Source organism: Escherichia sp. WS547 (genome assembly GCF_046486065.1).
In the GTDB taxonomy this organism is placed as follows: Bacteria; Pseudomonadota; Gammaproteobacteria; order Enterobacterales; family Enterobacteriaceae; genus Escherichia; species Escherichia coli.
In genome coordinates this window covers 1-57508 of the sequence record NZ_JBJQMA010000007.1, presented here as the reverse complement: position 1 = coordinate 57508, position 57508 = coordinate 1, and the positions used below count along the sequence as shown (strand labels likewise).

Annotated in this window: 55 protein-coding genes and 1 pseudogene (1 of these 56 cut by a window edge); 22 read left to right on the top strand and 34 right to left on the bottom strand. The window is 49.9% G+C overall.

The window, feature by feature from the left end; translation table 11 throughout:
* The 6 genes from rsxC to blr form a co-directional block, all read right to left on the bottom strand.
* On the bottom strand, positions 1 to 1152 hold the 5' portion of the coding sequence (rsxC, locus tag ACJHWK_RS08325; RefSeq protein WP_087897037.1) for an electron transport complex subunit RsxC. The gene continues 1071 nt to the left of window position 1, outside the view; only the first 1152 of its 2223 coding nucleotides appear in the window; its start codon is at positions 1150 to 1152; the stop codon falls past the left edge of the window.
* Positions 1145 to 1723, bottom strand: coding sequence for an electron transport complex subunit RsxB (gene rsxB / locus ACJHWK_RS08320; protein ID WP_000991809.1), 579 nt, complete (start codon positions 1721 to 1723; stop codon positions 1145 to 1147). Before rsxB ends, rsxC begins: the two co-directional genes overlap by 8 nt.
* Positions 1723 to 2304 (bottom strand): electron transport complex subunit RsxA, encoded by a 582-nt coding sequence (gene rsxA, locus ACJHWK_RS08315; RefSeq protein WP_000133193.1) that lies wholly within the window; start codon positions 2302 to 2304, stop codon positions 1723 to 1725. The genes rsxB and rsxA overlap by 1 nt, the downstream gene beginning before the upstream one ends.
* 76 nt (positions 2305 to 2380) lie before the next feature.
* Positions 2381 to 2821 carry a DUF2569 domain-containing protein gene (locus ACJHWK_RS08310; RefSeq protein ID WP_001306099.1) on the bottom strand — a complete coding sequence of 147 codons (441 nt, stop codon included), beginning with the start codon at positions 2819 to 2821 and terminating at the stop codon, positions 2381 to 2383.
* An 85-nt stretch (positions 2822 to 2906) separates the two neighbouring features.
* Positions 2907 to 3122 carry a transcription modulator YdgT gene (gene ydgT, locus ACJHWK_RS08305; RefSeq protein ID WP_000217950.1) on the bottom strand — a complete coding sequence of 72 codons (216 nt, stop codon included), beginning with the start codon at positions 3120 to 3122 and terminating at the stop codon, positions 2907 to 2909.
* A 272-nt stretch (positions 3123 to 3394) separates the two neighbouring features.
* Positions 3395 to 3520 carry a division septum protein Blr gene (gene blr / locus ACJHWK_RS08300; protein WP_001296096.1) on the bottom strand — a complete coding sequence of 42 codons (126 nt, stop codon included), beginning with the start codon at positions 3518 to 3520 and terminating at the stop codon, positions 3395 to 3397.
* Positions 3521 to 3762: 242 nt separating this feature from the next.
* On the opposite strand from blr, the gene ACJHWK_RS08295 reads away from it, so the two are divergent.
* Entirely contained in the window at positions 3763 to 4803 is a 1041-nt protein-coding gene (locus tag ACJHWK_RS08295) for an oxidoreductase (protein WP_001282537.1), read from the top strand.
* A 54-nt stretch (positions 4804 to 4857) separates the two neighbouring features.
* Here ACJHWK_RS08295 and add read toward each other — a convergent pair whose 3' ends face one another.
* The 3 genes from add to malX all read right to left on the bottom strand — a co-directional run bounded on the left by add (position 4858) and on the right by malX (position 8737).
* On the bottom strand, positions 4858 to 5859 hold the full coding sequence (gene add / locus ACJHWK_RS08290; RefSeq protein WP_000567490.1) for an adenosine deaminase: 1002 nt from the start codon (positions 5857 to 5859) through the stop codon (positions 4858 to 4860).
* A gap of 103 nt (positions 5860 to 5962) precedes the next feature.
* Positions 5963 to 7135, bottom strand: a complete 1173-nt coding sequence (gene malY / locus ACJHWK_RS08285; RefSeq protein ID WP_000459387.1) for a bifunctional maltose regulon transcriptional repressor/cystathionine beta-lyase MalY — start codon at positions 7133 to 7135, stop codon at positions 5963 to 5965.
* 9 nt (positions 7136 to 7144) lie between these two features.
* A complete protein-coding gene (malX, locus tag ACJHWK_RS08280) occupies positions 7145 to 8737 on the bottom strand; it encodes a PTS maltose transporter subunit IICB (protein WP_170886371.1) in 1593 nt (530 codons plus the stop codon).
* A gap of 174 nt (positions 8738 to 8911) precedes the next feature.
* On the opposite strand from malX, the gene malI reads away from it, so the two are divergent.
* From malI to uidC, 6 genes are all read left to right on the top strand, one after another.
* Positions 8912 to 9940, top strand: a complete 1029-nt coding sequence (malI, locus tag ACJHWK_RS08275) for a mal regulon transcriptional regulator MalI (RefSeq protein WP_001520591.1) — start codon at positions 8912 to 8914, stop codon at positions 9938 to 9940.
* 111 nt (positions 9941 to 10051) lie between these two features.
* The gene (gene hdhA, locus ACJHWK_RS08270) at positions 10052 to 10819 is read left to right on the top strand and encodes a 7-alpha-hydroxysteroid dehydrogenase (protein ID WP_000483362.1); all 768 of its coding nucleotides are present in this window, start codon (positions 10052 to 10054) and stop codon (positions 10817 to 10819) included.
* 228 nt (positions 10820 to 11047) lie between these two features.
* Positions 11048 to 11638 (top strand): DNA-binding transcriptional regulator UidR, encoded by a 591-nt coding sequence (gene uidR / locus ACJHWK_RS08265; RefSeq protein WP_000969092.1) that lies wholly within the window; start codon positions 11048 to 11050, stop codon positions 11636 to 11638.
* Positions 11639 to 12028: 390 nt separating this feature from the next.
* A complete protein-coding gene (gene uidA / locus ACJHWK_RS08260; protein WP_001520590.1) occupies positions 12029 to 13840 on the top strand; it encodes a beta-glucuronidase in 1812 nt (603 codons plus the stop codon).
* On the top strand, positions 13837 to 15210 hold the full coding sequence (uidB, locus tag ACJHWK_RS08255; protein WP_001075890.1) for a glucuronide transporter: 1374 nt from the start codon (positions 13837 to 13839) through the stop codon (positions 15208 to 15210). Before uidA ends, uidB begins: the two co-directional genes overlap by 4 nt.
* Positions 15211 to 15248: 38 nt before the next feature.
* Positions 15249 to 16514 (top strand): glucuronide uptake porin UidC, encoded by a 1266-nt coding sequence (uidC, locus tag ACJHWK_RS08250; RefSeq protein WP_001520589.1) that lies wholly within the window; start codon positions 15249 to 15251, stop codon positions 16512 to 16514.
* Positions 16515 to 16559: 45 nt separating this feature from the next.
* Here the strand turns inward: uidC and ACJHWK_RS08245 are convergent, their stop codons facing one another.
* Together ACJHWK_RS08245 and manA are read right to left on the bottom strand one after the other, a co-directional pair.
* Positions 16560 to 18068, bottom strand: coding sequence for a YdgA family protein (locus ACJHWK_RS08245; RefSeq protein ID WP_001520588.1), 1509 nt, complete (start codon positions 18066 to 18068; stop codon positions 16560 to 16562).
* Positions 18069 to 18168: 100 nt separating this feature from the next.
* Positions 18169 to 19344, bottom strand: coding sequence for a mannose-6-phosphate isomerase (manA, locus tag ACJHWK_RS08240; RefSeq protein ID WP_001520587.1), 1176 nt, complete (start codon positions 19342 to 19344; stop codon positions 18169 to 18171).
* Between the two features lie 198 nt (positions 19345 to 19542).
* Here manA and fumB point away from each other — a divergent pair, with 198 nt between their 5' ends.
* Positions 19543 to 21189 (top strand): class I fumarate hydratase, encoded by a 1647-nt coding sequence (gene fumB, locus ACJHWK_RS08235; protein ID WP_000066639.1) that lies wholly within the window; start codon positions 19543 to 19545, stop codon positions 21187 to 21189.
* A gap of 142 nt (positions 21190 to 21331) precedes the next feature.
* Entirely contained in the window at positions 21332 to 22735 is a 1404-nt protein-coding gene (fumC, locus tag ACJHWK_RS08230) for a class II fumarate hydratase (protein WP_001520586.1), read from the top strand.
* On the opposite strand, the gene tus is transcribed toward fumC, so the two are convergent.
* The 3 genes from tus to rstA all read right to left on the bottom strand — a co-directional run bounded on the left by tus (position 22732) and on the right by rstA (position 25762).
* Positions 22732 to 23661, bottom strand: a complete 930-nt coding sequence (gene tus / locus ACJHWK_RS08225; protein ID WP_001520585.1) for a DNA replication terminus site-binding protein — start codon at positions 23659 to 23661, stop codon at positions 22732 to 22734. The two genes, fumC and tus, sit on opposite strands and share 4 nt — an antisense overlap.
* A gap of 76 nt (positions 23662 to 23737) precedes the next feature.
* Positions 23738 to 25039: a two-component system sensor histidine kinase RstB gene (gene rstB / locus ACJHWK_RS08220; protein WP_001520578.1), complete on the bottom strand. Its 1302-nt coding sequence runs from the start codon at positions 25037 to 25039 to the stop codon at positions 23738 to 23740.
* 3 nt (positions 25040 to 25042) lie between these two features.
* Positions 25043 to 25762, bottom strand: coding sequence for a two-component system response regulator RstA (gene rstA, locus ACJHWK_RS08215; RefSeq protein WP_001298660.1), 720 nt, complete (start codon positions 25760 to 25762; stop codon positions 25043 to 25045).
* 128 nt (positions 25763 to 25890) lie between these two features.
* Between rstA and ACJHWK_RS08210 the strand changes: the two genes are divergently transcribed.
* Positions 25891 to 26226: a GlpM family protein gene (locus ACJHWK_RS08210; RefSeq protein WP_000524861.1), complete on the top strand. Its 336-nt coding sequence runs from the start codon at positions 25891 to 25893 to the stop codon at positions 26224 to 26226.
* Here ACJHWK_RS08210 and folM read toward each other — a convergent pair.
* From folM to ydgH, 3 genes are all read right to left on the bottom strand, one after another.
* On the bottom strand, positions 26223 to 26945 hold the full coding sequence (gene folM / locus ACJHWK_RS08205; RefSeq protein WP_001552898.1) for a dihydromonapterin reductase: 723 nt from the start codon (positions 26943 to 26945) through the stop codon (positions 26223 to 26225). The genes ACJHWK_RS08210 and folM overlap by 4 nt on opposite strands.
* Positions 26946 to 26981: 36 nt before the next feature.
* Entirely contained in the window at positions 26982 to 28364 is a 1383-nt protein-coding gene (locus ACJHWK_RS08200) for an amino acid permease (protein WP_000412379.1), read from the bottom strand.
* Between the two features lie 185 nt (positions 28365 to 28549).
* Complete coding sequence (gene ydgH / locus ACJHWK_RS08195) at positions 28550 to 29494, bottom strand: DUF1471 family protein YdgH (protein ID WP_000769322.1); 945 nt, start codon at positions 29492 to 29494, stop codon at positions 28550 to 28552.
* 523 nt (positions 29495 to 30017) lie between these two features.
* On the opposite strand from ydgH, the gene pntA reads away from it, so the two are divergent.
* Together pntA and pntB are read left to right on the top strand one after the other, a co-directional pair.
* The gene (pntA, locus tag ACJHWK_RS08190) at positions 30018 to 31550 is read left to right on the top strand and encodes a Re/Si-specific NAD(P)(+) transhydrogenase subunit alpha (protein ID WP_001520575.1); all 1533 of its coding nucleotides are present in this window, start codon (positions 30018 to 30020) and stop codon (positions 31548 to 31550) included.
* Positions 31551 to 31560: 10 nt separating this feature from the next.
* Positions 31561 to 32949, top strand: a complete 1389-nt coding sequence (pntB, locus tag ACJHWK_RS08185; protein ID WP_000014036.1) for a Re/Si-specific NAD(P)(+) transhydrogenase subunit beta — start codon at positions 31561 to 31563, stop codon at positions 32947 to 32949.
* 24 nt (positions 32950 to 32973) lie between these two features.
* On the opposite strand, the gene tqsA is transcribed toward pntB, so the two are convergent.
* Complete coding sequence (gene tqsA / locus ACJHWK_RS08180; protein WP_001520574.1) at positions 32974 to 34008, bottom strand: AI-2 transporter TqsA; 1035 nt, start codon at positions 34006 to 34008, stop codon at positions 32974 to 32976.
* Positions 34009 to 34419: 411 nt separating this feature from the next.
* On the opposite strand from tqsA, the gene mdtJ reads away from it, so the two are divergent.
* On the top strand, positions 34420 to 34785 hold the full coding sequence (gene mdtJ, locus ACJHWK_RS08175; protein WP_000276149.1) for a multidrug/spermidine efflux SMR transporter subunit MdtJ: 366 nt from the start codon (positions 34420 to 34422) through the stop codon (positions 34783 to 34785).
* On the top strand, positions 34772 to 35101 hold the full coding sequence (mdtI, locus tag ACJHWK_RS08170) for a multidrug/spermidine efflux SMR transporter subunit MdtI (RefSeq protein WP_000046661.1): 330 nt from the start codon (positions 34772 to 34774) through the stop codon (positions 35099 to 35101). Before mdtJ ends, mdtI begins: the two co-directional genes overlap by 14 nt.
* Before the next feature lie 38 nt (positions 35102 to 35139).
* Here the strand turns inward: mdtI and ACJHWK_RS08165 are convergent, their stop codons facing one another.
* The 3 genes from ACJHWK_RS08165 to asr form a co-directional block, all read right to left on the bottom strand.
* On the bottom strand, positions 35140 to 35961 hold the full coding sequence (locus tag ACJHWK_RS08165; protein WP_001260850.1) for a trypsin-like serine peptidase: 822 nt from the start codon (positions 35959 to 35961) through the stop codon (positions 35140 to 35142).
* 99 nt (positions 35962 to 36060) lie between these two features.
* Entirely contained in the window at positions 36061 to 36144 is an 84-nt protein-coding gene (locus ACJHWK_RS08160; RefSeq protein ID WP_000233090.1) for a hypothetical protein, read from the bottom strand.
* Between the two features lie 92 nt (positions 36145 to 36236).
* On the bottom strand, positions 36237 to 36545 hold the full coding sequence (gene asr, locus ACJHWK_RS08155; RefSeq protein ID WP_001362115.1) for an acid resistance repetitive basic protein Asr: 309 nt from the start codon (positions 36543 to 36545) through the stop codon (positions 36237 to 36239).
* A 255-nt stretch (positions 36546 to 36800) separates the two neighbouring features.
* On the opposite strand from asr, the gene ACJHWK_RS08150 reads away from it, so the two are divergent.
* Positions 36801 to 36920: a KPN_01571 family protein gene (locus ACJHWK_RS08150; RefSeq protein ID WP_001299090.1), complete on the top strand. Its 120-nt coding sequence runs from the start codon at positions 36801 to 36803 to the stop codon at positions 36918 to 36920.
* Positions 36921 to 36968: 48 nt separating this feature from the next.
* Here ACJHWK_RS08150 and ACJHWK_RS08145 read toward each other — a convergent pair whose 3' ends face one another.
* On the bottom strand, positions 36969 to 38222 hold the full coding sequence (locus ACJHWK_RS08145) for an MFS transporter (protein WP_000091840.1): 1254 nt from the start codon (positions 38220 to 38222) through the stop codon (positions 36969 to 36971).
* A gap of 106 nt (positions 38223 to 38328) precedes the next feature.
* On the opposite strand from ACJHWK_RS08145, the gene ACJHWK_RS08140 reads away from it, so the two are divergent.
* The 3 genes from ACJHWK_RS08140 to bioD all read left to right on the top strand — a co-directional run bounded on the left by ACJHWK_RS08140 (position 38329) and on the right by bioD (position 41397).
* Positions 38329 to 39222: a LysR family transcriptional regulator gene (locus tag ACJHWK_RS08140; RefSeq protein ID WP_001019534.1), complete on the top strand. Its 894-nt coding sequence runs from the start codon at positions 38329 to 38331 to the stop codon at positions 39220 to 39222.
* Between the two features lie 134 nt (positions 39223 to 39356).
* Positions 39357 to 40577, top strand: coding sequence for a sugar metabolism global transcriptional regulator Mlc (gene mlc, locus ACJHWK_RS08135; RefSeq protein ID WP_021523109.1), 1221 nt, complete (start codon positions 39357 to 39359; stop codon positions 40575 to 40577).
* A gap of 124 nt (positions 40578 to 40701) precedes the next feature.
* A complete protein-coding gene (gene bioD, locus ACJHWK_RS08130; RefSeq protein ID WP_000919226.1) occupies positions 40702 to 41397 on the top strand; it encodes a dethiobiotin synthase in 696 nt (231 codons plus the stop codon).
* Here bioD and clcB read toward each other — a convergent pair.
* The 7 genes from clcB to ACJHWK_RS08095 all read right to left on the bottom strand — a co-directional run bounded on the left by clcB (position 41350) and on the right by ACJHWK_RS08095 (position 50356).
* Positions 41350 to 42642, bottom strand: a complete 1293-nt coding sequence (gene clcB, locus ACJHWK_RS08125) for a voltage-gated ClC-type chloride channel ClcB (protein WP_071593650.1) — start codon at positions 42640 to 42642, stop codon at positions 41350 to 41352. The genes bioD and clcB overlap by 48 nt on opposite strands.
* A 158-nt stretch (positions 42643 to 42800) precedes the next feature.
* Positions 42801 to 43415, bottom strand: coding sequence for a Tat proofreading chaperone DmsD (gene dmsD / locus ACJHWK_RS08120; protein ID WP_001520571.1), 615 nt, complete (start codon positions 43413 to 43415; stop codon positions 42801 to 42803).
* A gap of 42 nt (positions 43416 to 43457) precedes the next feature.
* On the bottom strand, positions 43458 to 44312 hold the full coding sequence (gene ynfH, locus ACJHWK_RS08115; protein WP_020233477.1) for a selenate reductase membrane anchor subunit YnfH: 855 nt from the start codon (positions 44310 to 44312) through the stop codon (positions 43458 to 43460).
* A 1-nt stretch (position 44313) separates the two neighbouring features.
* Positions 44314 to 44931 carry a DMSO reductase like molybdoenzyme iron-sulfur subunit YnfG gene (ynfG, locus tag ACJHWK_RS08110; protein ID WP_001520568.1) on the bottom strand — a complete coding sequence of 206 codons (618 nt, stop codon included), beginning with the start codon at positions 44929 to 44931 and terminating at the stop codon, positions 44314 to 44316.
* A 10-nt stretch (positions 44932 to 44941) separates the two neighbouring features.
* The gene (gene ynfF / locus ACJHWK_RS08105) at positions 44942 to 47365 is read right to left on the bottom strand and encodes a selenate/tellurate reductase subunit YnfF (RefSeq protein WP_072170800.1); all 2424 of its coding nucleotides are present in this window, start codon (positions 47363 to 47365) and stop codon (positions 44942 to 44944) included.
* 60 nt (positions 47366 to 47425) lie between these two features.
* Positions 47426 to 49852, bottom strand: a complete 2427-nt coding sequence (gene ynfE, locus ACJHWK_RS08100) for a selenate/tellurate reductase subunit YnfE (protein WP_001551145.1) — start codon at positions 49850 to 49852, stop codon at positions 47426 to 47428.
* Positions 49853 to 50050: 198 nt separating this feature from the next.
* Positions 50051 to 50356, bottom strand: a complete 306-nt coding sequence (locus ACJHWK_RS08095; RefSeq protein ID WP_001295396.1) for a DUF1161 domain-containing protein — start codon at positions 50354 to 50356, stop codon at positions 50051 to 50053.
* Positions 50357 to 50463: 107 nt separating this feature from the next.
* Here ACJHWK_RS08095 and ACJHWK_RS08090 point away from each other — a divergent pair, with 107 nt between their 5' ends.
* The gene (locus ACJHWK_RS08090; RefSeq protein ID WP_001445899.1) at positions 50464 to 51174 is read left to right on the top strand and encodes a YnfC family lipoprotein; all 711 of its coding nucleotides are present in this window, start codon (positions 50464 to 50466) and stop codon (positions 51172 to 51174) included.
* Between the two features lie 2 nt (positions 51175 to 51176).
* Here the strand turns inward: ACJHWK_RS08090 and speG are convergent, their stop codons facing one another.
* On the bottom strand, positions 51177 to 51737 hold the full coding sequence (speG, locus tag ACJHWK_RS08085; protein WP_001138584.1) for a spermidine N1-acetyltransferase: 561 nt from the start codon (positions 51735 to 51737) through the stop codon (positions 51177 to 51179).
* A 34-nt stretch (positions 51738 to 51771) separates the two neighbouring features.
* Positions 51772 to 52113 (bottom strand): DUF1283 family protein, encoded by a 342-nt coding sequence (locus ACJHWK_RS08080; RefSeq protein WP_000705205.1) that lies wholly within the window; start codon positions 52111 to 52113, stop codon positions 51772 to 51774.
* 134 nt (positions 52114 to 52247) lie between these two features.
* Between ACJHWK_RS08080 and ACJHWK_RS08075 the strand changes: the two genes are divergently transcribed.
* The 3 genes from ACJHWK_RS08075 (at position 52248) to ACJHWK_RS08065 (ending at position 55025) form a co-directional block, all read left to right on the top strand.
* Positions 52248 to 52574, top strand: coding sequence for a YnfA family protein (locus ACJHWK_RS08075; RefSeq protein ID WP_001314753.1), 327 nt, complete (start codon positions 52248 to 52250; stop codon positions 52572 to 52574).
* Positions 52575 to 52779: 205 nt separating this feature from the next.
* Positions 52780 to 53994 (top strand): starvation-sensing protein RspA, encoded by a 1215-nt coding sequence (rspA, locus tag ACJHWK_RS08070; RefSeq protein ID WP_001295394.1) that lies wholly within the window; start codon positions 52780 to 52782, stop codon positions 53992 to 53994.
* 11 nt (positions 53995 to 54005) lie between these two features.
* Complete coding sequence (locus ACJHWK_RS08065; RefSeq protein ID WP_000836037.1) at positions 54006 to 55025, top strand: Zn-dependent oxidoreductase; 1020 nt, start codon at positions 54006 to 54008, stop codon at positions 55023 to 55025.
* Between the two features lie 187 nt (positions 55026 to 55212).
* On the opposite strand, the gene ACJHWK_RS08060 is transcribed toward ACJHWK_RS08065, so the two are convergent.
* The 3 genes and pseudogenes from ACJHWK_RS08060 to ACJHWK_RS08050 all read right to left on the bottom strand — a co-directional run.
* Positions 55213 to 56493, bottom strand: coding sequence for a site-specific integrase (locus tag ACJHWK_RS08060; protein WP_000876958.1), 1281 nt, complete (start codon positions 56491 to 56493; stop codon positions 55213 to 55215).
* Between the two features lie 34 nt (positions 56494 to 56527).
* Positions 56528 to 56779, bottom strand: coding sequence for an excisionase family protein (locus tag ACJHWK_RS08055; protein ID WP_000005552.1), 252 nt, complete (start codon positions 56777 to 56779; stop codon positions 56528 to 56530).
* 72 nt (positions 56780 to 56851) lie between these two features.
* Positions 56852 to 57397: pseudogene (locus tag ACJHWK_RS08050) on the bottom strand (3'-5' exonuclease); the annotation flags it as partial.
* Positions 57398 to 57508 lie beyond the last annotated feature (111 nt).

Here is a 57508-nt window from a genome sequence, read left to right as displayed (position 1 = left end):
AGCACAGGCGCTACACCGGATGCAGCTTTGTTCTTCCTGTGGTTCGCCAAGCTCATTGGCAGAGGGAGCCAACAGACAGTTGGTAATCTTTACGACCGGGACATCCAGCCATGGCAAGGTAAAGCCCATTAGCGGGCCGCCCATAATCACCATTTGATCGGCAGAGGGGCAGAATCCGGCATCATTCAATAAATGACGCACTGGCGTACCCAGCCGTGCCCAGACGTTGCCCGGGCGTGCGATTGCTTCGCCAGTCAGGGTCACGACACGCTCGGTAATCGGTTCGCCATCAATAACGGCACGTTTCACTGCATAAGCAGTGCCGACGTTTTGCATTAATACGCCGATATCGGATGAACGCCCGCCATGTGGAACCTGCTTCCCGGTCAGAATGTAGGTTAATTGTTTAGCACCGCCAGAAGGATATTTGGTTGGAATCACCCGCAGAGAAATATCGTGAGAGTCCGCCAGCACCGCGCGCAGCATGGAAATCGCCTGCGGTTTGTTATCTTCAATGCCGATAAGAATTTCGCGTGGCTGCAGAATATGCGCAAGAATGCGAATACCCTCTACGACCTGAGCCGCGCAATCCTGCATCAAACGGTCATCGGCGGTAATGTACGGCTCGCACTCAGCAGCGTTGATAATCAACGTTTCAATCTTATCTCCGCCGCCCTGCAATTTAACGCCTGTCGGGAATCCCGCACCACCCAGCCCGGCAACACCAAACTGATGAATGCGCTCGATTAACTCTTCGCGACTGCGAGAGCGATAATCATCCCAGCCGTCGCGCGGGATCCAGCAGTCTTCGCCATCGGCATCAATAATCACGCTTAATTCAGCTAAAGCTGAAGGATGAGCCGTAGAGTGGGGCGCAATAGCCGTAACGGTACCCGAGGTGGGCGCGTGAACTGGCAGCATTTTGCCGCGTCCACGGGTAAGCGGCTGGCCGCGCAGTACTTTATCGCCGACGCTAACGCACAACTCACCTTCAGCGCCAATATGTTGTTTCAGTGGGATGACAAAACGCTGCGCCAGTGGTACCTGGCGCAGGGGCGTACCGTTGGACTGGGTTTTCATCTCCGGTGGATGGATGCCGCCGTTGAAATCCCAGATTTTATTTTTTCTGAATGCAGAGAATAACTTAAGCATGGTGTTCCACGGGAATGATACGCACGGGAATGGTGTTCAGATCCCATTTCCAGGAGTCAGGTGTTTCTGCAACCGGTTGCAACGAGATGCAGTGCGTCGGGCACGGATCAACACATAAATTGCAGCCCGTACAGAGATCACTCATTACCGTATGCATGGCACGGGTAGCGCCAACGATGGCGTCTACCGGACACGCCTGAATACATTTAGTGCAGCCAATACAGTTATTTTCATCAATAACCGCCACCATCCGCGCAGGCGTTAGCTCTTGCGCTTCGCCATCCAGCGGCTGTGGCTCGACATTAAGCAACTCAGCAATTTTTAGCATCACAGCTTCGCCACCTGGGGCGCAACGGTTGATTTTTTCACCGTTACAGCTGATGGCTTCCGCGTAAGGGCGGCAGCCGGGATAACCGCACTGACCACACTGGCTCTGCGGTAAGATTTCGTCAATTTTCTCAACGACCGGATCGTCTTCCACCGCAAAACGGCGGGAGGCATAACCCAGAATGGCGCCAAACGCCAGGCCCAGCAGGCTCACGGCGGCAACGGCAATCCAGATAGCATTCATTACAACTTCACCAAACCACTAAAGCCCATAAAGGCCAGAGACATAAGACCTGCGGTAATTAACGCAATGGCATTACCGCGAAAAGGTGCTGGGACATCAGCCACAGCAAGGCGTTCGCGGATGGCGGCGAAGAGCACCATCACCAGCGAGAAACCGACAGCGGCGGAAAAACCGTACAGCGCCGACTGCAAGAAATTGTGCCCGAGATTGATATTCAGCAACGCCACGCCGAGCACTGCACAGTTGGTGGTGATAAGCGGCAAAAAAATCCCCAGCAGACGGTAAAGCACCGGGCTGGTTTTGCGCACCACCATCTCGGTGAACTGCACAACCACAGCAATCACCAGAATAAACGCCAGGGTGCGCAGGTAAATCAGATTAAGCGGGATCAAAATCCACGTATCGATAAGCCAGGCGCAAATAGACGCCAGCGTCATCACAAACGTTGTTGCCAGCCCCATGCCCATCGCGGTTTCCAGCTTTTTGGAAACTCCCATAAACGGACAGAGACCGAGAAACTTGACCAGTACAAAGTTATTGACCAGTACAGTTCCGACAAACAGTAACAGGTAGTCAGTCATTTTTCGGCCTGAAATAAAAAAGCCGCCTATTATCCGTTAATCCAGAGCAGGCGACAACAGGTTAACTGTAAGGTTATTACGGATTCACAAACGTCGCTTTCACCCGCGACGAGCGTTTAAAATAGGGGACGATCAATGCGGTTGCCAACAAAGTAAACAGTAACTGGCGAACGGCTATGCCATCTTCCACGGGTGAAAAAGCGAACGCTTTTACTGCCAGCAATACGGAAATAAGCAGCCAGATAATATAGTGTTTAGGAACACAACGCCGACGTTTAAAGAAAGCGATGGTCAACCACAGTGTGTAATACCACATGGCGATAGCGGTAATAAAAGAAACGCCCCATAAGATTTGTGTCGTCAGTGCTTGTTCGCCGAGCGTTTGAAATGTTTGCGGAGAAGATAACGCAGCGGTATACAGCAACAACGCCAGCGTCGTACTTAACAGAGCGACTAAAAGCCAGGCCAATGGGCCAAGCAACCAGCCTCCAATACGTTGTGGCGTTGTGGTGGTCATAGGTTCTCCAGAATAGCGACGCAAACAGGCAAATCTAATTTTAGGGGCGTTATTATAAGGCTTTTATAACCGATCGCTACTTTCTTTATTGGACATAGTGCCAGACGGACTTCGGTACCTGGCCGAGGTCAAACAAACGCCCGCCAGAAACCAGCTCTGCGCGACGGTGATCGGCAGCACGATACATATTGATCAGTTCCTGATCGTCCGTCAGGGTGTAATTAAGATGGTCGTAGAGTTTTTCCAGACTTTCGAGTGAACTGATTTTGCGAAATTTTAATAAGTAGTCCTGAACAGTCATAAAAGGTCCATAAAATAATTAATACCAAAGGGGTAGGTATTATTAGTGATGATAAAATTTCACCAAAAGTGAACGCTTGTGTTATTACAATAATAAGAATGCGCTGATGGCAAATATTCAGGGATGAAAAACTGCTCTGAAAAGAGTAACGCGCTTTACTATCTCTGACAATCACCAACAACATCGAACAAGATAATAAATTCCTGGTTTAATATCCGACAAGTGAAAACATGCACCCGGACGGGCAGCATGTCGCTCTACAAGCGCAGAGCTTACTTGTGTTGTACCGTAGTACTCTGTTCAGGTGGCTGATAGTTGTCAATGTGACTCGCCACGCCAAGAAGAATGACTGAAACGACAAGAACGATCCAACCTGTTAATTCAATAAGACGATTCATTACAGCCCACATCTCTGTTGATTGATCCATTAACTTCAGGGGGTAAATGTTACTTAGCAATAATAGCTCCAGCAAGATTTTTACTGAGGTTTTTGCGATATTTAGCTTTTGTCGTTGGAAAATTCGCTATTTTTTTGACTTAAGTTAAACAACATCCCTTATTGCTGGCAGGTTATTAAACTGTTGAGCGAGGGTAAAGGATAGTGTCAAATAGCCATCATACTTCAATGAGAGGCAATGACATGAGCGACAACATCCGTGTTGGGTTGATTGGGTATGGTTATGCGAGCAAAACCTTCCATGCGCCCCTGATTGCGGGCACGCCCGGGCTGGAACTGGCGGTAATCTCCAGCAGCGATGAAACAAAAGTAAAAGCTGACTGGCCAACGGTTACGGTTGTCTCTGAGCCGAAGCATCTGTTTAACGATCCCAACATAGACCTGATTGTCATCCCTACACCCAACGATACCCATTTCCCGTTAGCCAAAGCGGCGCTTGAGGCGGGTAAACATGTGGTCGTTGATAAACCCTTTACCGTGACACTGTCACAAGCGCGAGAGCTGGAAGCGCTGGCAAAAAGCCTGGGGCGTGTGCTGTCTGTATTCCATAACCGTCGCTGGGATAGCGATTTCCTGACGCTAAAAGGTTTGCTCGCGGAAGGCGTACTGGGTGAAGTTGCTTACTTTGAGTCTCATTTTGACCGCTTCCGTCCGCAGGTGCGCGATCGTTGGCGTGAACAGGGCGGCCCTGGCAGCGGTATCTGGTACGATTTAGCACCGCACCTTCTTGATCAGGCCATTACGCTATTTGGTTTACCGGTTAGCATGACGGTAGATTTGGCACAGTTACGGCCCGGAGCGCAGTCGACCGATTATTTCCACGCCATCTTGTCCTATCCGCAGCGGCGAGTCATTTTACACGGCACCATGCTGGCAGCCGCTGAGTCAGCACGTTATATCGTGCATGGATCCCGAGGCAGTTATGTGAAATATGGCCTCGATCCACAGGAAGAACGTCTGAAAAATGGCGAGCGTCTGCCGCAGGAAGACTGGGGCTACGATATGCGTGATGGCGTACTTACCCGCGTGGAAGGTGAGGAACGTGTCGAAGAAACGCTGTTGACAGTACCAGGGAATTATCCGGCTTACTATGCGGCTATTCGTGATGCGTTAAATGGCGATGGTGAAAATCCGGTTCCGGCAAGTCAGGCAATCCAGGTAATGGAGTTGATTGAGCTGGGCATCGAATCCGCCAAACATCGCGCGACGCTGTGCCTTGCGTGAGACGCTGTGCCTTGCGTGAAAAGGGGATGGTGCAATTTGCACCATCCATTTTTGTTACTTCGCAGCGACTTTTTCTCGCAGTGCGCGTTTTTCCTCTGCGCTGAGGAAAGCCATTTCCAGACCATTAATCTGCGCCTGGCGGATTTGCTCGCGGGATAACCCAGCAGCCGGCGCGGCAACGGTATATTCGTGAATGATATCCACTCCCTGTACGCCGGGATCGTCAGTGTTAATGCTGGCACGAATGCCATGCTCAAGGAACGTTTTCAGCGGATGTGCCGCCAGCTCTGCCACGGTGCTGGTCTGAATATTGGAGGTCAGACAGGATTCAATACCAATTTGTTGCTCGGCGAGAAAATCCATCAGCGCCCGATCTTCAATGGCTTTTACGCCATGTCCAATACGCTCCGCACCCAGTTCACGAATCGCCTGCCAGATGCTTTCCGGCCCGGCAGCTTCGCCTGCATGGACGGTAATATGCCAGCCCGCATCACGCGCGCGGTTGAAGTGAGAAAGGAACAGACTTCCCGGGAAACCAAGTTCATCACCGGCTAAATCAAGTGCGGTAATCTGGTCACGGTGGGCTAAAAAGGCCTCCAGCTCTTGCTGACAGGCGGCTTCCCCGAAGGTCCGGCTCATAATGCCGATAAGCTTCGCCTGCACACCAAAGGTGCGGCAACCCTCACGTACGCCATCGATCACCGCTTCGACAACACCCGCTACAGGCAGCTGATGTGCCATTGCCATGTAGCCTGGTGAAAAACGCAGCTCGACATAGTGCAGGCCGTGACGGGCTGCATCTTCAATGTTTTCAAATGCCACGCGGCGACAGGCATCAAGAGAGGCGAGAACTTTAACGCCCCAGTCAAGTTTGGTCAGAAAGCTCACCAGATCGGGTTCGTTGGCAATGACCTGAACGTGGGGAATCAGTGTTTCCAGGGATTGTGCAGGAAGCGAGATATTATACTGGCGGCCAAGTTCAAGAATGGTCTGGGGACGAATGTTGCCATCAAGGTGGCGATGGATATCAGTTAATGGCAGGGTGGTATCAATCATGGTCGCACTCTTTTTCTGGATATAAAAGTGCGCACCATTATAAAAACAAAGCAGGGTAAAAATCCACGATTGCGCAACGATTTTTTACGTTGCGCAATTGGGGTTAACGAACAGCGCGGATGGCGTTAATTAATCCAGCAACACCTTTTTCCAGTTTCGAACGCGGGCACCCGGCATTGAGACGGACAAAACCACGACCTTCTTCACCGTAGGTATACCCCGGCATGATCGCGACCTTCTCTTGCTCGATAAGCGCTTTTTGCAACGCGTTGTCGTCAATATTCAACGGACGTAGATCAATCCAGGCCAGATAAGTGGATTGCGGGATCTGCCAGTTGAGTTCAGGGAGCGCGGAGTTCATTTTATCTGCGATATACGTCAGGTTATCTTTCAGATAGACGCGTAAGGCATCCAGCCACGGCGCGCCTTGCTGATAGGCGGCGATATGGGCAGTTAACGCCAGTACTGAAGGGGAAGAAAGGCCATCACGTCCTTTCAGTGCCGATAAATAGGCATCACGGCTGCTGCTATTTTCTATAATCCCATAAGCACCGGTCAGCGCGGGAATATTGAAACTTTTCGATCCCGACGTCAGCAACGCCCAGTCTCCCCGCGCCACATTACTCCAGGGAATATGCGGCTGCTCGCCCCAGACCATATCCATATGGATTTCATCGGAAATAACCCGCACACCATGACGCTCGCACAGGTCAGCCATGATCTCCAGTTCATCGCACGTCCACACTTTCCCGGTAGGATTCTGTGGGCTACACAGGAGCATAATTTTACATTCTGGTTTCGCCAACACGGCTTCCAGCTTGCCCATATCGCAAAACCAGCCGTCAGCCTGCTTCTCTAAAGCGACGGGCATTACTGTGCGCTGGTTACCTTCAATGGCCTTGTAAAATGCGTCATAGGCGGGTGTGTGGATCACCACGCCTTCACCTTTTTCAGACCACTGACGAATCAGTTCCGAGACCATGTAGATAACAGAAGGGCCATACACCACCGACTGCGTATCAATTGCGGTGTAATGCTGGGTGGAAAACCAGTGGGCAATAGCCGCGAGAAACTCATCGTTTTTCCAGCGGCTGTAGCCAAACACGCCGTGCATCAGGCGCTGATTCAGCGCCTCGATAATGCAGGGGGCAGTGGCAAAATCCATGTCTGAAATCGTGAACGGTAACAGGTCAGCAGTGCCGAAACGGTCAGCGACATAATCCCACTGCGTACACCATGTGCCATGACGATCCACGACCTTTGAAAAATCGAACATATCTTATCCTTATGCCTGGACAGTATGCATCAGACCGGCCATTTCATCTTTTACTGACTGAACTTGTGGCCCGATAACAACCTGCAGGTTATGTTGATTAAGTTGTACTACGCCAATTGCCCGATTGTCCTTCAGTGCCTGCACATTAACAAGCGACATATCTTTCACAGACAAACGCAGACGGGTAATGCAGTTATCGAGGCTGACAATATTGTCGGCACCGCCTAGGGCTTCGAGGATTGCTGGAACGTTGTAACCTGATTTACCCGGCGCACCGGCAACGGCTTTTTCGATTGAGCTGGCAACTTCGCTATCGCGCCCCGGGGTTTTCAGATTGAAGCGGGTGATAGCGAAACGGAAGATGACGTAGTAAACGACAAACCAGATTGCCGCCACCACTGGCACCATGTACCACTTGGTTGACAGACCATGCAAAATACCGAACACCACGAAGTCGATGATATTGCCGTCGGTATTACCGATGGTGACGCCGAGCACAGACATGACGGTGAAGCCGAGGCCGGTTAACAGCGCGTGGATGACATACAGAACTGGCGCTACGAACAGGAACAGGAATTCCAGCGGTTCGGTCGTGCCGCCAACGACGCAGGCGATCAGGCCAGAAATCAGCAGACCTTTAATTTTATGGCGATTTTCCGGGCGCGCGCAGTGATACATAGCTAACGCTGCACCTGGCAGACCGCCGAGAAACGCAGGCATTTTACCTTGCGAAAGGAAACGCGTGGCGCTTTCAGAAAAACCGTGAGTGGTCGGGCAACTCAATTGCGCCTGGAAGATGGTCAGTGCGCCGCTGACGGTTTGACCGCAGACTTCCTGCGTGCCGCCTGCGTCGGTAAAGCGAATTAATGCCACCAGAATGTGATGCAGACCAAACGGCAACAGCAGACGTTCACCGGTACCAAACAGCATCGGTCCGAAATCACCCGCACTGTTGATCATATGGCCCAGGCCGCTAATACCCATGGCGAAAATCGGCCAGACTAATGGAATCACCAGACCGACAAGGCCCATCCCCAGCGAGGAGATGATTGGTACGAAGCGCGTACCGCCGAAGAATGCCAGCGCATCCGGCAGGCGGATATTATGGAATCGCTCATGCAGCATCCAGACGATAATACCGGCGATCACCGCACCGAGGATCCCGGTATCGATCGACTGGATCCCAAGAATGCTCTGTATGTTATTGGCTTTCAGAACGGCGGCGTCTGTGGTTGGCAGAATGCCTTTATTGGTTAACCAGAAGTTTACCGCGAGGTTCATTACCGCATAACCGACGAAGCCAGCGAATGCCGCTACGCCTTTGTTTTCGCGTGCCAGGCCCAGCGGGATGGCGATACAGAACATGACTGGCAGGAAACTAAAAGCAAACGAGCCAATCTTACTCATCCAGGTAAAGATAGCCTGCAACACGGGGTTGCCCAGGACCGGGATCAGGGTTATGACATCATGGCTGCTAAGAGAACTACCAATGCCGAGCATAATGCCGCAGAACGACAATAATGCCACGGGTAACATGAAGGTTTTGCCTAACTGCTGGAAGAACTCCCACAGCGTGACTTTCGGTGCTGTTTTCGCCGTCATAAAACGACTCCTCGTAGAGAACAATCTGGATTCAGTAAATTGCGCGAGAAGATAAAACGTTTTATCAAATTTTAGTGAGGCATAAATCACATTACGCAACGATAATAGCGGGTATAAGATAAATAAAAGGTAAAACGTTTTATCTGTCACATAATCAGGGAGTAGGTCATCTGCATGGCTACCGCCAAAAAAATAACCATTCATGATGTTGCGCTGGCTGCGGGCGTGTCGGTAAGTACCGTTTCGCTGGTGCTAAGTGGCAAAGGGCGAATCTCTACCGCCACAGGAGAACGCGTTAACGCCGCCATTGAAGAGCTGGGATTTGTGCGCAATCGTCAGGCGTCGGCGCTGCGCGGCGGGCAAAGCGGCGTCATTGGTTTGATCGTCCGTGATTTATCTGCGCCGTTTTACGCCGAATTAACGGCCGGATTGACGGAAGCTCTGGAAGCGCAGGGACGGATGGTTTTTTTGCTTCACGGCGGTAAAGACGGCGAGCAGCTGGCACAGCGGTTTTCACTGTTACTGAATCAGGGTGTCGATGGTGTGGTAATTGCCGGGGCTGCAGGAAGCAGCGATGACCTGCGACGGATGGCAGAAGAAAAAGCTATCCCGGTTATTTTCGCTTCCCGTGCCAGTTATCTTGATGATGTTGATACGGTTCGCCCGGACAACATGCAGGCTGCACAGTTGTTGACGGAGCATCTCATTCGCAATGGGCATCAGCGTATCGCCTGGCTGGGAGGGCAAAGTTCCTCATTAACCCGGGCAGAACGGGTGGGGGGCTATTGTGCAACTCTACTAAAATTTGGCCTGCCGTTTCACAGTGATTGGGTGCTGGAGTGCACTTCCAGCCAGAAGCAAGCCGCGGAAGCTATCACGGCGCTTTTACGTCATAACCCGACCATCAGTGCCGTGGTTTGCTATAACGAAACCATTGCGATGGGGGCATGGTTTGGTTTGCTGAAAGCAGGGCGGCAAAGCGGTGAAAGCGGAGTCGATCGTTACTTTGAACAACAGGTTTCGCTGGCGGCATTTACCGATGCGACACCAACCACACTTGATGATAGACCTGTTACCTGGGCCAGCACGCCAGCGCGGGAACTTGGTACCACACTTGCGGATCGCATGATGCAAAAAATCACCCATGAAGAGACGCATTCACGCAATCTTATTATTCCCGCCCGGCTCATTGCGGCGAAATAATCCTCTCTTTATCTGCTATACCTGGTAGTGTCCTTTCCTCAAGGTTAATGATAAAAAATGTGGCACACAGGCGGTGCCTTTTATTTTTACTGAAGTTCACAGGAGGTTTATGTGTTTAATTCTGACAACCTGAGACTCGACGGAAAATGTGCCATCATCACAGGTGCCGGTGCAGGTATTGGTAAAGAAATTGCCATTACATTCGCGACAGCTGGCGCATCTGTGGTGGTCAGTGATATTAACGCCGACGCAGCTAACCATGTTGTTGATGAAATTCAACAACTGGGTGGTCAGGCATTTGCCTGCCGTTGTGATATTACTTCCGAACAGGAACTCTCTGCACTGGCAGACTTTGCCGTCAGTAAGCTGGGTAAAGTTGATATCCTGGTTAACAACGCCGGTGGCGGTGGTCCTAAACCGTTTGATATGCCAATGGCAGATTTTCGCCGTGCTTATGAACTGAATGTGTTTTCTTTTTTCCATCTGTCACAACTTGTTGCGCCAGAAATGGAAAAAAATGGCGGTGGCGTTATTCTGACCATCACTTCTATGGCGGCAGAAAATAAAAATATAAACATGACCTCCTATGCATCATCTAAAGCTGCGGCCAGTCATCTGGTCAGAAATATGGCGTTTGACCTGGGTGAAAAAAATATTCGGGTGAATGGCATTGCGCCGGGGGCAATATTAACCGATGCCCTGAAATCCGTTATTACACCAGAAATTGAACAAAAAATGTTACAGCACACGCCGATCAGACGTCTGGGCCAACCGCAAGATATTGCTAACGCGGCGCTGTTCCTTTGCTCGCCTGCAGCCAGCTGGGTAAGCGGACAAATTCTCACCGTCTCCGGTGGTGGGGTACAGGAGCTGAATTAATACACTAACGGACCGGTAAACAGCCGTACGTGTTGTTTACCGGGATAGCGTGTGCAATTCATTAACGTCTCTGCGAAACAACTGGCAGCCAAATCACGGCTATTGGTTAACCAATTTCTGGGTGAAAAGTATACGAATAGAGTGTGCCTTCGCACTATTCAACAGCAATGATAGGCGCTCACCTGACAACGCGGTAAACTAGTTATTCACGCTAACTATAATGGTTTTATGATGGATAACATGCAGACTGAAGCACAACCGACACGGACCCGGATCCTCAATGCTGCCAGAGAGATTTTTTCAGAAAATGGATTTCACAGTGCCTCGATGAAAGCCATCTGTAAATCTTGCGCCATTAGTCCCGGGACGCTCTATCACCATTTCATCTCCAAAGAAGCCCTGATTCAGGCGATTATCTTACAGGACCAGGAGAGGGCGCTGGCCCGTTTCCGGGAACCGATTGAAGGGATTCATTTCGTTGACTATATGGTCGAGTCTATTGTCTCTCTCACCCATGAAGCCTTTGGACAACGGGCGCTGGTGGTCGAAATTATGGCGGAAGGGATGCGTAACCCACAGGTCGCCGCCATGCTTAAAAATAAGCATATGACGATCACGGAATTTGTTGCCCAGCGGATGCGTGATGCCCAGCAAAAAGGCGAGATAAGCCCAGACATCAACACGGCAATGACTTCACGTTTACTGCTGGATCTGACCTACGGTGTACTGGCCGATATCGAAGCGGAAGATCTGGCGCGTGAAGCGTCGTTTGCTCAGGGATTACGCGCGATGATTGGCGGTATCTTAACCGCATCCTGATCCTCTCTCTCTTTCCGCGGGCTGGTGACAACTGAGCCCGCGTTTCATATCGTAATTTCTCTGTGCAAAAATTATCCTTCCCGGGTTCGGAGAATTCCCCCCAAAATATTCACTGTAGCCATATGTCATGAGAGTTTATCGTTCCCAATATGCTCGAACGAACGTTCGGTTGCTTATTTTATGGCTTCTGTCAACGCCGTTTTAAAGATTAATGCGATCTATATCACGCTGTGGGTATTGCAGTTTTTGGTTTTTTGATCGCGGTGTCAGTTCTTTTTATTTCCATTTCTCTTCCATGGGTTTCTCACAGATAACTGTGTGCAACACAGAATTGGTTAACTAATCAGATTAAAGGTTGACCAGTATTTTTATCTTAATGAGGAGTCCCTTATGTTACGTCCTGTAGAAACCCCAACCCGTGAAATCAAAAAACTCGACGGCCTGTGGGCATTCAGTCTGGATCGCGAAAACTGTGGAATTGATCAGCGTTGGTGGGAAAGCGTGTTACAAGAAAGCCGGGCAATTGCTGTGCCAGGCAGTTTTAACGATCAGTTCGCCGATGCAGATATTCGTAATTATGTGGGCAACGTCTGGTATCAGCGCGAAGTCTTTATACCGAAAGGTTGGGCGGGCCAGCGTATCGTGCTGCGTTTCGATGCGGTCACTCATTACGGCAAAGTGTGGGTAAATAATCAGGAAGTGATGGAGCATCAGGGCGGCTATACGCCATTTGAAGCCGATGTCACGCCGTATGTTATTGCCGGGAAAAGTGTACGTATCACCGTTTGTGTGAACAATGAACTGAACTGGCAGACTATCCCGCCGGGAATGGTGATTACCGATGAAAACGGCAAGAAAAAGCAGTCTTACTTCCATGATTTCTTTAACTATGCCGGGATCCATCGCAGCGTAATGCTCTACACCACGCCGAACACCTGGGTGGACGATATCACCGTGGTGACGCATGTCGCGCAAGACTGTAACCACGCGTCTGTTGACTGGCAGGTGGTAGCAAATGGTGATGTCAGCGTTGAACTGCGTGATGCGGATCAGCAGGTGGTTGCAACTGGACAAGGTACCAGCGGGACTTTGCAAGTGGTGAATCCGCACCTCTGGCAACCGGGTGAAGGTTATCTCTATGAACTATGCGTCACAGCCAAAAGCCAGACAGAGTGTGATTTCTACCCGCTGCGCGTCGGCATCCGGTCAGTAGCAGTGAAGGGCGAACAGTTCCTGATCAACCACAAACCGTTCTACTTTACTGGCTTTGGTCGTCATGAAGATGCGGATTTGCGCGGCAAAGGATTCGATAACGTGTTGATGGTGCACGATCACGCATTAATGGACTGGATTGGGGCCAACTCCTACCGTACCTCGCATTACCCTTATGCCGAAGAGATGCTCGACTGGGCAGATGAACATGGCATCGTGGTGATTGATGAAACAGCAGCTGTCGGCTTTAACCTCTCTTTAGGCATTGGTTTCGAAGCGGGCAACAAGCCGAAAGAACTGTACAGCGAAGAGGCAGTCAACGGGGAAACCCAGCAGGCGCACTTACAGGCGATTAAAGAGCTGATTGCGCGTGACAAAAACCACCCAAGCGTGGTGATGTGGAGTATTGCCAACGAACCGGATACCCGTCCGCAAGGTGCACGGGAATATTTCGCGCCACTGGCGGAAGCAACGCGTAAACTCGACCCGACGCGTCCGATCACCTGCGTCAATGTAATGTTCTGCGACGCTCACACCGATACCATCAGCGATCTTTTTGATGTGCTGTGCCTGAACCGTTATTACGGTTGGTATGTCCAAAGCGGCGATTTGGAAACGGCAGAGAAGGTACTGGAAAAAGAACTGCTGGCCTGGCAGGAGAAACTGCATCAGCCGATTATCATCACCGAATACGGCGTGGATACGTTAGCCGGGCTGCACTCAATGTACACCGACATGTGGAGTGAAGAGTATCAGTGTGCATGGCTGGATATGTATCACCGCGTCTTTGATCGCGTCAGCGCCGTCGTCGGTGAACAGGTATGGAATTTCGCCGATTTTGCGACCTCGCAAGGCATATTGCGCGTTGGCGGTAACAAGAAGGGGATCTTCACCCGCGACCGCAAACCGAAGTCGGCGGCTTTTCTGCTGCAAAAACGCTGGACTGGCATGAACTTCGGTGAAAAACCGCAGCAGGGAGGCAAACAATGAATCAACAACTCTCCTGGCGCACCATCGTCGGCTACAGCCTCGGTGACGTCGCCAATAACTTCGCCTTCGCAATGGGGGCGCTCTTCCTGTTGAGTTACTACACCGACGTCGCTGGCGTCGGTGCCGCTGCGGCGGGCACCATGCTGTTACTGGTGCGGGTATTCGATGCCTTCGCCGACGTCTTTGCCGGACGAGTGGTGGACAGTGTGAATACCCGCTGGGGAAAATTCCGCCCGTTTTTACTCTTCGGTACTGCGCCGTTAATGATCTTCAGCGTGCTGGTATTCTGGGTACCGACCGACTGGAGCCATAGCAGCAAAGTAGTGTATGCATATTTGACCTACATGGGCCTCGGACTTTGCTACAGCCTGGTGAATATTCCTTATGGTTCACTTGCTACCGCGATGACCCAACAACCACAATCCCGCGCCCGTCTGGGCGCGGCTCGCGGGATTGCCGCTTCATTGACCTTTGTCTGCCTGGCATTTCTGATAGGACCGAGCATTAAGAACTCCAGCCCGGAAGAGATGGTGTCGGTGTACCATTTCTGGACGATTGTGCTGGCGATTGCCGGAATGGTGCTTTACTTCATCTGCTTCAAATCGACGCGTGAAAATGTGGTACGTATCGTGGCGCAGCCGTCATTGAAGATCAGTCTGCAAACCCTGAAACGGAATCGCCCGCTGTTTATGTTGTGCATCGGTGCGCTGTGTGTGCTGATTTCGACCTTCGCGGTCAGCGCCTCGTCGTTGTTCTACGTGCGCTATGTGTTAAATGATACCGGGCTGTTCACTGTGCTGGTACTGGTGCAAAACCTGGTCGGTACTGTGGCATCGGCACCGCTGGTGCCGGGGATGGTCGCGAGGATCGGTAAAAAGAATACCTTCCTGATTGGCGCTTTGCTGGGAACCTGCGGTTATCTGCTGTTCTTCTGGGTTTCGGTCTGGTCACTGCCGGTGGCGTTGGTTGCGTTGGCCATCGCTTCAATTGGTCAGGGCGTTACCATGACCGTGATGTGGGCACTGGAAGCTGATACTGTAGAATACGGTGAATACCTGACTGGCGTGCGAATAGAAGGGCTCACCTATTCACTATTCTCATTTACCCGTAAATGCGGTCAGGCAATCGGAGGTTCAATTCCTGCCTTTATTTTGGGATTAAGCGGATATATTGCCAATCAGGTGCAAACGCCGGAAGTTATTATGGGCATCCGCACATCAATTGCCTTAGTACCTTGTGGATTTATGCTGCTGGCATTCGTCATTATCTGGTTTTATCCGCTCACGGATAAAAAATTCAAAGAAATCGTGGTTGAAATTGATAATCGTAAAAAAATGCAGCAGCAATTAATCAGCGATATCACTAATTAATATTCAATAAAAATAATCAGAACATCAAAGGTGCAACTATGAGAAAAATAGTGGCCATGGCCGTTATTTGCCTGACGGCTGCCTCTGGCCTTACCTCTGCTTACGCGGCGCAACTGACTGACGATGAAGCGGGACTACGCATCAGACTGAAAAATGAATTACGCAGGGCTGATAAGCCCAGTGCTGGCGCGGGAAGAGATATTTACGCATGGGTACAGGGAGGATTGCTCGATTTCAATAGTGGTTATTATTCCAATATTATTGGCGTTGAAGGCGGGGCGTATTATGTTTATAAATTAGGTGCTCGTGCTGATATGAGTACCCGGTGGTATCTTGATGGTGATAAAAGTTTTGGCTTTGCCCTGGGAGCAGTAAAAATAAAACCCAGTGAAAATAGCCTACTTAAATTAGGTCGCTTCGGGACGGATTATAGTTATGGTAGCTTACCTTATCGTATTCCGTTAATGGCTGGCAGTTCGCAACGTACATTACCGACAGTTTCTGAAGGAGCATTAGGTTATTGGGCTTTAACGCCAAATATTGATCTGTGGGGAATGTGGCGTTCACGAGTATTTTTATGGACCGATTCAACAACCGGTATTCGTGATGAAGGGGTGTATAACAGCCAGACGGGAAAATACGATAAACACCGCGCACGTTCTTTTTTAGCCGCCAGTTGGCATGATGATACCAGTCGCTATTCTCTGGGGGCATCGGTACAGAAAGATGTATCCAATCAGATACAAAGTATTCTCGAGAAAAGCATACCGCTTGACCCGAATTATACGTTGAAAGGGGAGTTGCTCGGCTTTTACGCGCAACTCGAAGGTTTAAGTCGTAATACCAGCCAGCCCAATGAAACGGCGTTGGTTAGTGGACAATTGACCTGGAATGCGCCGTGGGGAAGCGTATTTGGCAGTGGTGGTTATTTGCGCCATGCAATGAATGGTGCCGTGGTGGATACCGACATTGGCTATCCCTTTTCATTAAGTCTTGATCGTAACCGTGAAGGAATGCAGTCCTGGCAATTGGGTGTCAACTATCGTTTAACTCCGCAATTTACGCTGACATTTGCACCGATTGTGACTCGCGGCTATGAATCCAGTAAACGAGATGTGCGGATTGAAGGCGCGGGTATCTTAGGTGGTATGAACTATCGGGTCAGCGAAGGGCCGTTACAAGGGATGAATTTCTTTCTTGCTGCCGATAAAGGGCGGGAAAAACGCGATGGCAGTGCGCTGGGCGATCGCCTGAATTACTGGGATGTGAAAATGAGTATTCAGTATGACTTTATGCTGAAGTAAGAAAAAAATGCCGGAGAGAAAAATCTCCGGCGTTTTGGCTGTGAATTACTGCTGCGGAATAGCGGGTACAGCCGGAACGTTTAATGCCGGCATTGCAAACATCCCAACAAAATCTTCCAGTGGCATTTTCTGCCCGTTTAACGTGATCTGACCGTTAGCATATTGCAGGCTGGTGGTGATGGTATTGTCCTGCAAGGTGGTCAGACGGAACATCTGCCCCATTGCTGATGCACCTTCAACTTGCTGTTTCGCCAGTTTTTTCGCTTGATCTTCCTGATAACCTTCCAGCTTCGCTACCTGAGTCATAAACTCAGTTGCCATATCCACCGGAATGGTCAGTTTCGCATCCAGAGATTTAACCGAACGATCTACTTCCTGCGCCAGCGTTTGCGGCGCTTCTTTAGTCGTTGCCGGATCTTTCAGGAACAGCGACAGATTCAGCGCACTTTCACCCTGACTGTTTTTCCAGCTTAGCGGCGCGATAGTAATCACCGGATCGCCTTTCAACATCAGCGGCAGGGCGCTAAAGAAGGCTTCCGTCACTTTCTCCTGATAAAGTTCGGGATTGTTGGCAATTTCTGGCTGTGCCAGCAGCGCCTGAGTTTGCGCGTTATATTGCTGGCTAAACTGATGCCAGGCTTCACCATCAATTTGGCCGACTTTTAGAGTCAGCTTGCCACTGCCCAGATCCTGATTCTGTACCTTCAGGCTGTTTAGCGAGTAATCCAGTTGGCTATTGATCGTTTTACCGTCATTGACCAGATCCGATTTACCGCTGATCTCCATGCCTTCCAGCAGTGCCAGTTCTTTGCCTTCCACTGAAATGGTCATTTTTTCCAGTGACAGTTTTTGGTTTCCTACGCGCTCACCAAAACTTGCCAGCGTGCTGGAACCGTCGGTTTTCAGATTATTAAAGGTCAACTGCACTTTCTGGTTGTATTCGTTAACTGCGTCTATCCGACCACTTTGCGCCTCCCCGGAAAGGGAGATAGCTTTGCCGTCTCTGTCTGCATTTAACTGGAACTCGCCGCCGCTAAAGGCGACTTTTTCATCCTTTTGCTCGTAATTCAGTGGCTTGAGCGAAATATCGGAACTGGAATCTCCGCTGTAACCAATGCGGGAGTTAATCTCAAAAGGCGTTTCACCTTTTGCCATATCAAACAGTGGCTTGCTAACTTCGTTATTAACCAGCGTGGTTTGAATTGATGCCATCGACGGGATCAGGTTCAGTTTTTTTAGCTGGGCAAGGGGGAAGGGACCATGATCAACCGATTCGTTGAAGATGACGCTCTGACCGCTTTTAATCCACGGATTTTCTTTCCCGGCAATGGGTTTCACCAACAGTTGCAGCTGACTGCTGAATACGCCGCGATGATAGTTTTGATAACTCACTTCCAGGTTGGATTTAGGAGCGGTCAGTTTGAGTTGCGCGTTCGCCTGCGCGACCATGTCTTCGAGATGGGTTTCAATCTTCTTGCCTGTATACCATGCGCCGCCTGTCCAGACTACGCCTAGCGCAACAATGACGCCTACCGCTACCAGCGATTTATTCATAATGATTATCCATAAAATGAAATCAGGCGGACTGGCCGCCTGAAGGTGTTATAAGCCTTTAATAAGCTTAGCAAGAGATGTTAATTTTTTCAGTAAGCTCTTACAGCTTGTTGTAAACACGCGCTAAACGGCCGTGGCCTTTGACAGTCACCGGTGATTCGTTGGCGGCAATAAACGCTGATTCACCCGGTTTAAGCTGTAACTGCTGAGAACCTTTACACAGCGTTGCATCGCCTTCGACGCAGAACAAAATGGCGGCACTCTGCTGGCTGATGGTGGTTTCTTTATCACTAAGGTCATGCAGCGAGAAGGCAAAATCATCAACAGGAATCGGGAAGTCCAGTTCTGCACCTTGTTTCACCGGCTGGGTCAACAACTGGTTAGCCGGTTTGGCTTCGAACTTCACATTGGCAACCAGTTCCGGAATATCAATGTATTTAGGCGTCAGACCCGCACGCAGCACGTTATCGGAGTTAGCCATCACTTCCAGCGCCACGCCTTGCAGGTAAGCGTGCGGTGTTTCAGCGAACAGGAACATCGCTTCGCCAGGGTTCAATTTCACCACATTCAGCAATAGCGGGGAGAACAGACCGCTGTCTTCCGGGTAAAATTCAGAAATTAAACGAATCGTTTGCCACGGTTCACCCTGCTGGCTGTCGAGCGCCGATTTTAAAATCGCCAGCGCGCGGGATTTTTCTTCCCCCTGCATATTCAGCAGGCTGGCGAACAGTTCGCTTAAACGTTCGGCATCAGGCTGTTGTAAAAAGTGAGCAATCGCCGGATGTGCACCTGCGACTGGCTGGAGTAGGGAAACAATCTCGGAAAATTCACGAAACGCGTTCATCGCAAGGAAAGGCGTCAGCGCAAAAACCAGCTCCGGCTTGTGGTTAGGATCTTTATAGTTACGCTCGGCGGCATCCATCGGAATACCTGCGGCATTTTCTTTGGCAAAACCGATTTCAGAATTGCGTTTGTTTGGATGAACCTGAATGGAGAGCGGCTGTGCTGCGCATAATACTTTGAACAGGAAAGGCAGTTCGCCAAAGCGTTTGGCAACGGCATCTCCCAAAAGAGTCGCTTTATCACTCTCAATCACATCACGCAGTGAAACGATATCTCCGGCGGCATTCTGCACCCGTGAACTGCTTTTCGGATGTGCGCCCATCCACAGCTCGGCCATCGGCTGGCTGGACGGATTTTCCATACCATAAAGTTCAGTCAACGCCGTTTTGCTGCCCCAGGCATAGTTTTGCACTGAGTTAATGAGTTTTTGCATGATCAATCCCTGTTTTAATGTGGAAATTAATCCCGCTATTAAAGCAAGAATCCTACGGGAAGTAACCTGGAGCCGCAAAAAGTCGTACTAGTCTCAGTTTTTGTTAAAAAAGTGTGTAGGATATTGTTACTCGCTTTTAACAGGGCAACGGAACACCCGCCCAGAGCATAACCAAACCAGGCAGTAAGTGAGAGAACAATGTCAAACAAACCCTTTCATTATCAGGCTCCTTTTCCACTCAAAAAAGATGATACTGAGTATTACCTGCTAACCAGCGAACACGTTAGCGTATCTGAATTTGAAGGGCAGGAGATTTTGAAAGTCGCACCCGAAGCGTTAACTTTGTTGGCGCGTCAGGCGTTTCATGATGCGTCATTTATGCTGCGTCCGGCTCACCAACAACAGGTGGCCGACATTCTGCGTGACCCGGAAGCCAGCGAAAATGATAAATATGTGGCGCTGCAATTCCTGCGTAACTCCGACATCGCGGCGAAAGGCGTTCTGCCAACCTGTCAGGATACCGGCACCGCGATTATTGTTGGTAAAAAAGGGCAGCGTGTATGGACCGGTGGCGGTGATGAAGCGGCGCTGGCACGCGGTGTCTATAACACTTATATCGAAGATAATCTGCGCTACTCGCAAAACGCGCCGCTGGATATGTATAAAGAGGTGAATACCGGCACCAATCTACCAGCGCAGATCGATCTTTATGCCGTTGATGGCGACGAGTACAAATTCCTCTGTATCGCCAAAGGTGGCGGTTCGGCAAACAAGACGTATCTCTATCAGGAAACCAAAGCGTTACTAACGCCGGGGAAACTGAAAAATTACCTGGTTGAGAAGATGCGCACGCTGGGTACGGCGGCCTGTCCTCCGTATCATATTGCGTTCGTTATTGGTGGAACTTCTGCAGAAACGAACCTTAAAACGGTGAAACTGGCTTCCGCTAAATACTATGATGAACTGCCAACGGAAGGGAATGAGCACGGACAGGCGTTCCGCGATGTGGAACTGGAAAAAGAATTGCTGATCGAAGCGCAAAATCTTGGTCTGGGTGCGCAGTTTGGCGGTAAATACTTCGCTCACGACATCCGCGTGATTCGCCTGCCACGTCACGGCGCATCCTGCCCGGTCGGTATGGGCGTCTCCTGTTCTGCTGACCGTAATATCAAAGCGAAGATCAACCGTCAGGGGATCTGGATCGAAAAACTGGAACATAATCCAGGAAAATATATCCCGGAAGAGCTGCGCAAAGCGGGAGAAGGCGAAGCGGTGCGCGTTGACCTTAACCGTCCGATGAAAGAGATCCTCGCACAGTTGTCGCAGTATCCCGTTTCTACACGCTTATCGCTGAATGGCACGATTATCGTCGGTCGTGATATTGCTCACGCCAAACTGAAAGAGCGGATGGATAACGGTGAAGGGCTGCCGCAGTACATCAAAGATCATCCGATTTACTATGCGGGTCCGGCCAAAACGCCGGAAGGCTATGCCTCCGGTTCTCTTGGCCCAACGACCGCCGGACGGATGGATTCTTATGTCGATCAACTGCAAGCGCAGGGAGGAAGTATGATCATGCTGGCGAAAGGCAACCGCAGCCAGCAGGTGACGGATGCCTGTAAAAAACACGGCGGTTTCTACCTCGGTAGTATCGGTGGTCCGGCAGCAGTATTGGCGCAGGGAAGTATTAAGAGCCTGGAATGTGTTGAATATCCGGAACTGGGAATGGAAGCCATCTGGAAAATTGAAGTGGAAGATTTCCCGGCGTTTATCCTTGTGGATGATAAAGGAAATGACTTCTTCCAGCAGATACAACTCACACAGTGCACCCGCTGTGTGAAATAAACAGAGCCGCCCTTCGGGGCGGTTTTTTTACATGGCACGAAAGACCAAATATTTGTTATCAAATAGTAAATAATGAGTGAGCTAAAAGTTGCTTAACGAAAGCAAAACAGAAAGAAAAAATTAATCAGGTGAGGAGCAGGCCATGAATACAGTACGCAGCGAAAAAGATTCGATGGGGGCGATTGATGTCCCGGCAGATAAGCTGTGGGGCGCACAAACTCAACGCTCGCTGGAGCATTTCCGCATTTCGACGGAGAAAATGCCCACCTCACTGATTCATGCGCTGGCGCTAACCAAGCGCGCAGCGGCAAAAGTTAATGAAGATTTAGGCTTGTTGTCTGAAGAGAAAGCGAGCGCCATTCGTCAGGCGGCGGATGAAGTACTGGCAGGACAGCATGACGACGAATTCCCGCTGGCTATCTGGCAGACCGGCTCCGGCACGCAAAGTAATATGAACATGAACGAAGTGCTGGCTAACCGGGCCAGTGAATTACTCGGCGGCGTGCGTGGGATGGAGCGTAAAGTTCACCCTAACGACGACGTGAACAAAAGCCAAAGTTCTAACGATGTCTTTCCAACGGCTATGCACGTTGCGGCGCTGCTGGCGCTGCGCAAGCAACTCATTCCGCAGCTTAAAACCCTGACACAGACACTGAATGAGAAATCGCGCGCATTTGCCGATATCGTCAAAATCGGTCGAACCCACTTGCAGGATGCCACGCCGCTAACACTGGGGCAGGAGATTTCCGGCTGGGTAGCGATGCTCGAGCATAATCTCAAACATATCGAATACAGCCTGCCGCATGTAGCGGAACTGGCTCTTGGCGGTACAGCGGTGGGTACTGGACTAAATACCCATCCGGAGTATGCGCGTCGAGTAGCAGATGAACTGGCAGTCATTACCTGCGCTCCGTTTGTTACCGCGCCGAACAAATTTGAAGCGCTGGCGACCTGTGATGCCCTGGTTCAGGCGCACGGCGCGTTGAAAGGGTTGGCTGCGTCACTGATGAAAATTGCCAATGATGTCCGCTGGCTGGCCTCTGGCCCGCGCTGTGGAATTGGTGAAATCGCAATCCCGGAAAATGAGCCGGGCAGCTCAATCATGCCGGGGAAAGTGAACCCAACCCAGTGTGAGGCATTAACCATGCTTTGCTGTCAGGTGATGGGGAACGACGTGGCGATCAACATGGGTGGCGCTTCCGGTAACTTTGAACTGAACGTCTTCCGTCCGATGGTGATTCATAATTTCCTGCAATCGGTGCGCTTGCTGGCAGATGGCATGGAAAGTTTCAACAAACACTGTGCAGTGGGCATTGAACCGAATCGTGAGCGAATCAATCAATTACTCAATGAATCGCTGATGCTGGTGACTGCGCTTAACACCCACATAGGTTATGACAAAGCCGCCGAGATCGCCAAAAAAGCGCATAAAGAAGGGCTGACCTTAAAAGCTGCAGCCCTTGCGCTGGGGTATCTTAGCGAAGCCGAGTTTGACAGCTGGGTACGGCCAGAACAGATGGTCGGCAGTATGAAAGCCGGGCGTTAATCTGCAACATACAGGTGCAGCCGTGGAATGATCAAACGAAGCGGCTGCGCCTGTGGTTTATAACGGTGTTGCACATTGTCGGCATCGTAATTTAACAACTCCCCAACGTCCGGCACGCCCGCGCCATTATCCCGATTAATCAGCGCAATAAGCGGTGTAGGGCAAGCGTGTTGTACTTGTTTTTGATCTCCCTTGTACCAGACGCGGGCAATCGGCTGCACCTTCACCGGACGTTTGATTTTTAACTTCGCGTCCTGTGGCAGGGTAGCAATATCCTGATACTCTCTCTCCAGTTTTCTTTGCCACTCCTCGCGCGTCCACGGTGCGACACTGCGCGGTGATTTCAGACTTTTTTCCAGCTGTGCCAGGACTTCATCACGATGCAAATTCTTAATGATATGTTTATTGGCCCACCCAAAACGTAAAGTGGCGGGGTCGTGCAGAACAGTGAGCGTTCGGTAAGCATTAAGGGTGATCAGCCCCGGCAAATGACGATGCACCCATTCAAAACGCGCCGCTGTGGGGAGTTCTGACTCAACCGTGACGATATGCTCGAACGTAGTCTTGAGTTGATTGATGTGCTGAATATGACTGACCAACGCTGCTTGCGAAAGGTTATCGACCTGGTAACACAACACGCCAGGTAGACGAACAGCGGCCTTGCTGCTGCGATTTTCGGACTGTTGTTGAATAAATAAATGGCGGAAATGACGTAACGCCAGCGACTGCGCGTCGTTGCCGAGATGTTGCTTTACCTCAATACGATTAAGCGGATTATGCTCATCCTCTTTTTTTACCTCCGGCAAAGAGAACACGCGGGCAACCAGCAATTTGTGCTGTTCTAGCTCAGCGGCAAATGCACCCAGTTCTTGTTCCATCTGGCGAAAGGTAGTGTTGAGTCGGTCTACGAGATCGTAACGCGCCATAATATTAACCACTTTAGTTACAACATACTTTATTTTATAGCACAGTGGTGGTGACTTGACCACCGTGCGCGTAGTGTCAGGCAGAGGTAAATTGCGGGATGTTATGCCATAACGGCCAGCTAAACGAGAAGCGGGCACCACCCAGTTCGCTGGTGTCACAATTAACCGTACCGCCCATTGCCAGTGCTATAGAGTGGACAATCGCCAACCCCAGCCCGCAGCCGCCGGTTGAGCGATCCCGGCTGGGATCGAGGCGAACAAAAGGTTCAAAGATATGTTCGCGGTTTTCTGGGGCAATCCCTGGGCCATCATCCTCAACAATTAATGTCGCTCTATTCCCCGACAGTAGCAGGCTGGTTTCAACCGTTGAGTGACAGTAGTGCAGGGCGTTATTGAGCAAATTATCCAGCACGCGCTCCATTAAGCGCATATCCAACGCCGCATAATGGCCTTGCGCTAGCGTTTTAATCCGTACCGTTTTATCGGGCGTTACTGCCTGAATGTCTGCCAGATGCGTTGACAGCCACAACGGCAGGTCTGGTTCGCTAAGATGAAGCTCATTTTGTGGGCGATCGAGTCGGGCATAAGTCAGCAGCTCTTCAATTAAAGCTTCAAGTTGACTGATATCGCGATTCAACGCCTGGGATTCGGCGGCGCTCAGGTTATCGCTCATCTCCAGTCGATAACGCAGGCGCACTAACGGTGTTCGCAGTTCGTGAGCGATACCGTCGATAAGCTGTTTTTTGCTGGCAATCAAGGCGTTGATATTGTCCGCCATCTGGTTAAATGCGACGCCAAGTCGTTCAAAGCTCGAACCTTCATCAAAGTGGATACGCTCACTGAGATGCCCATCGCCAAATCGTTGCGCCGCTGCTTCCAGTTTTAACATATCCTGCCAGTGCGGACGCATCCAGATAAACACCGGAAAGGCGAGGGAAATGGCAATAAAAGCGATCAGGGCGATATCCAGTAATCGCATCTGATGGAGGTAATAAAGATAAGGAACAGGACCAACTGCCAGCACGTAGTGGCTGCGCGGGATACGTTGCAAAAAAGTGTACTGATCGTCCAGGGCGACAATTTCGCCACCACGCAGCCGGTGCATGGAAATATCATCAAGATGATATTTACTCAGCGGCTCGACACGCAGATCGAAAGAGAGATTTAAATCCATCTCCTTCAGCGTCTTACCCCAATCGTGTGGGGGGATCTCACGCAATTCGCTGCGCATCAGATACAGCGAACTGTTCATCAAATCATCCAGCGACTGTTTGCCTGCGCGTTCGGCGGTAAATTTGTACACCAGCCCGACCAGCAGAGACATCACAAGGAAGCAGACAAACAATAACAGGTAAAACTGGATAAACAGTTTTTTCATCGCTTATTCCCACGCATGAGGCGCAAAAAGATAGCCTTTGTTACGCACGGTTTTAATACGATAAGGTTCTGCGGCGTTATCGAGCAGTTTTTTTCTTAACCGCGAAATAGCCACGTCCACGCTACGATCCAGACCGTCATAACTGACGCCGCGTAAATTTTTCAGCAATGCATCGCGGTCCATGATTTGCCCGGCATGGGTAGCTAATTCCCACAATAATTCGAAATCAGCTGTCGAGAGCGAGATTTCAGTGTTAGCCAGGGTGACTACGCGGTTGATGGGATCGATGGTCAACGTGCCGAAATGCAGGGCTTTGTAGGGAGTCAGAGACGTTTCCTGAATACCTTTGGTCACTGTAGCTTGCTCATTCTGACGCAAATGCAAACGTAAACGCGCTAGCAAAACAGCAGGGGGCGTCGTTTTGAGAATATAGTCGCAGGCGCCCATTTCCAGTGCCAGGATGTGGTTCATATCGCTATCGAGAGAGGTTAGAAGAACAATCGGTCCGGACCACTTTGCGCGTAAATCACGACAAATGGTCATGCCGTCCTTGCCTGGTAGCATGATGTCGAGTAACACCAAATCCGGATTTTCTCGCAGAATAGTTTCTTCGGCCCGGTCGCCGCGCGGCTCTACGGTAACCTGCATATCATGTTTTGCCAGGTACGCAGCAATCAGTGCACCGACTTCCGCATCATCTTCCACAAATACGATAGTGTTCATAACATTCACGGTAGATATAAAAACGTCACAATACACCGCACTGTTTTTACTTACTATCAATCGTTTCTAAACAAGGTTTCATCAGGTATTCTACTGATGACTTGTTATGGAAGTGTTAAGGTAAAAAGATGGGGCTGGTAATCAAAGCCGCGCTCGGTGCGCTGGTAGTGCTGTTGATTGGTGTTTTAGCAAAAACGAAAAATTATTATATCGCCGGGCTGATACCACTTTTCCCGACCTTTGCGCTTATCGCGCATTATATTGTTGCCAGCGAACGCGGCATTGAAGCCTTACGCGCAACCATCATTTTTAGTATGTGGTCGATTATTCCCTATTTTGTTTACCTGGCGTCGCTGTGGTATTTCACCGGAATGATGCGCTTGCCCGCCGCTTTTGTTGGTTCTGTTGCGTGTTGGGGGATAAGCGCATGGGTGTTGATTATATGCTGGATAAAGCTGCATTAACGCAGATGACGACCGCCATCAAGAGGGAAACTGCGTCCGGTGACAAAGCAGCTGGTAAGTAAGTAATCGACCAGGTCGATCACTTCTTTCTCGCCAGGCGCGGTTTTCATCAGTGATTTATTCAGCGCCTGTTGTCGATATTCGGCATCATCATGTTCATTAAACAGGATCAGCGATGGCGCAATAGAATTCACTTTCACTTCCGGTGCCAGCTTGCGGGCAAACGAGCGAGTCATATTATCCAGTGCCGCTTTGCTTGCAGCATAGGCAATATGTTTGTCGCTACCGCGCTCCACCACATAATCGGTAAAGTGAATGATATCGCTGGCGGCGTGTCCGTGCCCACGCAGTAATCTTTCCAGTGCATGGTTGAGCAGGTATGGGGTATTAACGTGGATCTGCATCATGCAAGCCAGTACGTCGGTCAGTGGCGCTCCCGGTTTTTCCGCCATCCACGCGCTGGCGTTATGCAAAATAGCACGCAGACCATGGGTGCTTTTTAGTACTTCATCGGCAAACGCCATCACACCGTCGTTGGTCGAAAAATCAGCCTGAATACACTGCGCACCTGCTTTAATCAGTCCATCAATGGCGGGATAGTGCGTCCGATAGCTGACAATCACCGGTTGCTTTTGATTAATGAAATGCCATGCGAGGGCGAGGCCGATGCGGCGACCTCCGCCAGTAATTAATATTGGCAAGGGCTGGGTTTTACCCATCGTGATCTCCTTTGCTATCCAACGATGGGATGAACGTTATCCCACCAGCATCCAGGTCGCCGGAACTGAGGCAATTAACAGCATGCCAATCAGCACCATTTCCTGACGATTCAGTACATTATCATGGGTATGCGTTTTACGCGCGTACAGGAAAACCAGCAGCCCCGGCGCATACAGAACAACGGATAACAGCAAGTGCATTGGACCAGAGGCGTACAGTAACCATAAGCCATAAATGCAGGCACCGACACCTACCGCCTTATGCAGTGGACGGGTTGCGATTTTCAGCAAGAACGCGCCGACCAGGAAATAGGGCACCAGAATCATTTCTGAGGCGATGGTCAGCAACGTGTTGTAATCGGAACCGGTCAGCCAGATGAGTACCAGACAAATTTGCACGCAGATGTTGGTCAACCACAGTGAGGCGGATGGCGCAGCTTGTGCGTTCTGGCGCGCAAAAATGCGCGGGAATGCTTTATGGGTGGCTGCAAGGAACGGAACTTCTGCTGCCATGATGGTCCAGCTTAAGTACGCGCCGCAAACGGAAACGATCAAACCGGCTGCGATGATGATTTCGCCCCATGGTCCCATCATTTCCACCATCAGACCGGCCATTGACGGGTTACGAATTTCAGCCAGTTCAGGACGTGCCACCACACCCAGCGAAAGCAGCGTTACCAGCAAGTAAACGCCCAGAGCGGAGAGAACCGCCAGCAGTGTCGCTTTGCCAACATCACGTTTATTACGCGCACGCGCAGAAACAACCACGGCACCTTCCACACCAATGAAAACCCACAGGGTGATCAGCATGGTGTTTTTCACCTGTTCCCAAACGGGTACGCCAAGTGCAAGTCCGGTGAAGTCGAGCTTGAAGGTATCCAGTTTGAACATCATCATCGCCAGCACAACAAACAGACCCAGCGGCAACAATTTTGCCAGTGTCGCCACCAGGTTAATGCTGGCAGCGGTTTGCACCCCGCGCAGGATCAAAAAGTGAACAATCCACAATAAAGCCGATGCACCGACTATCGATTGCCAGGTATTACCATCGCCAAACAGGCGCAATTCCGGCGTGTCCGTAAAAAAGCTTAACGCGGAAAAAACGATCACCAGATAGGAGACGTTGGCGATGACCGCGCACAGCCAGTATCCCCATGCGGAACAAAAGCCGATTAGCTCGCCAAACCCTTCGCGGGCATAGGTAAAGATACCGCCGTCAAGTTCGGGACGAATGCGCGTGAGGATCAGCATGGCAAAGGCCAGTAATAAAATACCAGCACCAGTAATACCCCAGCCGATGAGCAGTGCTGCCGGGCTGGCAACTGCCGCCATATTTTGCGGCAGACTGAAAACACCCGCGCCCAGCATTGAGCTTAATACCAGCGCGGTGAGTGCGCTCAGTCCCAGTTTCTTTTCCATCGATATCCAGTGATTAAAACGTGATAAGAAGAATAAATATTAGGGCAAAACGCATAAAAATGGAGTTTGCCACTGAAGCGCCGGATTTTACGAAGAGATGTGTCTGCATGCAATGGTCGCGGGGAAATTTGTGACTAAAAATGCGAAAGGCGGCATCAAGCCGCCTTATAGGAGTAACTGAATAGTTATTTATACAGATCTGCGCTGACGGTCAGGTTATTACCACGTTCCTGCCACTGGCGGGTGATGTGGTAATACTTAGCACCTTTCTTCGCGGCACGTTTCGCAACCTGATAGGAGACTTCGGTCATGTTGCCGTAGTTGCCAGAGAATTTGATGCTGTCGAACGGGACCATCATCGCTGCGGTCGCTTTGTTCAGTTCTTCGACTTTAGTGCCATCCGGGAGCGTGACGGTGTAACGCCCGCCTTTTGATGACTGGGTTTCAAAGAAGCGACCGACTTCAGAACTTGGTGATGCGGTAGTCGCAACACCCGGGATCTCAACTTTCTTCGCAGCTTCGCCACCGGCAGCCAGAGCTGCACGTCCTGCTTCGGAATCTGCCGGGATCACATCCGGGCTCTGGACGATACGTTTCTTAGCATCTTTTTTATAGATGAATGCAGTAATACGCTGGTTGCCGCCCTGGTTGGCATCGATTTGACGAACAATGTAGAAAGAGTAGGCACCTTTCGCTTTTGCTGCTTTGGTGATGGCATCATTGACTTCTGGCTGGCTACGATAAAAGCCCTGGACGGTGACCGTGTCAAACGGTTCAATCAGAACAGCCTGATCTTTCGGCAGTTCGACAACACCGTTAATTACGCGATTACTTGTTTCTTCTGCTTTTTCAGCATCGGCTTTATAGAGGTCAGCGACCACACGCCAGTTACCGCTGTTACCAAAATCAGAAGTGTCGACAACATAAAAAGAGGCGGCACCTTCTTTATCTGCGCGACGAGAAACGGCTTTCACCGCTTCGCCAATAGCATTAAAACGACCGGTAACCACTACACGGTCAAAAGGTTTAACCGCTGCCGCTTGCTCCGGTGTCAGTTCTGTTGCTGCGTTAACGGAGAATGCCGTAGCAGAAAGCAGTGCCGACGCCAGGAGGGTGTTCTTAAGCTTCATAAAAATAATCCTTCGCCTTGCGCAAACCAGGTACTGGTATTGTTATTAACGAGAAACGTGGCTGATTATTGCATTTAAACGGTGTAACTGTCTGCGTCATTTTTCATATCACATTCCTTAAGCCAATTTTAATCCTGCTCAAATGACCGTCTATGCTTAAAAAACAGCCGTATCAGCATCAATACTACTGAAGCAACTGAATTGTATAAGTTAATTTAATGTTAAGTAGTGATTCGTACCGGGGCGATGTCTCGTTTTACCTGACCGTCGAAGACAATTATCAGTCTTTATCCGGCGTTCTAAGGTGTTTATCCCACTATCACGGCTGAATCGTTAATATTTTGCGAGTTCACGCCGAAATACTGATTTTTGGCGCTAGATCACAGGCATAATTTTCAGTACGTTATAGGGCGTTTGTTACTAATTTATTTTAACGGAGTAACATTTAGCTCGTACATGAGCGGCTTGTGTGGCTCCTGACACAGGCAAACCATCATCAATAAAACCGATGGAAGGGAATATCATGCGAATTGGCATACCAAGAGAACGGTTAACCAATGAAACCCGTGTTGCAGCAACGCCAAAAACAGTGGAACAGCTGCTGAAACTGGGTTTTACCGTCGCGGTAGAGAGCGGCGCGGGTCAACTGGCAAGTTTTGACGATAAAGCGTTTGTGCAAGCGGGCGCTGAAATTGTAGAAGGGAATAGCGTCTGGCAGTCAGAGATCATTCTGAAGGTCAATGCGCCGTTAGATGATGAAATTGCGTTACTGAATCCTGGGACAACGCTGGTGAGTTTTATCTGGCCTGCGCAGAATCCGGAATTAATGCAAAAACTTGCGGAACGTAACGTGACCGTGATGGCGATGGACTCTGTGCCGCGTATCTCACGCGCACAATCGCTGGACGCACTAAGCTCGATGGCGAACATCGCCGGTTATCGCGCCATTGTTGAAGCGGCACATGAATTTGGGCGCTTCTTTACCGGGCAAATTACTGCGGCCGGGAAAGTGCCACCGGCAAAAGTGATGGTGATTGGTGCGGGTGTTGCAGGTCTGGCCGCCATTGGCGCAGCAAACAGTCTCGGCGCGATTGTGCGTGCATTCGACACCCGCCCGGAAGTGAAAGAACAAGTTCAAAGTATGGGCGCGGAATTCCTCGAGCTGGATTTTAAAGAGGAAGCGGGCAGCGGCGATGGCTATGCCAAAGTGATGTCGGACGCGTTCATCAAAGCGGAAATGGAACTCTTTGCCGCCCAGGCAAAAGAGGTCGATATCATTGTCACCACCGCGCTTATTCCAGGCAAACCAGCGCCGAAGCTAATTACCCGTGAAATGGTTGACTCCATGAAGGCGGGCAGTGTGATTGTCGACCTGGCAGCCCAAAACGGCGGCAACTGTGAATACACCGTGCCGGGTGAAATCTTCACTACGGAAAATGGTGTCAAAGTGATTGGTTATACCGATCTTCCGAGCCGTCTGCCGACGCAATCCTCACAGCTTTACGGCACTAACCTCGTTAATCTGCTGAAACTGTTGTGCAAAGAGAAAGACGGCAACATCACTGTTGATTTTGATGATGTGGTGATTCGCGGCGTGACCGTGATCCGTGCGGGCGAAATTACCTGGCCGGCACCGCCGATTCAGGTATCAGCTCAGCCGCAGGCGGCACAAAAAGCGGCACCGGAAGTGAAAACTGAGGAAAAATGTGCCTGCTCACCGTGGCGTAAATACGCGTTGATGGCGCTGGCAATCATCCTTTTCGGCTGGTTGGCAAGCGTTGCGCCGAAAGAGTTTCTTGGGCACTTCACCGTTTTTGCGCTGGCCTGTGTTGTCGGTTATTACGTGGTGTGGAATGTATCGCACGCGCTGCATACACCGTTGATGTCGGTCACCAACGCGATTTCAGGGATTATTGTTGTCGGAGCACTGTTGCAGATTGGCCAGGGCGGCTGGGTTAGCTTCCTTAGTTTTATCGCGGTGCTTATAGCCAGCATTAATATTTTCGGTGGCTTCACCGTGACTCAGCGCATGCTGAAAATGTTCCGCAAAAATTAAGGGGTAACATATGTCTGGAGGATTAGTTACAGCTGCATACATTGTTGCCGCGATCCTGTTTATCTTCAGTCTGGCCGGTCTTTCGAAACATGAAACGTCTCGCCAGGGTAACAACTTCGGTATCGCCGGGATGGCGATTGCGTTAATCGCAACCATTTTTGGACCGGATACGGGTAATGTTGGCTGGATCTTGCTGGCGATGGTCATTGGTGGGGCAATTGGTATCCGGCTGGCGAAGAAAGTTGAAATGACCGAAATGCCAGAACTGGTGGCGATCCTGCATAGCTTCGTGGGTCTGGCGGCAGTGCTGGTTGGCTTTAACAGCTATCTGCATCATGACGCGGGAATGGCACCGATTCTGGTCAATATTCACCTGACGGAAGTGTTCCTCGGTATCTTCATCGGGGCGGTAACGTTCACGGGGTCGGTGGTGGCGTTCGGCAAACTGTGTGGCAAGATTTCGTCTAAACCGTTGATGCTGCCAAACCGTCACAAAATGAACCTGGCGGCTCTGGTCGTTTCCTTCCTGCTGCTGATTGTATTTGTTCGCACGGACAGCGTCGGCCTGCAAGTGCTGGCATTGCTGATAATGACCGCCATTGCGCTGGTATTCGGCTGGCATTTAGTCGCCTCCATCGGTGGTGCAGATATGCCAGTGGTGGTGTCGATGCTGAACTCGTACTCCGGCTGGGCGGCTGCGGCTGCGGGCTTTATGCTCAGCAACGACCTGCTGATTGTGACCGGTGCGCTGGTCGGTTCTTCGGGCGCTATCCTTTCTTACATTATGTGTAAGGCGATGAACCGTTCCTTTATCAGCGTTATTGCGGGTGGTTTCGGCACTGACGGCTCTTCTACTGGCGATGATCAGGAAGTGGGCGAGCACCGCGAAATCACCGCAGAAGAGACAGCGGAACTGCTGAAAAACTCCCATTCAGTGATCATTACTCCGGGGTACGGCATGGCAGTCGCGCAGGCGCAATATCCTGTCGCTGAAATTACCGAGAAACTGCGCGCTCGTGGTATCAACGTGCGTTTCGGTATCCACCCGGTTGCGGGGCGTTTGCCTGGACATATGAACGTATTGCTGGCTGAAGCAAAAGTACCGTATGACATCGTGCTGGAAATGGACGAGATCAACGATGACTTTGCTGATACCGATACCGTACTGGTGATTGGTGCTAACGATACGGTTAACCCGGCGGCGCAGGATGATCCGAAGAGTCCTATTGCTGGTATGCCTGTGCTGGAAGTGTGGAAAGCGCAGAACGTGATTGTCTTTAAACGTTCGATGAACACTGGCTATGCTGGTGTGCAAAACCCGCTGTTCTTCAAGGAAAACACCCACATGCTGTTTGGTGACGCCAAAGCCAGCGTGGATGCAATCCTGAAAGCTCTGTAACCCTGACGGCCTCTGCGGAGGCCGTCACTCTTTATTGAGATCGCTTAACAGAACGGCGATGCTTTGACCTCCCGCTGTTTGTTCAAGCGCAATTTTGACAATAATTGTCAACGGCACGGAAAGCAGCATACCCACCGGTCCTAACAACCATCCCCAAAAAATCAACGACAGAAATACCACCAATGTGGAAAGCCCCAGCCCACGCCCCATGATGCGCGGCTCCAGAATATTGCCGAAGACCAGATTAATCAGCAGATATCCCGCCAGCACCAGCAACGCGTCGTAGAAGCCATTAAATACCAGTACCTGAGCGATAGGGGGAATTGCCGCGAGAACTGAACCAATATTAGGGATGTAATTAAGCGCAAAGGCCAGCAATCCCCAGACAAAAGCGAAGCGAACATCGAGTGCGGCGAGCATCGCCCAGGCGACCAGGCCGGTGATGATGCTGATGGCTGTTTTCAGCACCAGATAATGAGACACACTGTCAATCGCACGCTGAATCGCCGCCATCCCTTCAACCGGACGCGCCATCATTTGCTGAAATTTTCCGGGCAATTGTGGCACTTCGAGCAGCATAAACAGCACCGTCAGCAGCAATAAAAATATTGATGACATGGCATTAGATAACTGCGTCAATAAGTTGGTGAGCAACGTCATCGCCGCGTTCGGATCAATGTAATGCGCCAGTTGGTCAACTGAGACATCAATCCCTACGCGTTGCAACAACGGTTCAATCGCTTGCAGCGGCGTCATAATAGAGTTGCGATATTGCGGTAACGTCCGCGTCAACTCGTTGAGCGCGGAACCCAGATAAGCTAACAGCAACACCATCGCCATCACGATGATGGTCATCAAAATCGACACCGCCAGTACACGCGGCACTCGCCAGCGGACCATGTGTTGCACCAGCGGGTTAAGAATAACAGCAATAAATAATGCGAGAATAAACGGCACGATGATCTCGGCGGCAAAACGGATACCGCAGAGAATAATGACCAGCATTCCCAACATAATGACGATTTTTAGGCCATTGAGCGTGATGATCGGCTTTGCCATGCTTGTCCCCGTTTTTTCTTCCTTTGCTAATAATAATGTCTTTTTCGCTCCGTCATCATAACGAAAATCAAACCGCTCAGGTAAAGAAGTGAAAATATTTTGAGTTAATTCTTAAGCTATGATACAAATCAGGCGTGTTCAACTACCGAGGACAATTATCATCCGCGATGACGAGAAGCAACACTGCGGATAATTGTAATATTATGGACAATTTGTTCAGGACGTTATTTTCTACATTTACCCATCTTCGTACCTCATCCACTATCTTGCTCGTAGGTGAGCAGCACTGGCGCAACGCGCTTTAGTCCTTTCTTCTGCTTAAGCTTACGCTATGCGCGGGGCTTGACCACTTTACTTTGGTTTCGCTGAATTAAGCGAAAATTAAAATAATTCTCTTGCAGGAGAAGGACAATGTATATTTATTGGATTTTATTAGGTCTGGCTATTGCTACAGAAATTACCGGTACGCTGTCTATGAAATGGGCGAGCGTCAGTGAGGGAAATGGCGGCTTTATTTTAATGCTGGTGATGATTTCTCTGTCGTATATATTTCTCTCTTTCGCCGTTAAAAAGATCGCCTTAGGCGTGGCTTATGCGCTGTGGGAAGGTATCGGTATTTTATTTATTACCTTGTTTAGTGTTTTGTTATTCGACGAAAGTTTATCGCTGATGAAAATTGCCGGGTTAACCACCCTGGTGGCCGGGATTGTATTGATCAAATCAGGTACCCGTAAAGCGCGTAAACCTGAACTGGAGGTGAACCATGGCGCAGTTTGAATGGGTTCACGCCGCTTGGCTGGCATTGGCAATCGTGCTGGAAATCGTTGCTAACGTCTTTTTGAAATTTTCTGACGGCTTTCGTCGCAAAATATTTGGCTTGCTCTCCCTGGCGGCGGTGCTGGCTGCCTTTAGTGCGCTTTCTCAGGCCGTTAAAGGGATCGACTTGTCTGTCGCTTATGCATTGTGGGGCGGGTTTGGTATTGCCGCCACGTTAGCCGCAGGTTGGATCTTGTTTGGTCAACGGTTAAATCGTAAAGGCTGGATTGGCCTGGTCTTGCTGTTGGCTGGAATGATCATGGTGAAACTTGCCTGATGAACACGCTGCCCGCGCTGTCGGGCAGCGTTTGAACATTATTTTTGCGACAGTTGATCCAGCCTGTCGCGAAAACCGGTAACAGAAATGGCCCGGTTATCGGCGCGCCAGCGATCTTTCGCGGCAGGAGCCGAACTTTGCACCCCAATTAATTGCCAGCCGTCATCGGTATGCAACATCAGAGGCGAACCGCTGTCACCCGGCAAGGTATCGCACTGATGCGACATCACCGACGTTTGCGCCCAGCCAGTCACTTCACAGTTTTGATGACTGTACAACGTATCGAGATGATCTTCAGGGTATCCCGCCTGAGTCACTTTACGACCTGCCGCTTTTAATGCGGCGGTAAGCGCGGCTTTATCTCCCTCAAATAACGGCAATGGTGTAATGCCAGAAGGCGGATTACGTAGCACAATCAAACCGAAGTCCCACGGCGCAGCTGCGGGAGGAACAATCCAACCATCCCCATCTGCTTTTAACCGCTTTCCCAGTGTCGGATCAACGCGGCCTTCTATGTCGTGGATCTCATAGCGCCAAAGACCTTTATTTGACACGAAACGCAGCGCTACCGCTTTATCGGCTTTACCCTTTGGCGGCGTCAATAAACAGTGTCCTGCCGTTAATGCCAGATTGGGTGCAATCAGCGTCGCCGTACATAAATTGCCGCTGGCCGTTTCCAGTTGGCCAACCGCATCCCACGGTGATTGGGTCGTGTCATTCACTGGCACACGATCATCATGACCAAAAAACAGGGTGCTGACCTCATCGTTTGCCGATTTGGCAACGTCTGGTTTATCTGCAAACACAAAAGCAGACGTCAAACTAATTGCACCCAACACTACAGCAATGGTTGTACGCATATCACACTCTGGTGGGTAATTATGATTATTAAAAGCAAACCCTCATAAATACTATAGACGGGACGGGATGAAAGTGGGAGTAAAATCAGATAACTACGATCAGGAAAGATAAAAACGGGCGGCAATCAGTGCGCATAAAATAAGGATGATAAGAATGAACTCAAAGCGATAACGGCCCACCATACTACCCTCCGCTAAAGGCGGTGCTAAACGTTATCCGCTTAGCACCGTAATTTTCAGGCGCGAGGGGGCGCGCCAGCATTACTATTGATAACTTACGCTGCGGGTTGTGCAGCAGGTTTTGCCGGTTGCTGATGGCTGTGTTTCTTGGCGTGTTTCTTCGCTGCCTGCGCTTTTTGTTCAGGAGCTTTCTGTTCAGCTTTGGCATTTTTATGATGCTTTTTAGCCGCCTGCGCTTTCTGGGCAGGTGCTGCTTTATGCTGTTTTTTATGATGTGTGGTTTTCGCAGGCGCTGCTTTGGTGGTCGTCGCAGTCGGAGCAGGTGTGGTCGCAGTCTCTGCAGCAAAGGCGGCAGAAGACAGACCCATAGCAGCGGCAACAACCAGAGCTAATACTTTTTTCATTGTCATACCCTCAATTTGTTTTTTCATTTAACCCCACTGCGGGGCCGTTGAAATAACTATATCCCTGGGAATGGCAGACTTCCGTGAGTGGTTGGTTTCAGCGTGTAACGATATGTACAAACGCTGAATAAATTACAGCGTTGATAATAACGTATTGTGACTTAAGGGAAATTTAGCTACCAATAATAGTAGTCTTGATCGGGTTAACTATTTTACTACTTACAAAGCGGTAGAATAACTGCGCATCAGTAATAAATGACACACAGCAAAATGAATCCGTTTATTTGGGTACTTATAATCCTGATGACACTAGATGCGCTGCGGGAATTGGCTGGCGCTTCGTCTATTTTAGGATGGCTATTAACGTTGGTTTGAGCAGGCAATAAGTCCGGATGGGTATTTACCGCAGTCCGGACTTATTTTTCAGGCGTGCAGACGACGATGCAAACGCGTCCCGACCAGCAGAGCAATGACCAGCATCAGAGCAATAAATGCGCCGACGCCGTTCCAGCCATAGTTATGCCAGAAAACACCACCCAGCGTCCCGGCAATACTCGACCCCAGATAGTAACTGAACAGATACAGCGAGGAGGCCTGGCCTTTAGCGCGTTTTGCGCGGGGGCCGATCCAGCTGCTGGCTACTGAGTGGGCTGCGAAGAATCCGGCTGAGAAGAGTAACATTCCGGCAAAGATCAGCCACAGCGAGCTGAATAAGGTCATCAATAAACCAAACAGCATAACCCCCGTCGAAAACAACATCACCGGACCGCGCCCATAGCGGGTGGTCATGGTTCCGGCTTTGGGTGAGCTCCATGTACCGGTCAAATAAGCCAGCGATAATAAGCCAACCACGGCCTGACTGACATGCCAGGGGGAGAGCATCAACCGATAGCCGATGTAATTAAACAGCGTGACGAACGACCCCATCAGCAAAAAGCCTTCTGCGAACAATAACGGTAATCCCCGGTCACGCCAGTGCAGACGAAAGTTGATAAATAACGTCTTTGGTCGCAGGGAAGTTGGGCGAAAATGGCGTGATTCCGGGAGGATTTTCCAGAACATCAACGCCGAGGCCAGCGCGAAACAACCGATTGCCGCCAGAGCAATTCGCCAGTTGAAAAAGTCCGTGAAGACACCACTAATTAAGCGTCCGCTCATGCCGCCAATTGAGTTGCCGCTGATATACAACCCCATCGAAAAGGCCACGAAACTGGGGTGGATTTCCTCGCTAAGATAAGTCATGCCAACAGCTGCCACGCCACTTAACGAAAGCCCAATCAAGGCGCGCATAATCAAAATGCCGTGCCAGCTGGTCATCATTGTTGAAAGTAATGTGCAAATGGAGGCCAACAGTAGCGCCGTTACCATCACTGGTTTGCGACCAATGGCATCAGATAACGGGCCAGTAAACAGCAAACCGATAGCCAACATCGCCGTAGAAATGGACAGTGAAATACTACTGTTCGCGGGCGTTAAGCCAAACTCCTGCGAAAGCACCGGAAGGATAGGTTGCACACAATAGAGAAGTGCGAAGGTTGCCAGTCCGGCAGAGAACAGCGCCAGGGTGACGCGCATAAATTGCGGCGTACCGCGTTTAATAAATTGATTTGGCTGAGAAATGCTTTGCTTGTCAGTGTCGCTTGCCGGAGCGCCATCAACAGTTGTAGTACGGCTCACTTGAAATCCTTGCTAAATATGCCTGTGGATCAGGCTTATACATAGGGTAGGAAAATCGAATTGTTCTGTCTAATATATTAATAATCTCAAATAAGATGTTTTAAATATGAATATTGAACTTCGTCATCTGCGTTACTTTGTTGCTGTTGCTGAAGAGCTGCATTTCGGGCGCGCCGCTGCCCGCCTGAATATTTCGCAACCGCCGCTAAGTCAGCAGATTCAGGCGCTGGAGCAACAAATCGGTGCCCGACTGCTGGCACGAACTAATCGCAGTGTATTGCTGACGGCAGCAGGAAAACAGTTTCTTGCAGATAGTCGGCAAATCCTGTCTATGGTGGATGACGCTGCCGCTCGCGCTGAAAGACTGCATCAGGGTGAAGCGGGGGAGTTGCGCATTGGTTTTACTTCGTCCGCTCCTTTTATTCGGGCGGTGTCCGATACGTTATCGCTGTTTCGCCGTGATTATCCCGATGTCCATTTACAAACCCGCGAAATGAACACTCGCGAGCAAATCGCTCCGCTCATTGAAGGAACGCTGGATATGGGATTGCTGCGTAACACAGCGTTACCGGAGACGCTTGAACACGCAGTCATCGTCCATGAACCGCTTATGGCGATGATCCCGCACGATCATCCCCTGGCAAATAACCCGAGTGTAACGCTGGCTGAACTGGCGAAAGAACCCTTTGTCTTTTTTGATCCGCACGTCGGGACAGGGCTGTATGACGATATTCTCGGGCTGATGCGACGTTACCATTTGACGCCCGTCATCACTCAGGAGGTGGGTGAGGCAATGACCATCATCGGTCTGGTTTCCGCCGGTCTGGGTGTTTCAATTTTGCCTGCGTCATTTAAACGTGTTCAGCTCAACGAAATGCGCTGGGTGCCGATTGCTGAAGAGGATGCGGTTTCTGAAATGTGGTTGGTCTGGCCGAAACATCATGAACAAAGTCCGGCTGCGCGTAACTTTCGTATTCATCTGCTGAATGCTCTCAGGTGAGGGAAATTTCAGCGAAAAAGCCCGAAAAATGTGCTGTTAATCACATGCCTAAGTAAAAATTTGACGACACGTATTGAAGTGCTTCACCATAGCCTACAGATTATTTCGGAGCGCGAAAATATAGGGAGTATGCGGTGGTTGCTGAAAACCAGCCTGGGCACATTGATCAAATAAAGCAGACCAACGCGGGCGCGGTTTATCGCCTGATTGATCAGCTTGGTCCAGTCTCGCGTATCGATCTTTCCCGTCTGGCGCAACTGGCTCCTGCCAGTATCACCAAAATTGTCCGTGAGATGCTCGAAGCACACCTGGTACAAGAGCTGGAAATCAAAGAAGCGGGGAACCGTGGCCGTCCGGCGGTGGGGCTGGTGGTTGAAACTGAAGCCTGGCACTATCTTTCTCTGCGCATTAGTCGCGGGGAGATTTTCCTTGCTCTGCGCGATCTGAGCAGCAAACTGGTGGTGGAGGAGGCGCAGGAACTGGCGTTAAAAGATGACTCACCATTGCTGGATCGTATCATTTCCCATATCGATCAGTTTTTTATCCGCCACCAGAAAAAACTTGAGCGTCTAACTTCGATTGCCATAACCTTGCCGGGAATTATTGATACGGAAAATGGCATTGTACATCGCATGCCGTTCTACGAGGATGTAAAAGAAATGCCGCTCGGCGAGGCGCTGGAGCAGCATACCGGCGTACCGGTTTATATCCAGCATGATATCAGCGCATGGACGATGGCAGAGGCCTTGTTTGGTGCCTCACGCGGGGCGCGCGATGTGATTCAGGTGGTTATCGATCACAACGTGGGGGCGGGCGTCATTACCGATGGTCATCTGCTACACGCAGGCAGCAGTAGCCTCGTGGAAATAGGCCACACACAGGTCGACCCGTATGGGAAACGCTGTTATTGCGGGAATCACGGTTGCCTCGAAACTATCGCCAGTGTGGACAGTATTCTTGAGCTGGCACAGCTGCGTCTCAATCAATCCATGAGCTCGATGTTACATGGACAACCGTTAACCGTGGACTCATTGTGTCAGGCGGCATTGCGCGGCGATCTACTGGCAAAAGACATCATTACCGGGGTAGGCGCGCATGTCGGTCGCATTCTTGCCATCATGGTGAATTTATTTAACCCGCAAAAAATACTGATTGGCTCACCGTTAAGTAAAGCGGCAGATATCCTCTTCCCAGTCATCTCAGATAGCATCCGTCAGCAGGCCCTTCCTGCGTATAGTCACCACATTAGCGTTGAGAGTACTCAGTTTTCTAACCAGGGCACGATGGCAGGCGCTGCGCTGGTAAAAGACGCGATGTATAACGGTTCTTTGTTGATTCGTCTGTTGCAGGGTTAACATTTTTTAACTGTTCTACCAAAATTTGCGCTATCTCAATTTGGGCCAGGAAAGCATAACTTAGACTTTCAAGGTTAATTATTTTCCTGGTTTATATTTGTGAAGCATAACGGTGGAGTTAGTGATGCTGAAGCGTTTCTTTATTACCGGTACAGACACTTCTGTAGGGAAAACGGTGGTTTCCCGCGCATTGCTACAAGCGTTAGCCTCCCAGGGAAAAACGGTTGCGGGATATAAACCCGTAGCGAAGGGGAGCAAAGAGACACCCGAAGGGCTGCGTAATAAAGATGCCCTGGTGTTGCAGAGTGTTTCAACCATCGAACTGCCTTATGAAGCAGTTAATCCTATCGCGTTAAGCGAAGAAGAAAGTAGCGTGGCGCACAGTTGCCCAATCAATTACACCCTCATTTCAAACGGCCTGGCAAACCTGACCGATAAAGTCGATCATGTGGTGGTAGAAGGGACTGGCGGCTGGCGCAGTCTGATGAATGATTTGCGTCCGCTCTCTGAATGGGTGGTGCAGGAACAACTGCCGGTGTTGATGGTTGTCGGTATTCAGGAAGGTTGCATTAACCATGCACTGCTAACAGCTCAGGCGATCGCCAACGACGGGCTACCGCTCATTGGCTGGGTGGCTAACCGAATCAATCCAGGACTGGCGCATTATGCGGAAATCATTGATGTGCTCGGTAAAAAACTTCCGGCACCGCTCATTGGTGAACTGCCTTATCTGCCGCGCGCCGAACAGCGTGAACTGGGGCAATACATCCGCTTAGCTATGCTTCGCAGTGTGCTGGCGGTAGATAGAGTCACGGTGTAACGTCCGCGAAATTACCGACGCAATTACGCAGGCAATCAATAAACCGGGGAGTAGCTGATACTCCCCGGTCATTTCACATATCATCAACGTCGACATAATCGGCGCGTGCGTGGTTGCCGCCAACAGTGTCGCCATCCCGGTCAATCCGAGTAAAAGCGTAATTTCTTCGCCATCAGGGAACCATAATCCCAGGCTACGACCATACAACATGCCAATGGCAAGACCGATAAATAGCGTCGGTGTAAAGACACCACCGGGCGCGCCAGAACCACTACTCGCCAGCACGGCAAACAGTTTACAGAGGAAGATCCCGGCAATGATCATTAACAGTGGCGGGGCGGTTAAAAAGGATTGTACGGTGCTATAGCCGTTGCCCCACACTGCAGGTGTGAACAGGGAAAGCAGACCCACGATCAACCCGCCCAGTGCCAGTTGCCAGGGCGGCGCAAGTTTGAGACTTACAAATCCACGATGACAGGCGTTCATTAACGTTAACAACAGTGGTCCGCACAGACCTGCCAGCACACCTGTACTGATAATCAGCGCATAGTCACGAGCCTGAATCGTCACTGAGAGTTGTACGCTGTAGAGTAACGCGTCGCTATGATTAATCAGATTGCTAACCAGCAACGCCACGACGGCGGAAATAATCACCGGGCCGAGAGAGGCCAACATCATAGTGCCAAACAGCACTTCGGCTATAAATAAACTGCCAGCAAGCGGGGCGCGATAGGCCGCAGCCATTCCCGCCGCAGCTCCACAGGCGATCCATAATTTCCACTCCTGGCGTGGCGTAAAACGTTGGGCAAAACAGGAGGCGGCAAGGGCAGCTAAAAGAATCATCGCACCTTCGCGACCAATTGCACTGCCGCTGGTTACTACCAGCAGAGAGGCAAGCGATTTAACCAGGCTTGCTGCGTAATCAAACTGCCCATCGGTTTGCAACGCTTCCATGTAATCGGTCGGCGCATGAGGGCGTTGCTGGGTAAATTTCTGCCAGCCCATCAGCAACAAACCCGCCGCCAGTCCGCCGAGCGCCGGAGTTAGCAGCCGTCGCCACGGGGAAAGATTTGTCGCTGCATTGACCAGACTGCCCGAGTCATTATTGAGGAACAACCACTCCAGTAGCAGCATCGTATGACGAAACCCGGCAACGGCAAAGGCCGCGAGAATACCGACGACTGTTGCGATAAGCAGACGGCGGAACATAGTGCGCAGATCCGGATAGATGTGTAGATGATGCATGAGCAGAAATGGGCAATGAAACACGGGCGACTATTTTGCGGCAAAAGAGGCCAGCCGCAAAAGCAGTGCGTGCTTTAAGAGATAAAAAAACGTGACACTGTAACCTATTATTGCCGAATTGCGCGTAATCGTCACCATCCGGCAATAATAAGGTGATCCTATCGAAAGAGTGGTTTAACCGCGACAGGAATTAACAGTTGTGATTGCCATTGCGCCAGCGTTAAGCGAGCCAGTTCACCCAGTGCACGGTAGAAAGGGTGTTCTGCTTTTTCGATAAAAACGTCAAGAAAACGTGTTGACCACGGAAAAAGGTGCCATGCCAGCAATTCTTCGCATTCTGTCTGGCGACCATTCTCCGCCAACCACGCAGCCATCAAGAGCAGTGAACCAAAATGATCTTCCGGTTCGTTTTGCTTCATTTCAAACTGAATGCCTTTCTCGCGCATCCACTGACGAAGTGCCAATGTTGAATCGCCAAACAGCACAGATTCGCGATCCAGCCAGACCGATCCCCACGGCGGAGACGGCAGTGCCCACGGGCCGACAAACAAACGCTGCCAGGCCTGGGCGCGAGTCTCTTCACTCTGTGCCTGAAAAGCCGTCACCAGCGGCGCTAATGACGCTTCTGGTAGAGGCCACTGAGTTTCCCAGCCGTCACGGGTGAGTACCGCAACCAGAGGTGCGGCTTCCGCACTCTCTGGAGCGTAATAAAACAGCGCGCCCAACACGCGCGCCGTGACAGAAAAATTATCTTGCTGTGAAAAATGGGTCATTCCTAACATCCTGAAATGTGCGGGTTGCCCCGCACCAATTTGTTAACCTGCAATAGCCATTCCTACCGTCATGTGCAGGCCATAAAAGAGCACACGCCCGATCATCTCACCGTCAAGTATGAGGATTAGCCCCAGAACAAGTCCGGCAACGTGAGGTTCACGGCGACGAATGAGCGGACAAAGCCAGCATCCTAGACCTGTGCATAACAATACCACACGCCAGACCTGTAAGGAGGCGTAATCTGGTACCAGTGCGCTGGCTTGTTGTACGGATGAGTGAATAGACGCCAGAGACAAACCTTGCAGCACAATCACCCCGGCACAAGCGATCAGCGCCAGAACGCTAATGATGGCAAATGGTGTGGTATTAAATGTAACGCGGGCTGCCCGCAGAATTGCAGCAGCAAGTATTGGACCGCTCAATAATACTGTCAGGAAGAAAGCCAGCGTAGTGTAACCGTTATGCCAGGTTGGCACTGTGTCGATTTGATACACGCAGGTCATCATCCAGACGAAAATGACGCCGAGCGCCATGCTGACAAGTAACCAGAGTTTCCCCAACGCTTGCGGCATTTTACCGATGACTGCCACCAGCCACCATAATCCGCCAACGGCAAAAAATATTGAACCGGCAGCAATTTCGTTACTCAGACCAGAAGCACCGATTCGATTCAGCGAGTTAAACGCTCGCAGTGGCGATCCCAGGTGCATGACAGAGGCAATAAACCCGATGCCCATCAACAGCCAGAGGAAAAACATGCCACGGACAATACGCTGACGGTCTGCGTCATTATTGGCGGCGAACCAGCCAATTCCGCTAACAATCAGCGCGCCTACTACGCATTGACCCAATACGGTAAAGATAACCAGTGGCCATTCATGCCATCCATTTCCCATTTTACACTTCCTCCGGATTAGCCAGATAACCAGTGGTATCGCCGGTCGGGCGGCTGTTGGCGTTAGGTTTGATAACGATATTGGGTTTTGTGAAATGCGCGCGCGGCAGTGGCGCGACGGCAGCCAGAGTGCCGTGCTTCTGGCGCAGCTCATCAATTGGACCGAACTCAAGTGCACGCAGCGGGCAGGATTCGACACATATGGGTTGTTTCCCCTCGGCGACGCGCGAATAACAACCATCGCACTTCGTCATGTGCCCTTTTTCAGCATTGTACTGTGGCGCGCCGTACGGACAAGCCATGTGGCAGTAGCGGCAGCCGATACAAACATCTTCATCAACCACCACAAAGCCATCTTCACGCTTATGCATTGCGCCGCTGGGGCAGACTTTTGTACATGCGGGGTCATCGCAATGGTTACAGGAGATGGAGAGATAATAAGCGAACACGTTCTGGTGCCAGACGCCATTATCTTCCTGCCAGTCGCCGCCAGCATATTCATAAATACGGCGGAAACTGACTTCCGGGCCAAGATCTTTAAAATCTTTGCACGCCAGTTCGCAGGTTTTACAGCCAGTACAGCGGCTGGAATCGATAAAAAATCCATATTGTGTGGTCATGGGCTACTCCTTAAACCTTTTCGATCTGGACAAGATTGCTGTGCGACGGGTTTCCCTTTGCCAGCGGTGAAGGGCGGTGAGAGGTCAGAATATTGATACTGCCGCCGTGATCGACCCGGTCACCAAACATATCCGCTTTAAGCCACGCACCTTGCCCGATGGCGGTAACGCCAGGCAGAATACGCGGAGTCACTTTTGCGGCAATCAGCATTTCTCCATTATTGTTAAATACCCGCACGGTATCGCCATGACGGATACCGCGTGCCTGAGCATCAATGGGGTTGATCCACACCTCTTGTGGGCAGGCCTGCTGTAACACATCAATATTGCCGTAGCTGGAGTGGGTACGCGCTTTGTAGTGGAAGCCCGTTAGCTGCAGTGGATAGGTTTTCCGCAGGGGATCGTCCCAGCCATCAAAACCTGGGGTATACGCAGGAAGGGGATGAATAATTTCATCTTTTTTCAATTCCCAGGTATCTGCAATCTTCGCCAGTCGTTCAGAATAAATTTCGATTTTCCCCGAAGGTGTTTTCAACGGGTTTGCCTGTGGATCTTCACGGAATGCGCGGAAAGCGACGTAGTGTTCTTCCGGGCATTTTTTCTTAAAGATCCCGGTCGTTTTCATCTCCTCGTAGTCGGGCATCTCAGGGTTACGTTCCTTCGTTTTCGCATGGAGATATTTGATCCATTCGTGCTGACTGCGGCCTTCAGTAAAGGTTTGATAAACGTCTGGTCCTAAGCGTTTGGCGACTTCGCTCAGCATCCAGTAGATGGGTTTGCGTTCAAATTTTGCTGAGGTTGCGGGTTGGGCGAGGATCACATAGCCCATATTCCCGGCAGATTCGTGAGAGATAAGGTCTTCTTGCTCTGTTGGCATCAGGTCGGGCAACAGGATATCGCAATACTTAGCCGAGGCAGTCATGAAGTGGTCAATGCCAACAATCATCTCGCACTTGCTGTCATCCTGAAGCACCTCATGGGTGTGATTGATGTCGCCATGTTGATTGATCAATGTGTTACTGGCGTAGCACCATAAAAACTTGATGGGGACATCCAGTTTTTCTTTTCCACGAACACCATCACGGGTCGCGGTCATTTCCGTACCGTGGTCGATGGCATCTGTCCATGTAAAGACGGAAATCTGCGTTTTAACAGGATTCTCAAGCATCGGGAACCATTCTACCCCCAGATCCCAGCTACCTTCGCGTACACCTGAGTTGCCGCCGTTTATGCCGACGTTACCGGTGAGAACGGAAAGCATGGCAATAGCGCGGGACGTTTGTTCGCCGTTGGAGTGTCGTTGTGGCCCCCAACCCTGACAAATATAAGCAGGTTTTGCTGAACCGATCTCTCGTGCCAACTGGATAATTTTTTCTGCCGGTATGCTGGTGATTTTTGCTGCCCATTCCGGCGTTTTAGCTATGCCGTCAGGCCCTTCGCCCAGAATATAGGCTTTATAATGCGCGTTACGTGGTGCGTTGGCGGGCAGCGTTTTTTCATCGTAACCAACACAATATTTGTCGAGAAATGGCTGATCGACCATGTTTTCAGTAATCAGTACCCAGGCAATCGCACAGGCCAGTGCGCCATCGGTGCCAGGGCGAATGGGCAGCCATTCATCTTCACGCCCGGCAGCAGTGTCGTTATAACGTGGATCGATGACGATCATGCGTGCGTTTGAACGTTCGCGGGCTTGCTCGACGTAGTAAGTGACACCACCGCCGCTCATCCGCGTTTCTGCCGGGTTATTTCCGAACATAACGACCAGTTTCGTATTGGCGATATCATCCGGGCTGTTGCCATCATTGGCACCGAACATATAATTCATCGCGGCACTGATCTGTGCGGTACTGTAGCTACCATAGCGACTGAGAAAACCACCGCAAGAGTTCATCAGACGGTACGGGACGTTTGAGTTGGTGATGTTTCCGCCATCTACGCCTGTTCCGTACAGGACATGTACAGCCTCATTGCCGTAATCTTTAAGGATCCGCCGAAGATTATCACTGATGGTATCCAGGGCTTCATCCCAACTTATCCGTTCAAATTTACCTTCACCGCGCTTGCCGACGCGCTTCATGGGATATTTCAACCTGTCAGGATGATTCATCCGTCGGCGGATAGAGCGCCCGCGTAAACATGCCCGAACCTGATGATTACCGTAGACGTCGTCACCTGTCGTATCAGACTCCACCCAGTACACGGTGTCATCTTTCACATGCAAACGTAACAGACAGCGGCTCCCGCAGTTAACGGTGCAGGAACTCCAGACCGCTTTCTCTTCTACCGGTGCCTCTGCCGCTCGGACCATTTGGGAAAATGGCAGAGTGAAAGCACTGCTTGCCAGCGCAAGACTGCCAAGTGCGGAGGTTTTCATCAGACTTCTACGGCTGATTTCAGCCTTCATGAGCGCCTCTGTGGTATGGATTTTCATCATTACTCACTTATTGCTTTTCAAACAAAATGTCATGCCAGAATTTATGGTTGTAGTGGGTTATATTTTTTCGATCTCGACCAGATTAGTGTGCTGCGGGTTTCCCTTCGCCAGTGGTGAAGGGCGCAGAGTGGTTAGCGTATTCACACAGCCGCCATGGTCGATTTTATCGCCAGACATATTGGCCTCGTGCCAGGCTCCCTGGCCCATAGCGCTAACCCCAGGGAGAATGCGTGGTGTCACTTTGGCTGGTAGCCGAACTTCGCCACGATGGTTAAACACCCGCACCATATCGCCGTTGGCAATCCCACGTTTCTGTGCATCTATAGGGTTGATCCACACCTCCTGACGGCAGGCTGCCTTCAGGACATCAATATTGCCGTAGGTCGAGTGGGTACGGGATTTGTAATGGAAACCAAACAGTTGCAGTGGGAAGGTTCTACGTTCAGGGGAGTCCCAGCCTTCAAAGGTTGAGGCATAAACTGGCAGTGGGCTTATCACTTCATCTTTTTCCAGTTCCCAGGTACGGGCAATTTCCGCCAGCTTGCTGGAATAAATTTCAATCTTACCGGAAGGCGTTTTAAGTGGATTTGCCTCGGGGTCGTCACGAAATGCTTTGTAGGCGACAAAATGACCATTGGGATCTTTACGCTTATAGATACCCATTTTTTTCAGTTCGTCGTAAGACGGTAACGCCGGATCTTTGGCAAGCATTTTGGCGTACAGATGTTGTAACCATTGTTCCTGCGTGCGACCTTCTGTGAACTTTTGATAGACGTCAGGTCCAAGACGTTTCGCGACCTCACTCAGGATCCAGTAAATCGGTTTGCGTTCGAATTTTTCGCTGGTGACTGGCTGGAGGAAAATGAGATATCCCATGTTACCGGCGTAGTCGTTAGGAATAATATCTTCCTGCTCAACGGTCATCAGGTCTGGCAGCAGAATGTCGGCATATTTTGCCGATGAGGTCATAAAGTTTTCGATGACCACAATCATTTCGCATTTCGATTCGTCCTGCAGAATTTCATGCGTTTTGTTGATGTCAGAATGCTGATTAACGAGGGTATTTCCCGCGTAGTTCCAGATGAACTTAATGGGCACATCCAGTTTATCTTTGCCGCGGACGCCGTCGCGGATTGCCGTCATTTGCGGGCCATGATCGATAGCATCTGTCCAGCTGAAGCAGGAGATTGACGTTTTGACCGGATTATCAAGCACCGGCAGGCGTTCTATGGTAATGGTATAGGTCGATTCACGCGCGCCACTATTTCCGCCGCTGATGCCGACATTGCCCGTCAGAATAGGCAACATCGCAATAGCGCGTGCAGTCAGCTCGCCGTTTGCCTGGCGTTGCGGTCCCCAGCCCTGGCAGATATAAGCGGGTTTTGCTGTGCCAATTTCACGCGCCAGTTTGATGATACGGTCCACCGGGATACCGGTAATTTGCGAAGCCCACTGCGGCGTTTTCGCTGTTTTGTCGTCTCCTTCACCAAGAATATAGGCTTTATAGTGACCATTTTTTGGTGCATCTGCGGGTAAGGTTTTTTCGTCATAGCCGACGCAGTATTTATCGAGAAAAGGTTGATCAACGAGATTTTCGTTAATCAATACCCAGGCAATACCCGCAACCAGCGCGGCATCGGTGCCCGGGCGAATAGGTAGCCATTCGTCTTCACGACCAGCAGCCGTATCGGTATATCGCGGATCGATAACAATCATTTTTGCGTTCGATTTCTCGCGCGCTTTTTCAAGAAGATAAGTGATGCCACCGCCGCTCATGCGGGTTTCTGCCGGGTTGTTACCAAACATCACGACCAGCTTGCTGTTTTCAATATCCGTGGTGCTGTTGCCATCATTACTGCCGTAGGTGTAGGGCATGGCACAGGAAATTTGCGCGGTGCTGTAGGAGCCATACTGGTTGAGTGAACCGCCGTAGCAGTTCATCAGGCGTTTGACCGCCGAGGCTGATGGTGAAGAGCGGGTCATATTGCCGCCAACAATCCCCGAAGAGTACTGAATATATACAGCCTCATTGCCATATTGTTCGACGGTTTTTTTCAGGCTACTGGCGATAGTATCCAGGGCTTCATCCCAGCTAATCCGTTCGAATTTGCCTTCGCCGCGTTTGCCCACGCGTTTCATTGGGTAATTCAAGCGATCGGGATGATTAATACGCCGACGGATGGAGCGACCGCGCAAACAGGCACGTACTTGATGATTGCCATACTCGTCGTTGCCGGTGTTGTCAGTTTCCACCCAGGTCACTTCATTATCTTTAACATGCAGACGAAGTGCACAGCGGCTACCACAGTTGACGGAACAGGCACCCCAGACCACTTTCTCGCTGGCCTGTTGTACCGCTGCCGCTGCACTGCGCAGGGTGAACGGTAAAGAAAAACCGCCTGCAGCCAGCGCCAGAGAACCTATCGCGGTAGATTTAACGAGTGTTCTGCGGCTGATGCCCACCATTTGTTCATTTTTGGACATAACTCACTCCCTGTTCTTTATCGTTATATAAAAGTTTATATATTGAATATTTAGCGCGCTAACAATAGAGGGAGTCTACCTATTTTGGGTTAAGAATTATTAATCCATATCAATAGAAGGGTATGAGTAATAAGGTGGGATTATGTTGTATGTTCAAATCGCCGGATGTGTCGTATCCGGCGTGCAGTCGATAATGTATTACTGCGGTTCGGCAGGCGCGCCATCCTGGGTAGACTGCGCGGGAGCAGAGACGTTACCGCTGGTGGTGCGGGTGTAGAGAATTTTATGCGTATCATTAGCGCAATGCCCGACGACCTGGGAATCAGGCTGATCAACCTGGTCATTGGGTACAATACTTAACGTGAAGCTGCTTTCGGGTACGCCATTATTGATAATGCGCTGTGATATATCGCTCTGTATGCGCTCACAGGATCCCGGCGCGGCGAGTACCGCGGGTGAGGCGAGGGCGAGCAGAAGCGCGGCACAGCAGGTTGAGAGTTTCATCATAAGCTCCTTACGCGAAGATAACTTCTTTAAGCATAGCATTTAACGTGTAAAGTACTGTATTTGCTACTATGATTGAGAATCATCTCTACTCTCTGGTGACTGTTGTGAAATACAAATTACTGCCATGCTTACTCGCGATATTCCTCACAGGATGTGACCGCACAGAGGTAACACTTTCATTTACCCCTGAGATGGCCAGTTTCTCTAATGAATTCGATTTTGATCCGCTGCGTGGTCCGGTAAAAGATTTCACTCAGACATTAATGGATGAGCAAGGTGAAGTGACGAAACGTGTTTCGGGGACTTTGTCGGAAGAAGGCTGTTTTGATTCACTCGAATTACTGGATCTGGAAAATAATACCGTGGTTGCCCTGGTACTGGACGCCAATTATTACCGTGATGCCCAGACACTGGAGAAAAGAGTTCGTTTGCAGGGAAAATGCCAGCTAGCAGAATTACCTTCTGCAGGGGTGAGTTGGGAAACCGATGATAATGGCTTTGTGATTAAAGCCAGCAGCAAACAGATGCAGATGGAATATCGCTATGATGATCAGGGTTATCCGCTGGGTAAAACCACGAAAAGTAACGACAAAACATTATCTGTTAGCGCTACGCCATCAACGGATCCGATCAAAAAATTAGATTACACAGCGGTTACTTTACTGAATAATCAACGAGTTGGTAATGTAAAACAGAGCTGTGAATATGACAGTCACGCCAATCCGGTGGACTGTCAGCTAATCATTGTTGATGAAGGAGTAAAACCCGCCGTCGAACGGGTTTACACCATCAAAAATACTATCGATTATTATTAATGCTATTGTGCGGTCGGCTTCAGGAGAGTCTGACCCGGTGTTTTGTGCTCTGCCAGATACTGATGCTGGAATATGCACATGCGAATGGCATTCCGATATTGACCATTAATAAAGAACTCATGCATCAATTCACCTTCAACCGTAAAGCCAAGCTTGCGGTAAATGTGAATCGCTTTTTCATTCTCTTTATCGACGATCAGATACAGCTTATAGAGATTAAGAACGGTGAAGCCATAGTCCATTGCTAATTTTGCGGCACGCGTTGCCAGACCTTTCCCCTGATATTCCGGGGAGATAATTATCTGAAATTCTGCGCGGCGATGAACATGGTTAATTTCCACCAGCTCCACCAGACCGGCTTTTTCGCCGTCACATTCCACCACAAAGCGCCGTTCGCTCTGATCGTGAATATGCTTATCGTACAGATCAGAGAGTTCAACAAAGGCTTCGTAGGGTTCCTCAAACCAGTAACGCATCACACTGGCGTTATTGTCGAGTTGATGTACATAGCGTAAATCTTCACGCTCCAGCGGGCGTAGCTTAACACTGTGGGCGCTTGGCATAACGTGTCCTTACATTCCTTAAATCAATAACAGGTTAGGGGGTAATAACGCGGCCAGTTCGACGGTCCAGGCAGCGCAAAGTATTTGGCTCCCAGTAGGCATTGATGTTGGCGCTTTGCTCACATTTATCGCGGTTATCAAAAGCGGCGTCGGCTTTATCCCACTCTTTTTCAGTGCGTTTATTCACTTTCTGACGCAGATTGCGCGTGTCATTCCATTGCTCTTTTTCCATAGCGGCGTGCTGGCGGCTTTGTGCACTGTCGCCAGACTCAATCACCAGTTTGTTAGTTTCGGCATGAACAGTTGTGCTCAATGCCATTGCGCAAGGCAGCAGAAAAGCGAGCAGGCCAATTCGTTTGCTGAGAGTAATTTTCATAACTCATTCCCTGTATGAATGATTAAAGGTGATTCTACACCATCCACTGCGAACGCAAAACGTACCAGGAGGATGTTTATATTGATGATATTATGTCGTCCTATAACTATACATGATGTCAATAAGTGACAAAGATGATTAAAACAACGTTACTATTTTTTGCTACTGCGCTGTGTGAAATTATTGGATGCTTTCTGCCCTGGTTGTGGTTAAAACGAAACGCCAGTATCTGGCTGTTGCTTCCGGCGGGGATTTCTCTGGCACTGTTTGTCTGGTTGTTAACGTTGCATCCTGCGGCGAGTGGGCGTGTTTACGCGGCTTATGGTGGCGTTTATGTCTGCACGGCGTTGATTTGGCTGCGTGTTGTGGATGGCGTGAAACTGAGTCTTTATGACTGGACGGGGGCGTTGATTGCGCTTTGCGGCATGTTGATCATTGTTGCGGGCTGGGGGCGCGCGTAAGGACATAAATCCATTTTATCAATAAGATACAAGTAAGTGTCAGCTGACAAAAGATATTCTATTTCATCTTTTGTCAACCATTCACGGCGCAAATATACGCCTTTTTTTGTGATCACTCCGGCTTTTTTTGATCTTTATACTTGTATGGTAGTAGCTCAGTTGCGTAGATTTCATGCATCACGACAAGCGATGCAAGGAATCGAACATGAAGATCGTAAAGGCTGAAGTTTTTGTTACCTGTCCGGGGCGTAATTTCGTCACATTAAAAATCACCACTGAGGACGGTATTACGGGCCTTGGGGATGCCACCCTCAATGGACGTGAGCTTTCCGTGGCCTCTTATTTGCAGGATCACCTTTGTCCGCAGCTTATTGGTCGCGATGCGCACCGTATCGAAGATATCTGGCAGTTTTTCTATAAAGGTGCTTACTGGCGTCGCGGTCCGGTTACGATGTCGGCCATTTCAGCGGTTGATATGGCGCTGTGGGATATTAAAGCCAAAGCTGCCAACATGCCGCTTTACCAGTTACTCGGCGGCGCGTCTCGTGAAGGGGTGATGGTTTATTGCCATACCACCGGTCACAGTATTGATGAAGCTCTGGATGATTATGCCCGTCATCAGGAGCTGGGATTCAAAGCCATCCGCGTGCAGTGCGGAATCCCTGGTATGAAAACCACCTACGGCATGTCGAAAGGCAAAGGTCTGGCTTATGAACCCGCAACCAAAGGACAGTGGCCGGAAGAGCAGCTGTGGTCGACGGAGAAATACCTCGATTTCATGCCGAAATTGTTTGACGCGGTACGTAACAAGTTTGGTTTTAATGAACATTTGCTGCATGACATGCACCATCGCTTAACGCCTATTGAAGCGGCGCGCTTTGGTAAAAGCATTGAAGATTATCGCATGTTCTGGATGGAAGACCCGACGCCTGCGGAAAACCAGGAATGCTTCCGTCTCATTCGCCAACATACCGTCACACCCATCGCGGTGGGTGAAGTCTTCAACAGCATCTGGGACTGCAAGCAACTGATTGAAGAGCAACTTATCGATTATATCCGCACTACGCTGACCCACGCGGGTGGCATTACCGGTATGCGCCGGATTGCCGATTTTGCTTCGCTGTATCAGGTACGTACTGGCTCACACGGTCCTTCCGATTTGTCACCAGTCTGCATGGCTGCGGCGCTGCACTTTGATCTGTGGGTCCCCAATTTCGGTGTCCAGGAATACATGGGTTATTCCGAACAAATGCTCGAAGTCTTCCCGCACAACTGGACTTTCGATAACGGCTATATGCATCCGGGAGACAAACCGGGTCTTGGCATCGAATTCGATGAAAAGCTGGCGGCGAAATATCCCTATGAACCTGCTTATCTGCCAGTCGCACGTCTGGAAGATGGCACGCTGTGGAACTGGTAAGGAGTAAGATAATGAAAAGCATTTTAATTGAAAAACCGAATCAACTGGCAATTATCGAACGCGAAATACCTACCCCGTCAGCGGGTGAAGTACGAGTAAAAGTGAAACTTGCCGGAATTTGTGGTTCAGATAGCCATATTTATCGTGGGCATAATCCTTTTGCGAAATATCCGCGCGTCATTGGACATGAATTTTTTGGCGTCATTGATGCAGTGGGTGAAGGCGTGGAAAGCGCCAGAGTCGGTGAACGCGTTGCTGTCGATCCGGTGGTCAGCTGTGGGCATTGCTATCCGTGCTCTATAGGTAAGCCGAACGTTTGTACAACACTGGCTGTATTAGGTGTGCACGCTGACGGTGGTTTCAGTGAATATGCCGTGGTTCCGGCAAAAAATGCGTGGAAAATTCCTGAAGCAGTGGCCGATCAATATGCGGTGATGATCGAACCTTTTACCATTGCGGCGAACGTAACCGGTCATGGTCAACCGACTGAAAATGATACCGTTCTGGTTTACGGTGCCGGTCCAATCGGCCTGACGATCGTTCAGGTATTAAAAGGCGTCTATAACGTTAAAAATGTGATTGTTGCCGATCGCATTGATGAACGACTGGAAAAAGCGAAAGAGAGCGGGGCTGACTGGGCGATTAATAACAGCCAGACACCGCTTGGCGAGATTTTCGCTGAAAAAGGCATAAAGCCGACATTAATTATCGATGCGGCTTGTCATCCTTCTATCCTGAAAGAGGCCGTAACTCTGGCTTCTCCAGCGGCACGTATTGTATTGATGGGCTTCTCCAGTGAACCGTCTGAAGTGATTCAGCAAGGAATTACCGGAAAAGAACTCTCTATTTTCTCTTCACGCTTAAATGCAAATAAATTCCCGGTCGTTATCGACTGGTTAAGTAAAGGGTTAATTAAACCAGAAAAATTAATTACCCATACGTTTGATTTCCAGCATGTTGCTGATGCCATTAGTTTATTTGAACAGGATCAAAAACATTGCTGCAAAGTCTTACTCACTTTTTCTGAATAATACCAATAACGGCGAGTAAGTAGTACGCATCTTACCTCTTTTTTAGAGATAACCATTATGACAATAGAAAAACACGAAAGAAGCACTAAGGATTTGGTGAAAGCAGCAGTATCGGGATGGCTGGGCACTGCGCTTGAATTTATGGATTTCAAGAGTCATGCGTGTTAACTATTTGATAAATATTAAATTAATTTTTCATTGCTTCGTTATGGGGCATGGTTGGGGCAAACTCGCTTAACTGTGTATTTAACAAAGCTACCTGTGCATTATTGTTTTCAGACATCCATTTTCCGTATACCTGAAATACCATTTGCGCATCTGCATGGCCCATCTGGTTTGCTATAAATGCCGGGTTAGCACCAGCTGTCAGCGACCAGCAGGCATAAGTATGTCTCGACTGATATGATTTTCGATGGCGGAGTCCGGCACGTTTTATCGCTGCGTCCCACATCTGCCTTATTGAGTCAACGGTAAAATGGTCACCATAATTTTTTACTCTCGCTGACACTTCAGGTTGAAAAACAAAGGTGCATTTTTGTTTTTCTGTTCTGCCATACTCTCTGAGGTGAACATCAATGATATGCTCTTTGCTCAGTCTCGTTAATGTCATCTGACTCCGGAGAGCGTCGATTGCTGGCTTAATAAGATGAATGACCCGATTGGTTCCCGCCTGTGTTTTTGGTACCGTGAAACGGTCTTTTGCTAAATTTCTCCTGATCATCATTGTTCCATTTTTCAGATCTATGTCCTCCCATCCAAGTGCACACAGCTCACCAGGGCGAACTCCAGTATAAACAGAAACACACCATAAATTTTTTGCTTGCTGATTTCTGCACGCATCGATAAGACGGATAAATTCTTCCCGCGAAAGAGGATCCGGAATGGTTCTTGATTCCTTTAATGGCGAGATCCCCTTAAACGGATTATCTGCCAGGTAACCGTTATCAACACCAAACTGGAACACGGCGTTAAGATTTGTCATGTAATTATTTACAGTTACAGCCGATCTCCCTGGTTGTGTAACAATATAGTTACTTTTGGGGATCTGGTATCCAGTCAGTAACTCTTTACGAACCTCCAGTAATTTTTCTTTATTAATCGATGAGGCAAGATTTTTTTCACCGATTATGCTCAGGATATTTTTGATGACGGCACGGTATGTGTTGAGTGATGTTTTGGCGACTTCAGTTTCTTTCAGTGCCAGAAATTTTTCAGCCAGTTCTTTTATGGTTAAATCTTGTCGGGCCTCACCAAATTTTTCCAGATTGCGTGAGGAGGGAAACTGTTTTGCATAGTCGAAAACACCAGTTTTTATTGCGTAACAAACAGAGGAGCGTAGTTCACCTGCAACGCGCCTGTTTTTTGCTGTGTCAGGAACCCCCAGATTTTCCCTGACTCTTACGTCTTTATAAACAAACCAGATACGTAATTTCCCTCCATGGTTTTCCACGCCTGTCGGATATTTCATTTCAACTTCTCTCATTAGTTAGTGTGGTTTTTAGTCAAGTAAGATGACGTCTTGGTCTCGCTGATGCCTGGCGCTCAATCCAGCGATCAATTTCTTCCAGGTTGTAAAAGCATGGACTGTTATCCCATGGCATACCGTCATGAGCGACATGCTTATATTCCCTTCCTTCCATAAACGATTTTTCCCGGGCCTTTTTTAACGTACCTTTTTTTATTCCTTTCAGCGCAATTAACTGCTCTTCGGATACCCATTTGCCGGGAGAGACAATCATGATTACTTCGCTCATCGATTTCTTTATCTCTTACATCAGACGAGCGCCGGTTGCAGAATACCAGTCACAACCGGCGACAGTTGAACATTAAGAATCAGCCTGACTCGGGATCAGTTTTTGCCAGATAACTGAAACGTATTTTGCCTGGTAACGGGCGTCATCAAGTGCATTATGGCGCTCACCTTCGAATGGAATAGCCGTTCTGGCATCGAAGTCTATGGCTTTCCCCAGCTCAACGATTGTGCGTACATCGCGATCGTTGTAGTAACGCCACGGGCAGGGGATCCCCTGCCGTTCGTATGAACGGCGCAAAATCGTGTTGTCGAAGTTGGCTCCATTTCCCCAAACCTGAACAAAAAATTCACCGGAGTTTTCGTCGATAAATTCTCGCAATTGTAACAGTGCATCATCTAACGGGATTTCATCGGTCATAATGGCAGATTGCGCTTCGCGTGATTGCTTAAGCCACCATTTAATGGTGTCCCGATCAATGACTCCGCCAGCAGTTTCCAGATCGATAGTCTTACTAAATTCCGGTCCCATATCTCCGGTTTGCGGATCGAAAAATATTGCACCTATTGAGATGATCGGGGCATCAGGATTTTTTCCCATGGTTTCAAGGTCGATCATTAGGGAAGGTGCGAATAAGCGGGGAAATACTTCTCGGCTGACTCAGTCATTTCATTTCTTCATGTTTGAGCCGATTTTTTCTCCCGTAAATGCCTTGAATCAGCCTATTTAGAC

Excerpts from the sequence above, each read along its gene's own strand:
- speG (WP_001138584.1), bottom strand. The coding sequence starts at position 51,737 with ATGCCAAGCGCCCACAGTGTTAAGCTACGCCCGCTGGAGCGTGAAGAT.
- uidR (WP_000969092.1), top strand. The coding sequence starts at position 11,048 with ATGATGGATAACATGCAGACTGAAGCACAACCGACACGGACCCGGATC.
- manA (WP_001520587.1), bottom strand. The coding sequence starts at position 19,344 with ATGCAAAAACTCATTAACTCAGTGCAAAACTATGCCTGGGGCAGCAAA.
- rsxA (WP_000133193.1), bottom strand. The coding sequence starts at position 2,304 with ATGACTGACTACCTGTTACTGTTTGTCGGAACTGTACTGGTCAATAAC.
- mdtJ (WP_000276149.1), top strand. The coding sequence starts at position 34,420 with ATGTATATTTATTGGATTTTATTAGGTCTGGCTATTGCTACAGAAATT.
- ACJHWK_RS08060 (WP_000876958.1), bottom strand. The coding sequence starts at position 56,493 with ATGAAATATCCGACAGGCGTGGAAAACCATGGAGGGAAATTACGTATC.
- ACJHWK_RS08245 (WP_001520588.1), bottom strand. The coding sequence starts at position 18,068 with ATGAATAAATCGCTGGTAGCGGTAGGCGTCATTGTTGCGCTAGGCGTA.
- ACJHWK_RS08200 (WP_000412379.1), bottom strand. The coding sequence starts at position 28,364 with ATGGAAAAGAAACTGGGACTGAGCGCACTCACCGCGCTGGTATTAAGC.
- ACJHWK_RS08095 (WP_001295396.1), bottom strand. The coding sequence starts at position 50,356 with ATGAAACTCTCAACCTGCTGTGCCGCGCTTCTGCTCGCCCTCGCCTCA.
- ydgT (WP_000217950.1), bottom strand. The coding sequence starts at position 3,122 with ATGACTGTTCAGGACTACTTATTAAAATTTCGCAAAATCAGTTCACTC.
- rstA (WP_001298660.1), bottom strand. The coding sequence starts at position 25,762 with ATGAACACTATCGTATTTGTGGAAGATGATGCGGAAGTCGGTGCACTG.
- ynfH (WP_020233477.1), bottom strand. The coding sequence starts at position 44,312 with ATGGGAAATGGATGGCATGAATGGCCACTGGTTATCTTTACCGTATTG.
- pntA (WP_001520575.1), top strand. The coding sequence starts at position 30,018 with ATGCGAATTGGCATACCAAGAGAACGGTTAACCAATGAAACCCGTGTT.
- asr (WP_001362115.1), bottom strand. The coding sequence starts at position 36,545 with ATGAAAAAAGTATTAGCTCTGGTTGTTGCCGCTGCTATGGGTCTGTCT.
- uidA (WP_001520590.1), top strand. The coding sequence starts at position 12,029 with ATGTTACGTCCTGTAGAAACCCCAACCCGTGAAATCAAAAAACTCGAC.
- malY (WP_000459387.1), bottom strand. The coding sequence starts at position 7,135 with ATGTTCGATTTTTCAAAGGTCGTGGATCGTCATGGCACATGGTGTACG.
- ACJHWK_RS08210 (WP_000524861.1), top strand. The coding sequence starts at position 25,891 with ATGGGGCTGGTAATCAAAGCCGCGCTCGGTGCGCTGGTAGTGCTGTTG.
- malI (WP_001520591.1), top strand. The coding sequence starts at position 8,912 with ATGGCTACCGCCAAAAAAATAACCATTCATGATGTTGCGCTGGCTGCG.
- rspA (WP_001295394.1), top strand. The coding sequence starts at position 52,780 with ATGAAGATCGTAAAGGCTGAAGTTTTTGTTACCTGTCCGGGGCGTAAT.
- uidB (WP_001075890.1), top strand. The coding sequence starts at position 13,837 with ATGAATCAACAACTCTCCTGGCGCACCATCGTCGGCTACAGCCTCGGT.
- folM (WP_001552898.1), bottom strand. The coding sequence starts at position 26,945 with ATGGGTAAAACCCAGCCCTTGCCAATATTAATTACTGGCGGAGGTCGC.
- ydgH (WP_000769322.1), bottom strand. The coding sequence starts at position 29,494 with ATGAAGCTTAAGAACACCCTCCTGGCGTCGGCACTGCTTTCTGCTACG.
- ACJHWK_RS08150 (WP_001299090.1), top strand. The coding sequence starts at position 36,801 with ATGACACACAGCAAAATGAATCCGTTTATTTGGGTACTTATAATCCTG.
- mdtI (WP_000046661.1), top strand. The coding sequence starts at position 34,772 with ATGGCGCAGTTTGAATGGGTTCACGCCGCTTGGCTGGCATTGGCAATC.
- ynfF (WP_072170800.1), bottom strand. The coding sequence starts at position 47,365 with ATGAAAATCCATACCACAGAGGCGCTCATGAAGGCTGAAATCAGCCGT.
- tqsA (WP_001520574.1), bottom strand. The coding sequence starts at position 34,008 with ATGGCAAAGCCGATCATCACGCTCAATGGCCTAAAAATCGTCATTATG.
- ACJHWK_RS08160 (WP_000233090.1), bottom strand. The coding sequence starts at position 36,144 with ATGGTGGGCCGTTATCGCTTTGAGTTCATTCTTATCATCCTTATTTTA.
- blr (WP_001296096.1), bottom strand. The coding sequence starts at position 3,520 with ATGAATCGTCTTATTGAATTAACAGGTTGGATCGTTCTTGTCGTTTCA.
- ynfG (WP_001520568.1), bottom strand. The coding sequence starts at position 44,931 with ATGACCACACAATATGGATTTTTTATCGATTCCAGCCGCTGTACTGGC.
- bioD (WP_000919226.1), top strand. The coding sequence starts at position 40,702 with ATGCTGAAGCGTTTCTTTATTACCGGTACAGACACTTCTGTAGGGAAA.
- ACJHWK_RS08055 (WP_000005552.1), bottom strand. The coding sequence starts at position 56,779 with ATGAGCGAAGTAATCATGATTGTCTCTCCCGGCAAATGGGTATCCGAA.
- ACJHWK_RS08310 (WP_001306099.1), bottom strand. The coding sequence starts at position 2,821 with ATGACCACCACAACGCCACAACGTATTGGAGGCTGGTTGCTTGGCCCA.
- ynfE (WP_001551145.1), bottom strand. The coding sequence starts at position 49,852 with ATGTCCAAAAATGAACAAATGGTGGGCATCAGCCGCAGAACACTCGTT.
- pntB (WP_000014036.1), top strand. The coding sequence starts at position 31,561 with ATGTCTGGAGGATTAGTTACAGCTGCATACATTGTTGCCGCGATCCTG.
- ACJHWK_RS08075 (WP_001314753.1), top strand. The coding sequence starts at position 52,248 with ATGATTAAAACAACGTTACTATTTTTTGCTACTGCGCTGTGTGAAATT.
- dmsD (WP_001520571.1), bottom strand. The coding sequence starts at position 43,415 with ATGACCCATTTTTCACAGCAAGATAATTTTTCTGTCACGGCGCGCGTG.
- add (WP_000567490.1), bottom strand. The coding sequence starts at position 5,859 with ATGATTGATACCACCCTGCCATTAACTGATATCCATCGCCACCTTGAT.
- tus (WP_001520585.1), bottom strand. The coding sequence starts at position 23,661 with ATGGCGCGTTACGATCTCGTAGACCGACTCAACACTACCTTTCGCCAG.
- rsxB (WP_000991809.1), bottom strand. The coding sequence starts at position 1,723 with ATGAATGCTATCTGGATTGCCGTTGCCGCCGTGAGCCTGCTGGGCCTG.
- uidC (WP_001520589.1), top strand. The coding sequence starts at position 15,249 with ATGAGAAAAATAGTGGCCATGGCCGTTATTTGCCTGACGGCTGCCTCT.
- rstB (WP_001520578.1), bottom strand. The coding sequence starts at position 25,039 with ATGAAAAAACTGTTTATCCAGTTTTACCTGTTATTGTTTGTCTGCTTC.
- ACJHWK_RS08140 (WP_001019534.1), top strand. The coding sequence starts at position 38,329 with ATGAATATTGAACTTCGTCATCTGCGTTACTTTGTTGCTGTTGCTGAA.
- clcB (WP_071593650.1), bottom strand. The coding sequence starts at position 42,642 with ATGCATCATCTACACATCTATCCGGATCTGCGCACTATGTTCCGCCGT.
- ACJHWK_RS08065 (WP_000836037.1), top strand. The coding sequence starts at position 54,006 with ATGAAAAGCATTTTAATTGAAAAACCGAATCAACTGGCAATTATCGAA.
- ACJHWK_RS08295 (WP_001282537.1), top strand. The coding sequence starts at position 3,763 with ATGAGCGACAACATCCGTGTTGGGTTGATTGGGTATGGTTATGCGAGC.
- ACJHWK_RS08165 (WP_001260850.1), bottom strand. The coding sequence starts at position 35,961 with ATGCGTACAACCATTGCTGTAGTGTTGGGTGCAATTAGTTTGACGTCT.
- fumB (WP_000066639.1), top strand. The coding sequence starts at position 19,543 with ATGTCAAACAAACCCTTTCATTATCAGGCTCCTTTTCCACTCAAAAAA.
- fumC (WP_001520586.1), top strand. The coding sequence starts at position 21,332 with ATGAATACAGTACGCAGCGAAAAAGATTCGATGGGGGCGATTGATGTC.
- ACJHWK_RS08080 (WP_000705205.1), bottom strand. The coding sequence starts at position 52,113 with ATGAAAATTACTCTCAGCAAACGAATTGGCCTGCTCGCTTTTCTGCTG.
- malX (WP_170886371.1), bottom strand. The coding sequence starts at position 8,737 with ATGACGGCGAAAACAGCACCGAAAGTCACGCTGTGGGAGTTCTTCCAG.